Origin of the sequence: Paenibacillus sp. IHBB 3054, from assembly GCF_051594305.1 — a bacterium.
Lineage (GTDB): Bacteria > Bacillota > Bacilli > Paenibacillales > Paenibacillaceae > Paenibacillus_AQ.
In genome coordinates, this window is record NZ_JBOFBG010000005.1 from 1 (window position 1) to 57671 (window position 57671).

At 52.1% G+C, this 57671-nt stretch carries 43 protein-coding genes and 1 pseudogene (1 of these 44 running past the window's edge); 34 read left to right on the forward strand and 10 right to left on the reverse strand.

The window, feature by feature from the left end; genetic code table 11:
• Positions 1-22: 22 nt before the first annotated feature.
• Entirely contained in the window at positions 23-1387 is a 1365-nt protein-coding gene (locus ACQ76X_RS08080; protein ID WP_438492869.1) for a dicarboxylate/amino acid:cation symporter, read from the reverse strand.
• 506 nt (positions 1388-1893) lie between these two features.
• Between ACQ76X_RS08080 and ACQ76X_RS08085 the strand changes: the two genes are divergently transcribed.
• The 5 genes from ACQ76X_RS08085 (at position 1894) to ACQ76X_RS08105 (ending at position 11367) form a co-directional block, all read left to right on the forward strand.
• Positions 1894-2682 carry a hypothetical protein gene (locus tag ACQ76X_RS08085; RefSeq protein ID WP_438492871.1) on the forward strand — a complete coding sequence of 263 codons (789 nt, stop codon included), beginning with the start codon at positions 1894-1896 and terminating at the stop codon, positions 2680-2682.
• A 72-nt stretch (positions 2683-2754) separates the two neighbouring features.
• A complete protein-coding gene (locus ACQ76X_RS08090) occupies positions 2755-6471 on the forward strand; it encodes an S-layer homology domain-containing protein (RefSeq protein ID WP_438492873.1) in 3717 nt (1238 codons plus the stop codon).
• 295 nt (positions 6472-6766) lie between these two features.
• Positions 6767-7567, forward strand: a complete 801-nt coding sequence (locus ACQ76X_RS08095; protein ID WP_038597612.1) for an ABC transporter ATP-binding protein — start codon at positions 6767-6769, stop codon at positions 7565-7567.
• Positions 7560-9218 carry a hypothetical protein gene (locus tag ACQ76X_RS08100; protein WP_438492875.1) on the forward strand — a complete coding sequence of 553 codons (1659 nt, stop codon included), beginning with the start codon at positions 7560-7562 and terminating at the stop codon, positions 9216-9218. The genes ACQ76X_RS08095 and ACQ76X_RS08100 overlap by 8 nt, the downstream gene beginning before the upstream one ends.
• A gap of 139 nt (positions 9219-9357) precedes the next feature.
• Positions 9358-11367 carry a putative bifunctional diguanylate cyclase/phosphodiesterase gene (locus tag ACQ76X_RS08105; protein WP_438492877.1) on the forward strand — a complete coding sequence of 670 codons (2010 nt, stop codon included), beginning with the start codon at positions 9358-9360 and terminating at the stop codon, positions 11365-11367.
• A gap of 211 nt (positions 11368-11578) precedes the next feature.
• On the opposite strand, the gene ACQ76X_RS08110 is transcribed toward ACQ76X_RS08105, so the two are convergent.
• Positions 11579-13273 carry a methyl-accepting chemotaxis protein gene (locus ACQ76X_RS08110; RefSeq protein ID WP_438492879.1) on the reverse strand — a complete coding sequence of 565 codons (1695 nt, stop codon included), beginning with the start codon at positions 13271-13273 and terminating at the stop codon, positions 11579-11581.
• A gap of 247 nt (positions 13274-13520) precedes the next feature.
• Between ACQ76X_RS08110 and ACQ76X_RS08115 the strand changes: the two genes are divergently transcribed.
• Positions 13521-13952, forward strand: coding sequence for a MarR family winged helix-turn-helix transcriptional regulator (locus tag ACQ76X_RS08115; RefSeq protein WP_438492880.1), 432 nt, complete (start codon positions 13521-13523; stop codon positions 13950-13952).
• 84 nt (positions 13953-14036) lie between these two features.
• Here ACQ76X_RS08115 and ACQ76X_RS08120 read toward each other — a convergent pair whose 3' ends face one another.
• Positions 14037-15974 carry an LTA synthase family protein gene (locus ACQ76X_RS08120; RefSeq protein ID WP_438492882.1) on the reverse strand — a complete coding sequence of 646 codons (1938 nt, stop codon included), beginning with the start codon at positions 15972-15974 and terminating at the stop codon, positions 14037-14039.
• A gap of 219 nt (positions 15975-16193) precedes the next feature.
• Here ACQ76X_RS08120 and ACQ76X_RS08125 point away from each other — a divergent pair, with 219 nt between their 5' ends.
• Positions 16194-18512 carry an ATP-dependent DNA helicase gene (locus ACQ76X_RS08125; RefSeq protein ID WP_438492884.1) on the forward strand — a complete coding sequence of 773 codons (2319 nt, stop codon included), beginning with the start codon at positions 16194-16196 and terminating at the stop codon, positions 18510-18512.
• A 68-nt stretch (positions 18513-18580) separates the two neighbouring features.
• A complete protein-coding gene (locus ACQ76X_RS08130) occupies positions 18581-19549 on the forward strand; it encodes a Gfo/Idh/MocA family protein (protein WP_438492885.1) in 969 nt (322 codons plus the stop codon).
• Between the two features lie 85 nt (positions 19550-19634).
• Here the strand turns inward: ACQ76X_RS08130 and ACQ76X_RS08135 are convergent, their stop codons facing one another.
• Both ACQ76X_RS08135 and ACQ76X_RS08140 read right to left on the reverse strand, forming a co-directional pair.
• Positions 19635-20318, reverse strand: a complete 684-nt coding sequence (locus ACQ76X_RS08135; RefSeq protein ID WP_379145741.1) for a CidB/LrgB family autolysis modulator — start codon at positions 20316-20318, stop codon at positions 19635-19637.
• Complete coding sequence (locus tag ACQ76X_RS08140; protein WP_038597597.1) at positions 20318-20686, reverse strand: CidA/LrgA family protein; 369 nt, start codon at positions 20684-20686, stop codon at positions 20318-20320. The genes ACQ76X_RS08135 and ACQ76X_RS08140 overlap by 1 nt, the downstream gene beginning before the upstream one ends.
• A gap of 113 nt (positions 20687-20799) precedes the next feature.
• Between ACQ76X_RS08140 and cidR the strand changes: the two genes are divergently transcribed.
• The 7 genes from cidR (at position 20800) to ACQ76X_RS08175 (ending at position 30560) form a co-directional block, all read left to right on the forward strand.
• Complete coding sequence (gene cidR / locus ACQ76X_RS08145) at positions 20800-21723, forward strand: cidABC operon transcriptional activator CidR (RefSeq protein ID WP_038597594.1); 924 nt, start codon at positions 20800-20802, stop codon at positions 21721-21723.
• Positions 21724-21833: 110 nt separating this feature from the next.
• Entirely contained in the window at positions 21834-22118 is a 285-nt protein-coding gene (locus ACQ76X_RS08150; protein ID WP_076109704.1) for an aspartyl-phosphate phosphatase Spo0E family protein, read from the forward strand.
• A 214-nt stretch (positions 22119-22332) separates the two neighbouring features.
• Positions 22333-23763 (forward strand): DNA-binding protein, encoded by a 1431-nt coding sequence (locus ACQ76X_RS08155; protein ID WP_438492887.1) that lies wholly within the window; start codon positions 22333-22335, stop codon positions 23761-23763.
• A gap of 303 nt (positions 23764-24066) precedes the next feature.
• Positions 24067-24453, forward strand: coding sequence for a MarR family winged helix-turn-helix transcriptional regulator (locus ACQ76X_RS08160; RefSeq protein ID WP_052092362.1), 387 nt, complete (start codon positions 24067-24069; stop codon positions 24451-24453).
• Positions 24446-26206, forward strand: coding sequence for an ABC transporter ATP-binding protein (locus ACQ76X_RS08165; RefSeq protein WP_438492889.1), 1761 nt, complete (start codon positions 24446-24448; stop codon positions 26204-26206). The genes ACQ76X_RS08160 and ACQ76X_RS08165 overlap by 8 nt, the downstream gene beginning before the upstream one ends.
• A complete protein-coding gene (locus ACQ76X_RS08170) occupies positions 26203-28101 on the forward strand; it encodes an ABC transporter ATP-binding protein (RefSeq protein ID WP_438492891.1) in 1899 nt (632 codons plus the stop codon). The genes ACQ76X_RS08165 and ACQ76X_RS08170 overlap by 4 nt, the downstream gene beginning before the upstream one ends.
• Positions 28102-28331: 230 nt before the next feature.
• Positions 28332-30560, forward strand: coding sequence for an MMPL family transporter (locus ACQ76X_RS08175; protein WP_438492893.1), 2229 nt, complete (start codon positions 28332-28334; stop codon positions 30558-30560).
• Positions 30561-30723: 163 nt separating this feature from the next.
• Here ACQ76X_RS08175 and ACQ76X_RS08180 read toward each other — a convergent pair whose 3' ends face one another.
• The 3 genes from ACQ76X_RS08180 to ACQ76X_RS08190 all read right to left on the reverse strand — a co-directional run bounded on the left by ACQ76X_RS08180 (position 30724) and on the right by ACQ76X_RS08190 (position 33511).
• Entirely contained in the window at positions 30724-31035 is a 312-nt protein-coding gene (locus tag ACQ76X_RS08180; protein ID WP_438492895.1) for an antibiotic biosynthesis monooxygenase, read from the reverse strand.
• Between the two features lie 30 nt (positions 31036-31065).
• Entirely contained in the window at positions 31066-31785 is a 720-nt protein-coding gene (locus tag ACQ76X_RS08185; RefSeq protein ID WP_076109699.1) for a 3-ketoacyl-ACP reductase, read from the reverse strand.
• 169 nt (positions 31786-31954) lie between these two features.
• Positions 31955-33511, reverse strand: a complete 1557-nt coding sequence (locus ACQ76X_RS08190; RefSeq protein ID WP_438492897.1) for an FAD-dependent oxidoreductase — start codon at positions 33509-33511, stop codon at positions 31955-31957.
• Between the two features lie 198 nt (positions 33512-33709).
• Here ACQ76X_RS08190 and ACQ76X_RS08195 point away from each other — a divergent pair, with 198 nt between their 5' ends.
• From ACQ76X_RS08195 to ACQ76X_RS08260, 14 genes are all read left to right on the forward strand, one after another.
• Complete coding sequence (locus ACQ76X_RS08195; protein ID WP_438492898.1) at positions 33710-34105, forward strand: Fur family transcriptional regulator; 396 nt, start codon at positions 33710-33712, stop codon at positions 34103-34105.
• Positions 34106-34558: 453 nt separating this feature from the next.
• Complete coding sequence (locus tag ACQ76X_RS08200; RefSeq protein ID WP_438492900.1) at positions 34559-36610, forward strand: methyl-accepting chemotaxis protein; 2052 nt, start codon at positions 34559-34561, stop codon at positions 36608-36610.
• An 89-nt stretch (positions 36611-36699) separates the two neighbouring features.
• Positions 36700-37512, forward strand: coding sequence for a uroporphyrinogen-III synthase (locus ACQ76X_RS08205; protein ID WP_438492902.1), 813 nt, complete (start codon positions 36700-36702; stop codon positions 37510-37512).
• A gap of 342 nt (positions 37513-37854) precedes the next feature.
• Positions 37855-38487 carry a ThuA domain-containing protein gene (locus tag ACQ76X_RS08210; RefSeq protein ID WP_438492904.1) on the forward strand — a complete coding sequence of 211 codons (633 nt, stop codon included), beginning with the start codon at positions 37855-37857 and terminating at the stop codon, positions 38485-38487.
• Positions 38488-38593: 106 nt separating this feature from the next.
• Positions 38594-38941: a phasin family protein gene (locus tag ACQ76X_RS08215; RefSeq protein ID WP_076109694.1), complete on the forward strand. Its 348-nt coding sequence runs from the start codon at positions 38594-38596 to the stop codon at positions 38939-38941.
• Entirely contained in the window at positions 38942-40612 is a 1671-nt protein-coding gene (locus ACQ76X_RS08220) for an ABC1 kinase family protein (RefSeq protein ID WP_438492905.1), read from the forward strand. It abuts the gene before it with no gap.
• Positions 40613-40770: 158 nt separating this feature from the next.
• The gene (locus tag ACQ76X_RS08225) at positions 40771-40974 is read left to right on the forward strand and encodes a hypothetical protein (protein WP_038597555.1); all 204 of its coding nucleotides are present in this window, start codon (positions 40771-40773) and stop codon (positions 40972-40974) included.
• 54 nt (positions 40975-41028) lie between these two features.
• Positions 41029-42909: a DEAD/DEAH box helicase gene (locus ACQ76X_RS08230; RefSeq protein WP_438493159.1), complete on the forward strand. Its 1881-nt coding sequence runs from the start codon at positions 41029-41031 to the stop codon at positions 42907-42909.
• A 230-nt stretch (positions 42910-43139) separates the two neighbouring features.
• Positions 43140-44075: a D-alanyl-D-alanine carboxypeptidase family protein gene (locus ACQ76X_RS08235; RefSeq protein WP_438492908.1), complete on the forward strand. Its 936-nt coding sequence runs from the start codon at positions 43140-43142 to the stop codon at positions 44073-44075.
• Between the two features lie 196 nt (positions 44076-44271).
• The gene (locus ACQ76X_RS08240) at positions 44272-44610 is read left to right on the forward strand and encodes a DUF3243 domain-containing protein (protein WP_438492909.1); all 339 of its coding nucleotides are present in this window, start codon (positions 44272-44274) and stop codon (positions 44608-44610) included.
• Between the two features lie 199 nt (positions 44611-44809).
• Positions 44810-45832, forward strand: a complete 1023-nt coding sequence (locus tag ACQ76X_RS08245; protein ID WP_438492911.1) for an LLM class flavin-dependent oxidoreductase — start codon at positions 44810-44812, stop codon at positions 45830-45832.
• Between the two features lie 129 nt (positions 45833-45961).
• A complete protein-coding gene (locus tag ACQ76X_RS08250; protein WP_438492913.1) occupies positions 45962-46438 on the forward strand; it encodes a glutathione peroxidase in 477 nt (158 codons plus the stop codon).
• A 310-nt stretch (positions 46439-46748) separates the two neighbouring features.
• Entirely contained in the window at positions 46749-48383 is a 1635-nt protein-coding gene (locus ACQ76X_RS08255) for a formate--tetrahydrofolate ligase (protein WP_438492914.1), read from the forward strand.
• Between the two features lie 581 nt (positions 48384-48964).
• On the forward strand, positions 48965-50329 hold the full coding sequence (locus tag ACQ76X_RS08260) for an FAD-dependent oxidoreductase (protein ID WP_438492916.1): 1365 nt from the start codon (positions 48965-48967) through the stop codon (positions 50327-50329).
• A 75-nt stretch (positions 50330-50404) separates the two neighbouring features.
• Here ACQ76X_RS08260 and ACQ76X_RS08265 read toward each other — a convergent pair whose 3' ends face one another.
• Positions 50405-51991 carry a hypothetical protein gene (locus tag ACQ76X_RS08265; RefSeq protein ID WP_438493186.1) on the reverse strand — a complete coding sequence of 529 codons (1587 nt, stop codon included), beginning with the start codon at positions 51989-51991 and terminating at the stop codon, positions 50405-50407.
• Here ACQ76X_RS08265 and ACQ76X_RS08270 point away from each other — a divergent pair.
• Positions 51969-53015 carry a hypothetical protein gene (locus ACQ76X_RS08270; RefSeq protein ID WP_438493188.1) on the forward strand — a complete coding sequence of 349 codons (1047 nt, stop codon included), beginning with the start codon at positions 51969-51971 and terminating at the stop codon, positions 53013-53015. The two genes, ACQ76X_RS08265 and ACQ76X_RS08270, sit on opposite strands and share 23 nt — an antisense overlap.
• A 143-nt stretch (positions 53016-53158) precedes the next feature.
• Here the strand turns inward: ACQ76X_RS08270 and ACQ76X_RS08275 are convergent.
• Positions 53159-53635: pseudogene (locus ACQ76X_RS08275) on the reverse strand (S-layer homology domain-containing protein); the annotation flags it as partial.
• A 385-nt stretch (positions 53636-54020) separates the two neighbouring features.
• On the opposite strand from ACQ76X_RS08275, the gene ACQ76X_RS08280 reads away from it, so the two are divergent.
• The 4 genes from ACQ76X_RS08280 to ACQ76X_RS08295 form a co-directional block, all read left to right on the forward strand.
• Positions 54021-54848 (forward strand): formate/nitrite transporter family protein, encoded by an 828-nt coding sequence (locus ACQ76X_RS08280; RefSeq protein WP_438492918.1) that lies wholly within the window; start codon positions 54021-54023, stop codon positions 54846-54848.
• 474 nt (positions 54849-55322) lie between these two features.
• Positions 55323-56540 (forward strand): MFS transporter, encoded by a 1218-nt coding sequence (locus ACQ76X_RS08285; protein ID WP_438492920.1) that lies wholly within the window; start codon positions 55323-55325, stop codon positions 56538-56540.
• A gap of 49 nt (positions 56541-56589) precedes the next feature.
• On the forward strand, positions 56590-57120 hold the full coding sequence (locus ACQ76X_RS08290) for a GNAT family N-acetyltransferase (RefSeq protein WP_341096890.1): 531 nt from the start codon (positions 56590-56592) through the stop codon (positions 57118-57120).
• On the forward strand, positions 57101-57671 hold the 5' portion of the coding sequence (locus ACQ76X_RS08295) for an MOSC domain-containing protein (protein WP_438492922.1). The gene runs 74 nt beyond the window's last position; the window shows 571 of its 645 coding nt (coding positions 1-571); its start codon is at positions 57101-57103; its stop codon lies beyond the right edge, outside the window. The genes ACQ76X_RS08290 and ACQ76X_RS08295 overlap by 20 nt, the downstream gene beginning before the upstream one ends.

Consider the following 57671-nt stretch of genomic DNA (forward strand, 5'->3'; position numbering starts at 1 on the left):
TGAATATAGGTCAGGTAGAGAATTATACGGCGGATGCAATAAGCTCATCTTCGTCGTTGTCGTTATTGAAGGCATCCCGGTCGAACTCTCCTTCGGAGTTGGCCACCAACAGGGCGGTGACGGTTGTTCCGGTCGCATTTACAGCTGTGCGGCCCATGTCGATCAGTGCTTCCACACCGGCGACGATTGCGATACCCTCAAGCGGCAGGCCCAAAGCGGTAAGTACGACGGTTGTCGAGATCACTGCGGGTCCGGGCACACCGGCAACTCCGATGGAGGAAATGATGCTGACAAAGACTAGCAGAATATAGTCGGTCAAGCCAAGGTCTATTCCAAATACCTGTGCAGTGAAGACAGCAACAATGGCCGGCCAGATCCCGCCGCAGCCGTTGAAGTTGACTGACGCCCCAAGGGGAGCGACAAAGCTGGCGATCCGGGGAGAAACATGCAGCCGTTTTGTAATCACCTCAAGGTTAACCGGAAGTACAGCGTAGCTGCTTCTGGTCGTAAAGGCCACGGCAACGGTCGGATAAATTTTGCGGAAGAAGCGCAGCGGATTGACTTTGGCCACAAAAAATACGAGCCCGCCAAACACCAGCACAAAATGGATAATCAGTGCGACGTAGGAGGTTATAATTACACTTCCCAGCTCCTGCAGCGTTTCCCAGCCGTAGCGGGCAGTGATGCCGGCGATGAGTGCAAATACACCGTAAGGCGTCAGACGGATGATGAATTTAACGACCTGATGCAGTACCAGTGTCAGCGATTGAATGAGGTCACGCACGGGCTTCACGGACTCTGCATTTTTCGATCCGATCTTGATGATGGCCACTGCAAGGAAGATTGCAAAGATAAGCACCGGCACAACCTTGCCTTCAGCCGCTTCATTGATCGGGTTGGAAGGTACAAGGTCAAGAATGACCTGGGAGAAGGTCGGAATTTCACGGGCGGTGAAGTCGGCGGGCACATCCTGCTGAATGCCGTTTCCCGGGTTGAACAGCAGTGCAACCAGTAGACCTATTATTGAAGCAATACCCGTTGTTCCAAGGAACCAGGCAAAGGTCTTGAAGCCGATCTTACGCAAATACTCCAGATTGGTCAGCGATGCAATACTGTTAAGCACCAGAACGAAGACCAACGGGACAACCAGCATGCGGATCAGACTGACATAGATGCTGCCGAAGGTGGTGATAGCCTTGGTGTCAAACTCCAGATTCTGAAAAAGAATGCCGACGACCAGACCAATTGCCAGGGCTACAATGACCCGCGTACCAAACCCGACGCGCTTGCGGGCCAATAGGAAGAGTACCCCGAATACAAAAATCGATACAACAAAGCCATACCAGTTACTTTCGATGGCGGTGATCAAGTTGTTGTCGATAGACATTTTTAATAATCCCCCTAATCCAATTAGTTATGTAAGAATTAATGTGGGATAAATATACTGGAAGTTCCGCTGTACTGTCAATCCTTTTCTAAAAGATAAGAATTGTAATTTTACGCTGTTTCGTAGTCCTAATATCCCCCCAGTTTTCTTTAATTAAGCTATTGTATTCGAGGTAGCAATGTTTAATTCCTACAAAAACGATGAGGAAAATATAATTTGGGGATTGACAAGAAAGTGATCCCTTATTAACATGATATCAATCACATCACAGGATAACTTTTTGCTGTTGAAGATTTGCAGACGGGAATCGACTGGACGACCAGAGGTTCAATCAGTGCTTGCTATTGCACTGTATTGAAGCTCTATTTTTTTTGCCAAAAATCTAAAGAAAGGTAATAAGCGATAGGTGTATCCAATTTCATAGTCCAACATTAGAACAGGCCAAGGGGCGGGCGTATGAACTTAAGTACACTGCACCGGGCCAGAGAAAAGGATGGTTACCATTTATGAAAAAGCTCACTGTATCCGTAGTAGCAGCAACTTTGATTTTCTCAGCTCTGACTTATGCGGCTGTGACAGCGAAGCAAGACAACAGTGCTGAGGCGGCAGCAGCACCGGCTGTTGTGAAAACAGCGGCCGACAGTAGCGTGGCTCAGGCCGCTGCACCGGCAGCGACCGGGCCTGCTCAGTCTGTAGAGACGGCAGCTGCCACTGCAGCACCGGTTCAAGCGGCAGCTGCAGACAAGGCTGCAGGCGGGGCTGCCGATACAGCGCAGGCCGCAGCGACAGCAGCACCGGCGACTGAGCCGGCAGCAACTGAAGCGAGCAAGCCGTCCGCTCCGGCCAAGGCGCAAGAGGTAGTTCAGGCCAAGGCGGAGGTTGTTCAAGCTAAGGCAACTGCCGCTCCTGCGGCTAAAGAGCCGCAGCCCCAGGCAACTGCCAAGGCTGAAGCCAACACCGTAGCTGCTGCTCCTAAAGCGGCTGCGGCACCTAAAACGGCCGCAGCTCCAAAGGCAACTGCGGCTCCGCAAGCAACTGCAGCGCCCAAGGCCGAAACGGTGAAACCGGCTGCTGAAGTACAGGCCGCAGCTACAGCCGCTCCGGCTGCTGAACAGCCTGCCGCGAAGAAGGTGACGTTCTCGACAACTGAGGTAGTCAAGGCGAACACAACTGCTCCGGCGTCAGAAGCGGCTGCCGGCACATCCTCATCCCAAGCGGCCAGCGCACCGGCAGCAGCACCGGCTGCGAGCAATCCGGCGCCTGCTCCGGCCGTTGAAGAGGAAGTTTGCCCTTAAGCTGTTTTTTTCTTCTAGACTCCTGTTGCTTGGTATTGCAAGTACAGAAAAAGATAAAGTTGAGGTGCGCTAATGAAAAGACAGCAAACACTGAAAAAAATCCTTGCGCCGCTTTTGGCGGCTGCGCTGCTCGTCTTGCCGGTTAACCCCGGCAAGGCAGGGGCTGAGGCGGTTCTTCCGCTCAGCGGTTCCGGAACGGTCAGCACATATAATTATTTTTATGAGAATTATCCCCATCTGAATGACCGTAATCATGTGTACAAGACCGCTACATATGAAGATATCGTCAATCTGTTTGAGAGTGAGGGTACTTATGCTGTGCTGGTTGGCGGCACTTGGAGCGAGGAGACTCAGGCCAATATCGGGTTCATTAATGAGGTAGCCAAGGAAACCGGGATCAACGTTCCCACGATCTATAATTTTGACACCAAGCTGGACGGGGCCACTCTTGATATCGCAGACAGCAATAATCCGTATGCCTATAAATACGTTGATCTGGTCAACAAATATTTGAAGAATCTTTCGCTGTATGACAAAACCGACCGGGAACACAATGTGAGCTATGTGAATGCAGCTGGCGAGACTGTTTCTGCCAACAAGATTGATGCTCCGTTCTTGTTCCTGTACAACAAGGATCATAAGGATGGACAAGGCAACAGCGCACCTATTGTTTCCTATCTAAAAGACGGAGGGTCTTGGGAACAATTTCAGACAAGCGGCCAGCTTGATCCAGCCAAGGTCGATGCTTATAAAAACTCTGTCAGACAGGTGTTTAAGGCTGCTTCCACTTACAGTGTGATCAATGAATCCGAGTATATTAAATCGGCATTTAACCGGAATTACGCCGGAGAGAACAATGGGAATATTATTTTTACTCCGGAGGACAAAAATCTGGTGCTTGAGCATGTGACCTATCATCAGCTGAAGCAGATTCTGGCCAGTGACGGCAATTATGCCCTGCTGTTTGGGGGTTCCTGGTGCCCGAATACCCAGGCAATCATTAAATATGTCAATGAACAAGCGATCGCGCACCATATAGATAAGATCTATTTCTTTGACACGAAGCTCGATTCGGGGCTGACGGTAGCTGAGTCTGGTAATAATACGGGAACCAACGGACGGGCCAATCCGCATAATAACAATGAGCTGCAGATTAGAACGAGCAATCATCCGTATGCCAATCTCTACGTGGATCTGGTGGATACTTATCTCACCAATATCAAGACAGAGAATAATCAGGCGGCTAACCCCTCTGTGATCAGTTATGTTAATGATCTGAACGAGACAGTCACAGGTGACAGACTTCAAGTGCCGTATCTCTTCACGTACAATAAAGACAATAAAGATGCGACTGGAGCAAAGGCTCCTATTCTGGGGCACGTGGAGCTGATGTACTCCTGGACGAACATCCAGCCGGGTTATGTAAGCAGCGGTTATTCCGACGGCTCCAGATACAAAAATGCCATTCAAGCTTTGAATACTTTGTACTCCCGATTGGAGGCTGTGCCTGCCGGACTGTACGGCACCTCAGACGGCACCATCAGAGGAGCTAACAGCCAGCTGGAATACAAATACAAAAGTGTGCAGGATTCCGTCTATGAATATCAATCTGCCGCAGGCGATACGATTTCGGGACTGGAGCCGGGAACTTATCTGGTAAGATATAAAGCCACTGCGGGTTTCCAAGGTCCTATTATTAAGCCGGAAGGAACCACGGCCATTCCATACGCTGCGGGAGAAGCGGTAGAAGTGGTTGTGCCCTTGCCCGGAGAGCAGGCCGCCCCTGCAGGATTAAAGGGATTGCCGCCGACAACTGCGGCGAACGCCGATGGACAGATCAGCGGTGCCAAGGGTGCGCTGAGCGCGGAAAAGCTTCAATCGCTGGAATACAGACTGGCAACGGTTACGGAGTATACGTATGCCAAGGATGTATTGCCTGTACATCTTATACCGGGTGTCTATCAGGTGAGATATGCGGCTAAGGAAGGAATTGCGGCAAGCCCTGAGGCTAGCATTGCCGTTCCGGCCTTCACAGACAGACAGGCGGCACCTACCGGCCTGGCAGGAGTGAAGCCGACTACCTGGGAGAATAAAGACGGGAAGATCACAGGCACCACCAAGCAATTGCAGATCAAGCTGTCCACCGTTACGGAATATGTCTATGCGGGAGACGGAGAAACCACCGGGTTGATACCGGGCGTGTACAACGTAAGATATCCGGCCAAAGAGGGTTATGCAGCAAGCCCGGCGGCCGATGTAGTTGTCCCCGGCAACCTTCAGGAACAGGCTGCGCCAACCGGTCTGGCCGGCATAGCGCCTACCTCCTCCGAGAACAAGAACGGAGTGATTACAGGCACAACGACAGCCCTGGAATACAAGCAGTCGACGGCATCCGTCTACATTCCGGCTACTGATAAAGAAATCACGGGTCTGGCCGCTGGAACCTATAACGTCAGAACTGCTGGCAAGCTGGGCTATAAGCCAAGCCCTGATACCAATGTTGTTGTACCAGCCTATGTGCCGGCAACAGGTTCGGGCGGCGGGAGCGGCGGTGGAACACCGGTTGTTCCGGTACCAAGCGCGAGTCCAGCCCCGTCTGCGACAACATCCGGAGATACAGTGACTACAGTTGCAACCGCATCGGTTAAAACTGACGATGCTACTGGCGTGACCACAGCTGCTGTTACCGCCGATGCGGTGGCAGGCCTTGTCAGCAGCGCCAAGGCTGCGGAAGCGCAAGGAAAGAAGGCTGTTCTGGAAATCAAGATTGCAGCAGGTACGGGTACCAAGACCACTGAACTCAGCATTCCAAGAAGCGCATTTAATGAAGTAGCTTCCGGCACGAATGCCAGACTTACGATTAATGTCGAGAACGTTGGGCAGATCACCTTTGATTCCACTGCGGTGGCAAGCATCAGCGCAGCCGCCGATGCCGGGACCATTGTCATTAGAATTGCCAAAGTATCCTTAACCGAAGAAGGTAAGGCTGTGCTCGGCGACAGACCGGTGTATGATCTGACAGTTCAAGCAGGAGACAGCAAGGTGACTGTCTTCGGCGGAGGCAAAGTGCAGCTCAGCCTTCCTTACACACTGCAGGCAGGCGAAGATGCAAACTCCATTATTGTTTATAACATCAACAGTACCGGTGGTCTGGATATTGTCCGGGGCAAATACAATGCGGCTGCGGAAGCGGTGGAATTTGTAACCACTCATTTCTCGCAATATATCATTGCCTATAACAAGGTCAGTTTCGCCGATATAGCTGCCACCGCCTGGTATAACAATGCTGTAAGCTTCCTGGCAGCAAGAGAGATCACTTCAGGTACTGCCGGCAACAGCTACAGCCCGAATGACAACATCACCAGAGGCCAGTTTATCGTTCTGCTGCTTAAGGCTTACGGCATTGCGCCGGAAGCGGGAGCTGAGGAGAATTTCAGCGATGCAGGCAAGAGGTATTACAGCGACTATCTGGCCGCTGCCAAACGGCTGGGCATTGCCTCCGGTTCCGGCAACAATGAGTTCAAGCCGGATAGCTATATCACGCGTCAGGAGCTGTTCACGCTGCTGTACCGCGCCCTTGAAGCTCTGGGAGAACTTCCCGGGAAGAACTCAGGCAAGGAGCTGACCGGCTTCAGCGATGCAGCTGAAGTTGCAGGCTACGCTCAGGAAGCACTGAAGGCACTAGTGGAACGCGGCATTGTCGAGGGGGATAACGGAAGAATTCATCCGCTCGACCCTTCGACCCGGGCGCAAGCGGCACAGGTTATTTATAATCTGCTGTCCAAGTAGAAAGCTTGCGCTGCAATAGAAAACCGGAATCGGTTAATGTCCTATTCTGCTAGCATAAATACGAGTCATTATAAGGGGCGGCCCTGTAGCCGCTCCTTTTTTTGTTGTGAATGTATAAGTTTTCGGGGCCTCCGCAAAGGTGTTGTGTTGCTTTCCAAGCCAAAACCCTACTTTGTAGGGTTAGTTTGTTGCGATTCCTCACATGAGGAACGTTGTAAAATTTGATAGAATAGGAATAGTATTGAAAGTTTGTCTTAGTGAATTAAATGACAGCCGATTCGAAAGGAGATTAACAATGGGGCTATTGGAAGAGCCGGTCATCTCAATATCCGGCTTATGGATGAATTACAGTGACAGAATGGTGCTGCGGGGAATCGATCTGGAGGTTCACCGGGGGCAAATCATTGGCTATATCGGACCCAACGGGGCGGGCAAGAGCACCACGGTCAAGATCATGCTCGGACTGGTAGAGGGTTACAACGGTACGGTGAAAATTTTTGGCAGAGACATCGCTGACGGAGATACTGCCTACAAAAGGCGGATCGGCTATGTGCCGGAGGTCGCAGAGCTGTATGACAGCCTGACCGCCAGGGAGTACCTGACATTCATCGGCGAACTGTACGGCATGAAGCAAAAGGATGCCGATGAGAAAGCGGAAAGGCTGATGGGCCTTTTAAACCTGGAGAGGGCTTACGACATGCGTATCGCCTCCTACTCCAAAGGGATGAAGCAAAAGGTGCTGCTGATTTCCAGCATGCTGCATGATCCCGACATCTTATTTCTTGATGAACCGCTCAGCGGGCTGGATGCCAACAGTGTAATGATCGTTAAGGAAATCTTCGCCTCACTTGCGGCACGGGGCAAGACCATCTTCTATTCCTCGCACATTATGGATGTGGTAGAGAAGATCAGCAGCCGGATCATCCTGATCGACGGGGGAGATATCGTAGCAGACGGCAGCTTCTCGCAGTTGAAGGAGCAGAACAGGGAAGGCTCGCTGGAGGAGATCTTCAATCAGCTGACCGGATTTGACCAGTACCGGGATATTGCCGGTGAATTTGTAGCGGTCATTGCTGAGGGTGCTCCGCATGAATGATTTCTTTGTATTGAAGCTGCTTGACCGGCTGCAGGGAGGCTTCAAGAGAATCGGTGTCGATTATGGTATGCTGCGCAACATTCTTCAAGTAAAGCTGACCATGGACGGAAGGCGGACGCCGACGGTATTTGCGGGATCACAGAACAATAAGCAGGAGACCGAGGGTTCGCCGTTCCGGGTGCAGTGGTTTTATTTACTGATCGGTTTGATGATGATTTTCATCGTTATTCCCAAGGGGAATTATATCCTGATGATGAGTATGCTGTTTAGTGTGGTTATGTTCATGATTATGACAACACTGATCTCTGACTTCTCATCGGTCATGCTGGATTTGCGCGACAAGAATATTTTGTTCTCCAAGCCGGTGAACCGCCGGACCTTGAGCATGGCGAAGAGCCTGCATATTCTCATTTATTTGCTGACAGTCACGCTGACGTTTACGGGACCGTCGCTGATCGTTTCGATATTTATCCAGGGAGTTCCCTTCTTCCTGCTATACGCTGCTGCGGTCATTCTGATGGACTGCTTTATCCTTGTGTTTACCGCGCTGCTCTATTTATTGATTCTAAGGGTCTTTGACGGGGAAAAGCTCAAGGACATCATCAACTATGTCCAGATCATTTTATCCATTGGAGTTACCGTGGGCGCCCAGCTGATTTCCCGCTTGTTCAACATCACTGAGCTGGGCGTTACTTTTAAAGCGGCCTGGTGGAATTTTCTGTTCGCCCCGATCTGGTTTTCTGCTCCGTTTGAGCTGCTGATTGCCGGGAAAAAGAGTGCCCATCTTGCGGAGTTGGCACTGCTTGGTCTTGTGGTGCCGCTGGTGCTGCTTGCGGCATACATCAAGCTGATGCCGACATTCGAACGGAGTCTGCAGAAGCTGGCGGAGCAGGGCGCTGCGGGCAAAGATAATGGACGCTTGTCCCGACGGTTGTCTGCGATCGTATGCCGGAACAAGGAAGAGGGGATGTTCTTCCGGTTCACCTGGTCCATGATGAAAAATGAACGGGATTTCAAGCTGAAGGTATACCCGTCCATAGGATTGTCGCTGGTCTTGCCTTTTATCTTTATATTCAACCAGGTGTGGAGCGGGGACATGGAGGCGGTTAGAAGCTCCAAAGCCTACCTGTTTGTTTATCTCAGCGCAATGCTGGTGCTGACTGCCGTGCAAATGCTGCGTTATTCGGCCAGCTATAAGGGCGCATGGATTTATAAAGCTATTCCACTGCCCGGGACGGCCGCGGTGTACCGCGGGATGCTTAAGGCGGTGCTGCTGCGGCTCCTGCTGCCATTGTTTGTCTTGGAAGGAGCGGTATTCGTCTGGCTGTTCGGAGGCCAGATCATTGTAGATTTGTTCGCTGTGCTGCTGGCCTCGCTGCTGTATACCGTCATCTGCTATCGCATGATGCCGCAGGCGCTGCCCTTTTCCGAGAAATATGAAGCCGCCAAGCAGAGTGATTACAAAGGGATTTCCATTGCTCTGCTATTTATATTAATGGGGTTTGCCGGGGTTCATTATGTGTTCACCTTGTTCTTTCCGGGGATTTACATCTATTTGGTAATTTTGACAGCTCTCAATTGGTGGGTTTGGCATGTTTCCTTCCCCCAAGCCGCTCCGCGGAACGGGAAGCTCCCAACACTCGGGGCTTGAGGCAGCAGGCAAATATGGACATTTTTTGCCATCCTTAAAAAAGGGGTTTAAGTTCCAGTATTTACTTAGACAGGCTTCCAAATAGAAGGTAGAATACATGGCAGCGATAATGATAATATAACCGGTGAAGAGGTCAACTATGGATCAAATGGGAATCCACTATAACATTTGGATTGTTTTTCTATCTTTCGCGCTGGCGGCAACCGCGGCCTATTCAGCGCTTAATCTGATTTCACAGGTTTCCCATTCTACGGGCAAGATCCGGCGTTTGTGGCTGCTGTCGGGGGCATGTGTGCTAGGCAGCGGAATCTGGGCGATGTATTTTGTCGGCATTATGGCCAGCCGCCTGCCGTTTGAAGTCGGTTATCATCCGGGCAGAGCGGTGTTGTCCTTGCTGATCAGCATCCTTTCCAGTTTTCTGGCCCTGGGGATTGCGGTAGCATCCCGCCAGCGGCTGCTCAGACTGCTGGTTGCCGGCTTCATTCTGGGCGGCGGAATTTCCGCCATGCATTATGTCGGAATGTCCTCTATGGAGATGGACGGCAGACTTCACTATGAGCCAATGGCTCAGGGCATATCTATGATGATTGCTCTTCTGGCATCTTACATCGCTGTATTTCTGTTTCGCAAGTTTAAGGATTACACCGGCTTCAGTGCCTGGAAGCTCTGCTCCTCGCTGTTCATCGGGTTTGCGGTAACCGGAATGCATTATATCAGCCTGAGTACAAGCCGCTTCGAGCTCAACAGTTGGCTTGGGGCTAAGCCCTTTCTGATGGAGACGGATTTCATTCTGTTGACAGGGGTATCGCTGGTAACTCTGTTTATGCTCGCTATTTCTGGAGGCGCCGTGTTTCTGGACCGGCATGTTCTGGAAAAGATGGCCTATCATGACCCTTTGACCGAGCTGCCGAACCGGCATGGACTGGAGCGTTACTTTCTGGATGAGTTCTTCGGGGTGAACATGGGTGCGGTGTTTTTTGTCGATCTGGACCGGTTCAAGTCGATTAACGACACGCTGGGGCATGACATCGGCGATGAGCTGCTGCAGGAGGTCGCAGACAGGTTGATACGTTGTGTAGGCTGCCAAGGCAAGGTTTTTCGGATGGGTGGCGATGAATTTCTGATTGCTCTGCCGGATTGTACATTAGAGAATGCTCAGGACATGGCAGAACATGTATTGCGGGAGGTTAAGAAGTCCTACAGCATTAAGGGCAATGAGCTGTATGTTACAGCGAGTGTCGGAATCAGCCTGGCTCCCGTGCATGGCACGGACCGTTCTGCGCTGATGAAAGCCGCGGATACCGCGCTGTACACGGCCAAGGACTCCGGCAAGAATAAATTCAGTGTATTTGACCAGGAGATGAACCGCCACCAGCTGCGGCGGATGTCACTGGAGAAGGATTTGCGCAAGGCGCTGGCCCGCTCTGAATTTATGGTAGTTTATCAGCCGAAGTGGGATTCATTTATGAACGTCACTGTTGGACTGGAAGCGCTGCTGCGCTGGAGGCATCCGGAGCACGGGATCATCTCTCCGGCAGAGTTTATTCCGATTGCCGAAGAGACGGGACTTATCGTACCAATTACTTACTGGATGCTGCATGATGTGTGCGGCCAGAATATGCTGTGGCACAGGGCAGAGGTAGCGAATGTTCCTGTGTCCATCAATATGTCGGCCCGGATGTTTGAAGGCGGAAGCCTGTATGATGTGGTGGAGGAGGCACTTACGCGCTCTGGGCTGGAGCCGCATTTCCTCGAACTGGAGATCACGGAATCCATCGCAATGAACAATATGGAGGAGACGGTAGCACAGCTCTCCAAGCTGCGGAGTCTCGGGGTGCGTGTATCGCTCGATGATTTCGGTACAGGCTTCTCTTCACTCGGTAATCTGGATGAGATTCCGGTCAATACGCTAAAGATTGATCAGGTCTTTATCCGCAAAAGTAAAATGCATTCGAAAAAAGCGATTATCAGCAATATTATTGCGATTGCCGGCAACCTCAATATGGAGGTTGTCGCCGAAGGCGTAGAAACAACCGAACAGATTGAATTGTTGCAATCCCTCGGCTGCCGGGTCATGCAGGGTTTCTATTACGGTCGTCCGATGCCGGTTCATGAACTGGGTCAATGGTTTATAGAAAATACAGCTTAGACGCTACATAACATTTATATCGCTCAATGTATTATACAAGAGGCTGGTCATCACTGAGAAACAGGATGGCCAGCCTCTTGTTCAAAGATAAGAATTTATATGCTTCACGTTACAAATTATCCTTCTATTTCTCGCTGAAACGGATACCGTCCTTTGAGGACGGTATCCGTTTCCACTTGTTTAGTCTGTAGCATTAAAAAAGTTATTAGAATTAGATTTTAAAGTTCTCCACCAGCACCTGAAGCTTCTCTGCAAGTGAAGACAGGAACGCAGCGGAGGATTCAACCTCTTGCATTGCTGCAAGCTGCTCCTGGGAGGAGGCGGATAAAGTCTCGGCGCCTTCAGCCGTCTGATTCGATACTGCAACAATATTCTGGATCGCGGTCACGAGCCCGTCGGAGATCAGCGCCAGTTCACGGACAGTCTCCGAAATCTGCTGGCTTTGGGAAGACATATCAGAGACGGAAACCTCTATCTCGGAGAAGGATTGCCCGGCAGACATAATCATTTCTCTGCCCTGCTGCATTTCATCCGTGGAACGTCTCATGGTTTCTCCGGCCTTGTCCATCTGATTTACAATGAGACTGACCAAATCACCAATTTGACCGGCTGATTTAGCTGAGCGTTCAGCAAGCTTGCGGACGGATCCGGCAACAACGGCAAAGCCGCGGCCCTCTTCACCGGCACGGGCGGCTTCTATCGCTGCATTCAATGACAGCAGGTTGGTTTCTTCAGCGATGCTGGCGATCGTACTGACGATACTCTCAATTTCCTTGGAATGACTGCCCAGCGTATCAATAATAGCAGACAAATTGGTAATGCTGCCGCTGACTACCTGCATCTGCGAGGTGGTGGAATCCATCGCTTCCCGGCCTGTCCGGGCCTTCAGTGCATTGCTGGCAGCATTATTCATGGCACTGTCCGCATTGTCGGCAATCTCGGTAATAAAACGGGACATGTCCTGCACAGCTTTGTAGCTTCCTTCCAAATTGTCCAGCTGCGTATGGGCCCCATCGGCAAGCTCAAGGGTGACATTGACACTGTGCTCTCCGGCCCGGTTCGTTTCCTGCGCGCTTGATGAGAGTTCCTGGGAGGAAGAGGCCACCAACATGGAGGTATCATTGACCTGGGTGATGAGGTAGCGCAGGCTCGACGTCATTTCGTTAAAGTCGCGGGCCAAGGTGCCGATTTCATCCTTGCTCTTGAACAGGAGCGGTTCACGGGTCAAATCGCCCTTAGCCACGTTGTTAACTGAACTGGATAGTTTGGTGAGCGGTCTAACCATGCGCCGGATGGCCAAATACGCGGCAATAATTGCTACTACCAGTATGGATGCGCCGATAATGAAAGGTTGAACGATGATGTCCCTCGTACGCGTCTGAATCAGCGGGCCGTCAAAATTGATGGCCATAAGTGCGATAATGGGCTTCGTGGGGTCATGATCCTGATAAATGGGGCCGTACCCGGTTTTGAGGGAGGTGCCTTGATATGTATAAACTTTGGAGTATGCGGAATGCTTCATGGTAGTAATCATTTCTTTATCTTTATCCGAAAAATAGAAAGTGTCGCCAGCTTTATAGCCTCTTTCTTTGAAGCTTTTGTCTGCGGCAAGCACAGTACCGTCCAAGGATAGGATGAATGCTTCCTTGAAAATCGGTTTATGGTTAATAATCCAGCTGATCCGGTCTTCTACAGCGGCCACCTTGCTGCTGTCACCTGCCACCAGTGCCGATATGTCAGCGGGATCTACTAGGCCGGTAGTAATGTTCGCACAGCCTACCAGTTCGATACCTGCAGCTTCATCCACTTGTCTGTAAGCCGCGCGGTATCCGAAGAACCCGATGGATGATCCGACAAGAAGTAACACAATGAGCATCATCCAAGTTAATTTTGTTGCCAATTTCATGTTTCGTACCACCAGCCCTGACTACATATATTCAGTGAATCACTGTTCACTGCTAAGATTATAGCGTATCGCGGCTCTTAGAGCAGTATCTAGAATGTAGTATTTTTGTGTCGAAAAATGCAAACTTTTCCTAAAAAAATCGCTTTTGCAATGACTCTGATCATGTCCAAAAAGACAAAAGCATTGAATCATCACCTGCCGAAATGGTACGCTTAAGGCAGGACTAACGGACTGGGAGCTGAAAGGGATGCCGCAACAAATCGATCCGTTGATTGAAGCCTTAGGATTGTCTATGTGGAGGGTGCAGCGTAAAATCACTTCACAGATGTCATTGCATAAAGAAATCGGTCTAACCGTGCCGCAATTCGGACTTTTGCGCATGATCGCACAGGAGAAAAAAGCACGGGTGATCCAACTGGCCGATAAGCTTGAGGTGAAGTCCAGTGCGGTTACAGTCATGCTGGACCGGTTAGAAGCACTGGGACTTATCGCACGCGAGCCGGATGAGAATGACCGTAGAGCAGTTATTGTGACTCTTACAGCCAAAGGCCAGGAGCTGCTGGAGGAAGCGCAGTACCGTTCGCTGCTGCTGCTTGCCGAGCATTTATCAATCCTGAAGCCGGAGGAACTGCGGAACTTCGCGGACTATTACCGGTTCCTTGAGCAGCAGGAACGATAACGTGATTGGCCTGAGGGATACAAAAAGAGCCGCGCTCCAAATGGGAGCGCGGCTCTTTCTGTACTGCTGCTTAATCCGCCTGTGTTATTCTACGGCGGTCTTTTTATCCGGCAATTGGGTCACATAGCTGTCCGACAGCTGGCGCAACCGCAAAGCATTGGTATATTCATCTTCGGTACCGGCAGGAGTTTTCCCTCCGGCGGCCAGTTTATATTGCGTATTGTCTTCAAAGCTGTTCCCGGGAATCAACAGCCCGGAGCTGGCGATGAAGGAGCCGGTTGGCAAATAATAACGCTGCGGCAGCAGATTGTATGTCTGGCTGAGCAAGTCCTGGCCAAAGTGGATATTGTTCGCCATGGAGACACCCAGCAGGCTGGCAGCCGTTGGCATAATATCAATTTCTCCGCCAACTTGTTCCAGAGTTTGTGGCTTGAGGCTGTCTCCCGCATGAATGATTAGCGGAATATTGAGCATATCGGAATATTCATATTCATGTCCGTATATTTCAGTCATCAGTTCTTTGTCATCATGGTCCAGTGAATAAATCGGCAGTCCCATATGGTCTCCGTAGACCATGATCAGACTGTTGTCCCAGACGCCACTTGCTTTGAGCTCTTCAACAAATTGTCCGAAAGCATAGTCGGCATAATTCTGCGAACGGATATAGTCTCCGACAAAGGTGCCCTCATAACGCTCAGGCAGTTTCATTTGATATTTCTCTGCCGGAATGGTGAACGGATGGTGCGCTGACATGGAAATGACCTGAGCATAAAACGGCTTGCTGCTGTCATCCATTTCTTTCAGCTTCTCGGCAGACCGGCGGTAGAGCACTTCGTCGGAAGAACCGAAGAAGAAGGTATCTTCATCGCCGAAGAACTTATGGTCGTAATATTGCTCCCAGCCCAGTGAACTATAGAGCTCACCGCGGTTCCAGAATTCCACATCATTCGTATGGAAGGTGGCTGTCTGATACCCGTTGGCCTGCAGCAATTTCGGCAGACTTGGCAGATCCTTGTCGACATACGCCATCGTAGCCGCACCTTGCGGCGGAATATAGTAAGAAGAGTTAACAACGAACTCCGCATCCGAGGTATTCCCCTGCCCCACCATCTGGTAGAAGTTAGGGAAATAAAGACTATCATCCATCAAACGGTTCAGGTTCGGTGTAATTTCAAGGCCGTCCACTTTTAGCCCCATCAGAAAGCTCTGGAAGGACTCGAGCTGAATGATGATCAGGTTCTTGCCTTTAGCAGCACCCTGAAGCGGGGAGACAGCTGCGGGATCAATTCCCTTTAGCTTGTTGATAGTATCCTGCGTAATCTCACTGGCGTTCACAAGCTCGGTTTTATCTTGAGCAAAAATGGTATAAGCCTCATAATTGAGGATACCCATCTCCTGCGCTTTCTTGATCTCATTCATACTGGCCTTATTGGGCAGTATATTGAACAAGCAGAGTGCGAAGGAAACGGCGAACAGCACACTGAAGGAAAGCTTGCCGTTGCGGCGGTGGTCACAGCGGTTAATATTATCCTTTTTATACGTCCGGCCCTTCTTATTGAAGAAGAAATAGATGCCCAGGATGATAATGTCAGCAAATATCAGCAGATAGTACGGGTCCATCAGTGAAAATACGCTGTTGCGGACAGCAGTGACTTGGTTCACCTGCTCTGCCGCATGGTAAGTGACAATAACTCCGTAATATTTAAAGTACATAATAGCGGCGAAAAAGATCGCGGTAACGAGCAGATTGACGGTCATATAATAACCAAGCTTCCGTTTGGAGGCAAAACGCTCAATAAGGCAAAAAAGCGCCCAGACAAAAGGAATTTCGGTTAATATTGTTTTCCAAGGCAATAAATCTCCAAAGATTACACCCCAAGCCAGACAGCTTTTGAGAATGAAGATGATAGTGAAGAATACAAATGGTTTAACCAACCATCGTTTAATAGTAAGGGATGACACAGCTTCGCCTTCTTTCTGCAAGATGAAACGCCGTTTCCCGGCTAGGAGGACGCAGCGCATAGACAAAAGAATTCCATATTAATAGAACTTATTATGCAGTGCTGGTGGAGGAATGTCAAAAATCAGAATCGTCGTATAACCACCATGGACCGCGTAAAGCGATATGCGCAGGAATGAAGCCGAGATTATAGCACTCAGATCAGTTTATATCATGGAAAAAGGACGAAAACGGCCAACGATGCTAAAAAGGGGCTCGGGAAATAATGGGGGTGGGCATACATGGAATATGCGGAAATAGTTCTTTCAGTGAGATCCCTCGTGGAATATGTCTTTAGCAGCGGCAGTCTGGAGCCGGGATTCCGCAGTGGAGCAGCGATGGTGGAGGGTACGCGTATTCATCAGCACATTCAGAAGCAGTATAAGGAAGGAGACCGTAAAGAAGTCTACCTGAAGACAGAAATTGCCCATGAAGGCCTTATATTTATGATCGACGGACGCTGCGACGGCCTGCTCACCGGGGAGGACGGAAGTGTAACGGTCGAAGAGATCAAATCTACTGCCGGTCCGCTCGAACCTGCTTTCGAAGGCCGGGAGGTGCACTGGGCGCAGGCATACATGTACGCCTATATGATATGTTTGGCACAGGAGCTTACTTCTATTGAGGTCAAGCTCACCTATGTCCGGCGGGGCGGTGAAGAGCAGCGGAGCCTCTACAGGCAGTTGTCCAAAGAAGAGCTGATTGCCTTTGCCGTTGATACGGTAGCGAAATATGCCCCTTATGCTGAGCTGATGGTTAGGCATGAGGCGCAGAAGGAAGCCAGCATCCGCGGGCTGTCGTTTCCCTTTGCCGAATACCGGCAGGGACAGCGGCATTTTGCGGCTGCGGTCTATAAATCAGTCACAGAGGGCGTCAATCTGTTCGCCCAGGCCCCGACCGGTATCGGCAAAACGATGTCCACCCTCTTTCCTGCGCTCAAGGCATTGGGAGAAGGCCAGGCTGCCGGGCTGTTCTATTTGACCGCTAAGACGGTTAACCGGTTCGCCGCCCAGGAGGCAATAGCCATGCTGCTGAAAGGCGGGCTTCATCTGCATGCTATTACGCTTACGGCAAAGGAGAAAGCCTGTTTTCGTGATGAGGGGCTGTGCACCAAAGACTTCTGTCCCTTTGCCGACGGATATTATGACCGGATCAATAACGCGCTGCTGGACATGCTGGAGCACGAGACGCTAATGACACAGGACGTGATTGCCAGGTATGCCAAGAGACATCAGGTATGCCCGTTTGAATTTTCGCTGGATGCTGCCTATGCCTGTGATGCCGTTATATGTGATTACAATTATATTTATGATCCCCGTATCAGCTTAAAGCGGCTGCAGGAGGAACGGAAGAAGAAGACGGTGCTGCTGGTGGATGAGGCACATAATCTGGTGGACCGGGGGAGGGAGATGTACTCGGCCAGTCTGGCGAAGGCTCCGTTCCTCTCGCTGCAGCGGCAGTACAAGACCGTTAACCGCTCACTCGGCGTTGCCGCCAAAGCGGTGAATGCTTTTTTCATTGCCCTGCGCAAACGCTGCAGTGAAGAAGGGGCAGGTGAATGGACGATGTACCCGGAGGAGCTGCCTGCCCTGCTGGAGAGTTTTGCCGCAGAAGCGGAGCTTGAGCTGCTCAGCCCTTCGCCTGTCTCGCTGGTTGCACAGGAGGGGGAAGAAGACGGTGAAGGCGGGCTTTTGGATACGTATTATGCGGTGCAGGGGATGCTGCGCACTTTCAAGACCTATGATGAACGGTATGTCACCTATGCGGAAGTCCAACGCGGGGATGTGGTGCTGAAGCTGTTCAATCTGGACCCCTCCTTTTTGCTGCAGCAAATGGGAAAGAGCTACCGCAGCCAGATCTTCTTCTCGGCTACGCTGTCTCCGCTTTCCTTTTACAGAGACATGATCGGCGCGGGCGAGGAAGACTACAGCCTAAGCGTGCCCTCTCCCTTTCATAAGGAGCAGTGGCAGGTGTCTGTGCTGCCAGTCTCCACCCGTTACCGCGACCGGGCCGATTCTCTGCTTCCGCTGAGTGATGCGCTGAAAGGATTGGTCTCCCGGAAAGGCAACTATCTGGTGTTTTTCCCTTCGTATGTTTATTTGCAGAATGTTTATGAGATATTCACGGACAAATATCCGGAGGTCCCCACGCTGGTGCAGAGCAGCGGCATGAGTGAACCCGAGCGGGAGCAATTCCTCTCCTCCTTTCGCCCGGATAACCCGGAAACGCTGCTTGGCTTCGCCGTGCTGGGGGGGATATTCTCGGAAGGTGTGGATTTGCCCGGTGACCGCCTGAACGGTGTGATGGTTGTAGGGGTAGGCTTGCCGCAGGTAGGGCTGGAGCGTAATCTGCTGCGTGAATATTTCCAGTCCCGGGGCAAGAACGGTTTTGATTACGCCTATGTCTATCCCGGAATGTGCAAGGTGCTGCAGGCCGGGGGCAGGCTGATCCGCAGCGAGAATGACAGCGGAAGCATTGTGCTCGCAGATGACCGGTTCCTGCAATATCCATACCAGCAGCTGCTCCCCGGGGAATGGAGAAACTACCTTGTACTGGCTTAAACGCTTATAATCTAATTGTACTTCTATGAAAAGATGCTCTTCACTAGAGCGCTACAGGAGGGAATTAAATGACACTTAATATCGGAATCGTAGGAACAGGCTGGTTCTCCAAGGTGCATGCCGATTTGCTCACAGGCATGGAGGATGTGTCTCTGAAAGCCATCTGCGGCAGCAGCAAGCAGAAGGGTGAAGATATGGCCCGTCCGTATGGAGCGGAGGGTTATGGTGAAATGACAGAGATGCTGGAAGCCCATAAGCTGGATGCCGTGTACATTTGTGTGCCTCCACAATCGCATGGAGCAATAGAGCGGGCGCTGATTAAGAGAGAGATTCCTTTCTTTATCGAGAAACCGCTGGGGTCAAGCACGGAAATCCCGGCAAGTCTGCTGCAGGATATTAAAGAACATAATTTGCTGACCTCGGTTGGCTATCATTTCCGTTATCAGGAGAACATAACGCGGCTGAAACAATCCCTGAGTGGAGATAAGGTAGGAATGATTGTCGGACAATGGATGGGAGGGATGCCCGGCGTAGCCTGGTGGCGCAACCAGGAACAATCCGGCGGACAATTCACGGAACAGACGACCCATATCGTCGATCTGCTGCGTTATCTGGCCGGCGAGGTGACAGAAGTATACGGCATGTTCGGCAACCGGATCATGCATGAGCAGCACGAGAATGTAACGGTAGCCGATGTGGGCACAGTGTCGCTGAAGCTGGCAAACGGCGTGGTTGCGAACATTTCCAATACCTGTGTGCTGCCGGGCGAGGTTGGCCGTGTCGGACTCAGCTTCTACAATGACAACGGGCTGCTGGACTGGAATCCGGAACGTCTGCTGGAGGTGCGCAGCGGCGACAGCAAGGAATTCGTCAATGCAGGCAATCCTTACGCAGTGGAGACCGAAGCTTTCCTGCATGCAGTGCGGACCGGAGACCGCTCACGGATTCTCAGCGATTATGAGGACGGCTACAAAACGCTGAAAGTAACCTGTGCGGCATATGAGTCGGCTCAGCGCGGCCTGCCGGTGAAACTTTAGGAATAGCCGCTTCTGGCCTTAAGTAAAAAGAAACCTGCCGGATCGGTTGAATGATCGGCAGGTCTTTGGCCCAAGCCGGGTCGGCCTAGTGGAGGAATACCGCGAGAAGTGCCGGTGCAAGTCCGATCGAGAACAGCGCCGTCAGAATCATCGAGATACTGGAGATGGTACCGGTCAGGGAGCTCAGCTCAAAGGCCTTGGATGTCCCTGTGCCGTGTGCGGCGGTTCCCAGCGATACACCGCGCGCAATTTCGTTGTCAATGCGGAAGAGGCGGAGTACGGTTGGCCCCATCAATGTTCCCAGCACGCCGGTGAGGATTACGAAAACAGCCGTAATGCTCGGGACGCCGCCAATGCTTTGCGAGATGCTCATGGCAATCGGTGTCGTCACCGAACGGGGTACCAGGCTGGTCGCCAGTTCCCCGCTTAAATGCAGCCACTTTGCCAGCAGCATCGAGGAGAGCACTGCAATTACTGTACCCGAGAACACGCCCGCCGCAATTTCGGCGGCGTGTTTTTTGAGTACTTTGAAGTTTTTATGGAGTGGGATCGCAAAGGCGATGGTCGCCGGCTGTAGCAGATCTGTAAGCCATTTGCCTCCCGCATTGTAAGATTCATAAGGGATGCCCATCAATAGCAGAAAGAGGATCATCGCCAAAGGTGTTATGATGAGCGGAGAAGCATACATCTTGGTGCTGGAGGCATAAATACGTTTGGAGATGAGATACACAGCAATGGTGAGACCTAGCAGCAGCAGTCCTGTAATCATCAGCTTTTACGCTCCTTCACTTTATAGATGGCTCCCGTAAGCAGGCCCGAACCGGCCATTACCGCAAATGTGCCGACAAGCACAACCGCCAGCACTTGAAGGCCGTCTGCTTCAAGCAGACTCGAATATTTCATCACTCCGATAGCGGAAGGGATAAAGAACAGCAGCAGCTCGGCAAGCAGCCAAGAGGCACCGACTTCCACCCAGTTCAGGCGGATGACGCCGGATTCCAACAGCAGGAACAAGAGGATCATCCCGATAATGCTTCCGGGAATAGGTATATGAAGTAGTGGAGTCAATGTATTGATAAGCATTGAGAATATTGTAAGTCCGGCTACCTGCAGCAAGCCTAGGGATAACTTTTTCATAAGGCTTCGCTCCTTTCATGATAATGAAAGTTTACATCAATTATTTTCATAGGTAAAATAAATAGATCGAATAAATGACATTCCTTTTGTCTATGCATGGGAGGCGATAAGCGATGGATATCCGCCAATTACAGTACTTTGTCCAGGCGGCCAGGTTGAACAGCTTTTCCAGAGCGGCGGAGTCGCTCTATATCTCACAGCCCACGATCAGCAAAATGATCCGCAACCTCGAGAATGAGCTGGGTGCGGACCTCTTTTACCGTGAAGGCAAGAGCATAAGGCTGACAGATGCAGGGGAGATTCTGCTCTCCAAGGCGCAAAATATAGTGGAGTCGTTCGCCAGCCTCTCCTCCGAGCTGGACAGCCTGCGCAACCTGAAGCGCGGACATATCCGCATCGGCCTGCCGCCCATGGTGGGCGCCAGCTTCTTCCCGGCCGTCATCGGGGAATTTCACCGGCGGTATCCCGAGGTTACCATCCGGCTGCATGAGGACGGAGCCAAAAAGGTGGAGGATGATGTGGAAACGGGGCTGCTTGATATCGGGGCGATTGTGCTGCCCGTGGATACGGCAAAGTTTCATTGCTTTACTTTTGTAGAGGAGAAACTGGAGCTTCTGGTGCCGATAGGACACCGGCTGACCGGTACAGACAGTGTTCCTCTGAAAGAACTGGCGGAAGAGGAGTTTGTGCTGTTTCGCGAGGATTTTGCCTTGCATGACCGGATCATAACAGAATGTGTAAAAGCCGGATTTCAGCCCAGAGTTGTATATGAGAGTTCACAGTGGGACCTGATTAGCCGGATGGTGGCTGCCGGGATGGGCATCGCACTGCTGCCGGAGACCATCTGCCGTGACATGGACCGTTCCAGAATTTCTGTGATTCCTTTAACAGAACCTGTTATTCCCTGGCAGCTGGGGATGATCTGGCGCAGAGACCGGTATTTGTCCTTTGCCGCGCGGGAATGGATAACTTTTGCCATGGGAGTCCTTGGCCAGCGTTACAGTCCTCCGGGAATGTCGATTCAGAGGAATGAATGAAAATTTACAAATGTAATATGATCGACATATTTTTCTTTTTTTTCAAAATATGTTTTTTGGCATCATGAATTATGATAAGGTAGAAGTTGATAGAGAGCAGGTGACTGATCGTGAACTTATACCAGGCTTCCCACGAGGATCATAGAAGAGATTACAGAGAAGACGAGTTGTTTTTAACTATAGAGAGCCTTAGAAGTCAATTGCTGGAGGTGGCGCAGGAGCGCAGTCTGAGCGACCATACGGTCGTTGAGCTCAGCCAGCGTCTGGACGGCTACATTGTAATGGCTCAGAAGCAAATGATGGAAGGCCTGCGCAGCCGCAATAATGCAGCTTCCGCTTTCGGAAAAGTTACCAAGAGCCAAAGGGTGAGAAGCAAGGCAGCACTGCAGCAGTAGTTCCACCCGGCTTCTAACAACCGGATAGGTGCTAACAGAAGAGCCTGCTGCTTTTCTTCTGAAGTTGTTGGAACAATAATTTCATAAATAATCAGCTGCCCGCTGAAAGGAAAGGTCCCGCGTTGCGGGGCCATTTTGTTGTGCTTTCCATAGGCTTCACCTATAATGTCAATTAATAGCAGCACTATTTCAACATGACCGGGGGAGGTGCCGAGTGGAGGCGAAACTGACAACATTACGCTCTGAAATTGAGGACAATCTGTCCCGCTCGGGTCATAATCTAGCCTCGTTCGCGAAAGTTTCCGGCCTGAACCGCGGCAGTCTCAGTGCCATTCTTCATGGCAATCCGCCTAAGCCGATTTCTTTGAGGCAGATGGATGCGTTCAACCGAGCCTTCGGACTTCCGGAAGGATGTTTATATTCGCTTTATGTGGATGAATGCTTTAGTGAAGAGAAGGTCTCGCGCCGTAGGGTGGAGCCTTTTTTAATTCGCTGCGCCGAAACCGGCAAGCAGCATTGTATTGATGAAGTGTTAAGCAGAATGATGGAATACCCCAAACCGCTCGATATTGTCTATTCGGTAGCCGAGAAGCTGTTCACCGCCGGCAAGATGCAGGAGGCGACGGTTTTTTATAAAATTGTAGTGGACAATGAACAAGATAGTTACTCCGAACGGCTGGCGATCAGTCAGTACCGTATTTTCAAATCGCTGATGTCCGTTGTGAATTGGGAGGAGAAGCTGCGGGCAGTGATCGCCTTTGAACCGTTCCGCGGACGCCTTCCCGAGAATCTGCAGTTAGATGGTCTGCTGAAGCTGGCCCAGGTCACCTATACCCTGCATAAGTACAAAGAAATGGAGAAGTATACCGATGAACTGAGGGCACTGGCCAGTGCGATGTACCGGGAACAGCTGCAGAAGAAGGCGGGCAGGCGAGGTGAAGAATTGAAACTGGAGCGCCCGCTTGTTTTTTATTATGCCCATGGCTATTTGCTGAAGGCGACCTCGCTTACGAAACAGGGCAGATATGAGGAAGCCAAGAAATATACCGCCGGCTATGCCGATTTAAGCTGGTTTCAATTTCTTGATGATGAGGGCCGGTCTGAGGTTGAAGCCTTTCGTTTATTTGCCATAGCGAACAGCTTTACCCTGGAAATGCTGGTGGGCAATTACGCAGTACTGCCGGCATATACAGCTTTTCTGGTGGAACATCCCGGGGAGATTCTGCCTGGCCTGGTCATTATTATAGAGGCGGCCAACCGGTTCGGATTCGCTGTAGACGATGTGCTGGAACAGTTTTCAGTGGAGATGGCTCATTGTGTGCTGTATCAGGACCCGATGAATATTGACCGTGTATACAGGCTCAGCTATCAGCTGGCCATCTACCATATAGACCGGGAACGGTATATGTCTGGAGTGGACTGCATTCTGCAGTGTCTCACGCTCGCTGTTGAGCTGAACAGTGCGAAGGACTTGATTGATTGTGTAACTTTATTCGAGACAAGCAGGGATTACGCTACCGATGACCAGCAGAAGAAGTATAGAGAACTCATACAAGAGTTAAGGAAAAATGATGAAAACGCAGTAAATGTTGATCAGCAATCCGGTATTGTACAGTTGCCTCAGCATACAAATCCTATACTATGAATATTCCTCCTCCGCCTTCGGGCGGGGGAGTTTTGGTTTCGCAGCAGTTGCAGCGCTGATGTTCTTCATTCCGTAATAATTGATAACGCCTTCAATGTTTGACAAACAGTTATGGTGAAAATATAATTAGGTAGCCTAATTAATATAGTATTTAATTATTAGTAAACCTAACTAAAGACAGAGGTGAGCAGCATTGGGATAAACCATGAAGAAAATCCAGTCGCGCACAGGCTGTTTGCCGCATTACGGCAGCTGCGAAAAGTTCATTGGCAGCACACAGTGGAAGGCCACAAGCCAAGTGAGATGACTTTATTGATATGTCTTGCCAAGCGGTCTCATTCCCTGGATGAAGGACTTAAGGTTTCGGAACTGAGCCGATTCCTGGGGCTGATGCCGCCAACCGTTACCCAGCTGATCAACAGTCTTGAAGCCAAAGACATGGTTCTCAGGGTGGCTGATCCCTCCGACCGGAGAGTTGTCCGTATTAAGCTGACGGAGCAGGGGAAAGTAATCACACGCAAAGCCAAACATCATATGGATGCATCGCTGAACAAACTGGCGGAACATTTGGGCGAAGAAGAGTGCAACCATCTGGCAGACCTTCTGCTGAAGGTCCACGCATTCGTAGAAGATAATCCGCCGCCTAATCTAGACCTGCTACAAATGAACGGAGATGAGAAACTTGATTAAACTATTAAAAAACCTGAGCCCTTTTAAGCTGGCTGTCGCCGCTGTGTTAATCCTTATCTTTCTGCAGTCTCTGGGCGACTTGTACCTCCCTACACTGATGTCTGATATCGTGGATAAAGGGATCGTGCAGGGCGACCGCAATTATATCTGGAAAATCGGCGGATTTATGCTGCTGGTGGCGGGCGGAGGAGCCATATGCTCTATCGTTGCCAGTTATTTATCGGCAAAGGTTGCTGCCGGCTTCGGTAAAAATATCCGCTCGCGGATGTTCAATCATGTGGAGAACTTTACGCTGCATGAATTCGACAAGCTGGGTACTGCCTCGCTGATTACGCGTACTACTAATGATATTACACAAGTACAAACCGTACTTACTATGATGCTGCGCATGATGGTCGGCGCTCCGATGATGATGATCGGCGGGATTATCATGGCGGTATCAGAAGATGCCAAGCTTTCCCTTATTTTTGTAGTCGTAATTCCTGTACTTGTAGGAGCAATATTCTTCATCGGAATGAAGGGCCTGCCGCTGTTCAAGGCGATTCAGGTCAAGCTGGACAAATTGAACCGTGTACTGCGTGAGCATTTGACCGGTATCCGTGTCATTCGTTCCTTTAACCGGATTGATCATGAGAACAGAAGGTTTACTGAAGCGAACAAGGATCTTACGGAAACGGCGATCAAAGTCAACAAGGTGATGGCCGGCCTGATGCCGATTATGATGCTCGTGATGAACTTTTCGATGATTGCCATTCTGTATTACGGCGGAATCCGGATTGGTGATGGCGATCTGCAGGTAGGTTCATTGATGGCATTTATTCAATATGCAATGCAGATAATGTTCTCCTTAATCATGGTGTCGATGATGTTCGTGCTTATTCCGCGGGCATCTGCCTCCGCACTGCGTATCAATGAAGTGCTGGATATGCAGCCTGAGATTACAGATCCTACGGCGTCCGAGCTTCAGAACACGGCTGCAGTAACGAAGAAGGATGGCCGGGATGTTATGCATGGGTTTGTTGAATTTGACAATGTTTCCTTCTCCTATCCCGGTGCGGAGCAGCCTGCGCTGTCCGGAATCAGCTTCAGCGCGCGGCCCGGTGAGATTACAGCGATCATCGGCGGTACAGGCTCGGGTAAATCGACCCTGCTGAGCTTGATCCCGAGATTCTATGACGCGATTGAAGGCGCCGTGCTTGTGGATGGTGTTGATGTGCGCGAGATGACGCAGGAAGAGCTGCGGAGCAAGATCGGATATATTCCGCAGAAGGCGGTGCTGTTCTCCGGTACGATCAACGAGAATATCCGCTACGGTAAAGAAGATGCTACGGATGAGGAGATCATTCATGCGGCCAAGGTAGCACAAGCCTATGATTTCGTCTCTGCAATGAAGGAAGGCTTCAACTCCGAGATTGCCCAGGGCGGGAACAACGTGTCCGGCGGCCAGAAGCAGCGGCTGTCGATTGCCCGTGCACTGGTAAGAAGACCGGAAGTGTACCTGTTCGACGACAGCTTCTCGGCGCTTGATTTCAAGACCGATGCCAAGCTGCGCGCCGCGCTCAAAGACGAAACAACGGAATCAACGGTTCTGATCGTTGCCCAGCGGGTCAGCACGGTTATGGATGCTGACCGGATTATTGTGCTGGATGACGGCGTGATTGCCGGCATCGGCAATCATCGTGAACTGATGGAGAACAGCGAAGTGTACCGCGAGATCGTATCCTCGCAGTTGTCAGAGGAGGAAATAGCATGAGTGAAGCGAATAAAGGAACCCAAATGCCCAAACCTCCGCGGGGACATGGCGGTGGACCCGGCGGACCGCCCGGAATGAGCATGCCGGTGGAGAAGGCCAAGGATTTTAAAGGTACGCTCAAGCGGCTGATCCGCTACCTGCGTCCGCGGCAGGTGCAGTTGCTGATTGTGTTCATAATGGCTATCGCCAGCACTGTATTCAGTATTTTCAGCCCGAAGGTGATGGGGAAGGCGACAACCAAGCTGTTCGAGGGCGCATACGGCATACTGAAGGGCGTTCCGGGAGCCGCGATTGATTTTGATTATGTGAACAAAATTCTGCTTATTCTGGCGGGTCTGTACCTGTTCAGCTCCTTGTTCAGCTATGTGCAGCAGTATGTAATGGCCGGTGTGGCCCAGAAAGTTGTTTTCGATATGCGCGAGCAGATCAACAACAAGCTGGAGCGTCTGCCGCTGAAATATTTTGACTCCCGGACGCATGGGGAAATTCTTAGCCGTGCGACCAATGACGTAGACAATATCAGTACGACGCTGCAGCAGAGCTTAACTCAGCTGATCACGTCTATCGTAACTATCATTGGTGTCATTGTCATGATGCTCACCATCAGCCCATGGCTGACCTTAATTACAGTTATCACCCTGCCGCTAAGCTTTGTCGTGATTATTGCGATCTCCAAGCGTTCGCAAAGATATTTCATTGGCCAGCAGAAATCACTGGGTGAGCTGAACGGCCATGTAGAGGAAATGTACACGGGTCACCGCATTATCAAGGCCTTTGGCCGCGAGAAGCAATCGCTTAACGAGTTCAACAGCATTAATGATGATCTGTACAATTCCGGCTGGCGGTCCCAATTCATCTCGGGGATCATTATGCCGCTGATGATGTTCATCGGCAACCTGGGATATGTGCTGGTCTGTGTGGTCGGCGGGATCTTCGTGACCAAGAAAACGATTGAGGTCGGTGATATTCAGGCGTTTATCCAGTATTCCCGCCAGTTCACCATGCCAATTACACAAACGGCCAATATCGCCAACATCATTCAATCCACCATAGCTTCCGCAGAGCGCGTGTTCGAGCTGCTGGATGAAGAAGAGGAAATTCCGGAAGTTACTGCTGCTCAGGCTAAGCATGCTGCAGTTGCCGAAGAAGGCTCAGTCGAATTCCGTCATGTGAAATTTGGCTACAAAGAGGATGCTATCCTGATTGAAGATATGAACATTGAAGTCAGCCCGGGTCAGACCATAGCGATTGTAGGACCAACCGGTGCCGGCAAAACAACGCTGATCAACCTGCTGATGCGCTTCTATGAGATCAGCGGCGGCGAGATTGTCATTGACGGCGTCAACATCACCGACATGAAGCGCAGCGAGCTGCGCAGTAAATTCGGTATGGTGCTGCAGGATACATGGCTCTTTAACGGAACGATCCGCGACAACATTGCTTACGGCCGCGAAGGTGCAACAGATGCGGATGTGGTGCGTGCGTCCAAGGCGGCGCACGCTGATCACTTTATCCGCACGCTTCCACTTGGCTACGACACAATCCTGAACGAAGAAGCCTCGAATATCTCGCAGGGGCAGAAGCAACTGCTGACTATTGCCCGGGCAATTCTGGCCGATCCTTCGATCCTGATTCTTGATGAAGCGACCAGCAGTGTCGATACACGGACGGAAGTGCAGATTCAGAAGGCGATGAATACGCTGATGAACGGCAGAACAAGCTTTGTAATTGCGCATCGCCTGTCAACGATTCGTGACGCAGATCTGATTCTGGTGATGAACCAAGGCAGCGTTATTGAAAAAGGCACCCATGTGGAGCTGCTGGAGCAAGGCGGCTTCTATGCCGACCTGTACAACAGCCAATTTTCCGGTGACGATCTGCCGGATGTGGGCTAAACCGCAAGCAGAAGCAGCAAATATCATCTGAATATATCTATCAAATATCACCCCTCTGTCTACAGCAGACTACTATTGCTGTGAGCAGAGGGGTGTTTTGCATGAAGGGAATAGCTTATGGCAAAGAATAAAATATAAAAAAGATTTGATTAAAAATTTTAGGGTATATATGATAAGGTTAATAAAATGACCCGCGGCTCATTTTTGGGGAAGCCGGGGTTGAAGAGAGGATGAAGGGAATGTCAGGCTACGGAAAATGGGTGGCTGGCCGTAAAACAAAGTGGATAACTCTTGCGGTCTGGATCGTAATTGTGGGTGCTCTTACACTTCTTTGGCCTTCTGTAAACTCACAGGTAGTGAATAATGCGCAGAATCTGCCTGATGATTCGCAGTCGGTCCGGGCGGCGGCGGTTGCGGAACAGGAGTTTCCAGCAGGGAGCGGCGTGCCGGCACTGCTTGTATGGCATAAGGAGGGCGGGCTGTCCGATGAGGATTTGATACATATCATTGCTGTATACGGCAAGCTTGAGCAGCAGCCGTTGCCGCACCAGAACTATGTTCCGCCGCTGGGAAAGCTGCCGCCGCAGGCGCTGCAAGCTTCTCTGTCCGAGGACCGCAGCACACTGGTCACACCGGTGCTCTTCGACAAGTCCGCGGACAGTGATCAGCTCGGTGAGGCCGTAACGCAAATGAAGAAATTGATCTCTGCGGAAACCGGCGGTGATCCTGCCGCGGCCAAGGTGGACGGCAGTGAGTTGAGCCTGCGGGTTTCCGGTCCTGTGGGCATCTCCATTGATGCGACAGGGCTGTTCAAGGATGCGGACGTTTCCTTGCTCATCGCGACGGTAATTCTTGTACTGGTGTTCCTGCTGCTGATTTACCGTTCGCCGATTCTGGCTTTGATTCCGCTCGTGGCGGTAGGATTTGCTTACGGGGTTACCAGTCCGGTGATTGGGAAGATGGCCCAGGAGGGCTGGATTACAGTGGATTCACAGGCTATCTCAATCATGACCGTGCTGCTGTTCGGCGCAGGCACGGACTACTGCCTGTTCCTGATCTCCCGGTTCCGCCAGATGCTGAAGGTGGAGGAGAGCAAGGGCCGTGCACTGCTGAGCGCAATCACCCATTCCTCGGGTGCTATTGCAATGAGCGGATTTACAGTAGTGCTGGCACTGTTCGCGCTGCTGCTGGCGAAATATGGAGCGTACCACCGCTTTGCGGTTCCTTTCAGCGTCTCCATTCTTATTATGGGCTTCGCCAGTCTGACCCTGGTGCCGGCGCTGCTGGCCATCTTCGGGCGGACTTCATTCTTCCCGTTTGTTCCACGCACTCCGCTGATGGAAGCGGAGCGGGCCAGAGCCAAAGGCAAGCCGGCTCCGCAGCCAAAACCTGCCCGCAATAAAGGAATCGGCAACTTTGTCGTTTCCCGTCCTTGGGCGATTGTAGGAGTAACTGTGGTGCTTCTGGGTGTGCTGGCTTCCTTCTCCGGGGGTATCAAGTTCACTTATGATATCCTATCATCCTTTCCGGAGGATATGGAGTCGCGCGAAGGTTTTGACCTGATAGGCAATCAGTTCTCCCCAGGGGAGCTGGCTCCCGCCAAGCTGATGATAGATACCGAGGGCAAAGCGGACGGTGAGGATCTTAAGGTGATCCTGGGCGGCCTTTCATACGTGGATGTTGTATCGGATCCCCAGCAAGGCGCGGTCAATAAGAATATTCTCGGTTATGATATTGAATTTAAGAACAACCCGTATTCCCTGGAGGCGATGAGCCACATACCGGCACTTCAGGATACTGCGGAGCAGGCGCTGATTGATGTAGGAGTGGCTGAGCCCGGCGACAAGGTATGGGTCAGCGGACAGACGGCAACCCAGCATGATACGAAAGAGCTGGGTGAACGGGATACCGATTTGATTATACCGGTAGTCATTGGGCTTATTACTTTGCTGCTGCTGATCTACTTGCGTTCTGTAGTGGCAACCGTTTATTTGGTGGCTACAGTCATTCTGTCCTTTTTCTCGGCCCTTGGTTTAGGGTGGATTATTATTCATTACGTGCTGGGCGCAGATGCTATTCAGGGCGCGATTCCGCTGTATTCCTTCGTCTTCCTGGTGGCGCTGGGCGAGGACTACAACATCTTTATGATTTCGAACATTTGGAAAAAGCGCAAGCGGATGCCGCTGAAGCAGGCCGTCGCCGAGGGTGTGAACGAGACTGGATCGGTGATTACGTCCGCCGGACTCATTCTGGCCGGAACCTTTGCCGTACTCGCGAGCCTGCCGATACAGGTGCTGGTGCAGTTCGGGATCATTACCGCGATCGGCGTGCTGCTGGATACCTTCATCGTCCGGCCGTTTCTGGTGCCGGCAATCACAGTGCTGCTGGGCCGCTGGTCGTTTTGGCCCGGCAAACATCAGGAGCTGGAAAAGGCATTGCCGGCAGTTGATGAGCATTAAGCCAGAGCTTGCTACAGGCAGATAGTAAACAGGACGCCCCGTTAAGCCATGAGGCTTAGTGGGGCGTCCCTGTTTTATTTGCAGTGATTTGTGCCGCCGGACGGAATTGACACGCCCTAGCGCAGACGTATGAGCAGTATGGGACCTGGGCCCCTCTACCGGATTATTCCCCCGGTGTACGGCTGATCAGCAGCTCATACTTGTCGAGCGACGCGCCCAGGATGGCTTCATTTCCGCCTGACCCACGGTGCGATTCGCGGAAGGAAGGACTGGCAGTCCACCCTTTAAAGGCTTCTTCGTTCTCCCACACGGTACAGATTTTCAGCTCTTCCACGCCCTCTTTAGCTGCGCTGTGCCATACCTCCATACGTACAAAGCCGGGCATATCCTGCACGCCGCCCGCTCCGCCAAAACGCTGGGCAAGGGTTTCTCCATGCCCTTCCTTAACCTTAATGGTGTTTGTTACTACCAGCATGCTGATTCCTCCCTCGAAAGACTCTGCAATTTATTGTGGATTGGTAGTCCAGATTCCCGCAGTCTTCAAGAAGACGCGGTCCGGCAGCTTCAGGGCCGCCAGGGTCAGCTCAGCCACATCCTCCGGCTGCATCATCCGGTCTTCATCGCCGATCTTCAGGCCGGCATTCTCGGCAAGCCCGGTATTGACGGTGCTTGGTGTCAGGGCCACTACGCGGATATTATGCTTGCGCACTTCTTGGGCCAGCGCTTCCGTCATGCCCATCAGGGCAAATTTGGAGGCGCAGTAGGCCGAGCCGGTGGCGAAGCCGCGCTCACCAGCTGTAGAGGAAATATTGATGATATTTCCGCCGCTGCGTTCAATCATTGCCGGGAGTGCTGCCCGGGTTACATAATAGGTGCCGAACAGATTGATCTGCATGTGGCGCTCCCAATCTGCCGGGTCCATTTCCAGGAAAGTGCCGAATTTGGCAATTCCGGCGTTGTTGATCAGCGCATCGAAGGTGCCGAGATCATTCTGAAGCGCGACAACCGCCCGCTCCGCTTCTTCGCGGACAGCGATATCGGCTACAGCAATGCTGACCTTCACGTCATAGACCTCCGTCAAAGCCGATTTCAGCGCCTCCAGATCACCTGAAGTTCTGGAGATCAGGCCCAGATTAGCGCCTTCTTTCGCCAGTGCCATGGCCAAGGCTTTGCCGATCCCTTTGCCTGCACCTGTAATCACAATGCTTTTTCCTCTCAAATCCATAATCTGCCGTCACGCTCCCTCTGAATTTATTGATAATAAAAATATTCAGCTCCTATTATACCTGAGCGTGGGCTGACAATCACGCCGGAGCCGCTTGGAGCTGTCCCAAGCCGCTGGGTTGCTTCAAGCGACAGACAAACGCGGCTGCTCAGGCAAACCATTCGCTGCTTTAATTCATCTCTGCTTCCAGCTTCGTCAGCGGCAACGTAGCGGGACCCTCCAGTACAGCTCCCTCATAGGAGAAACGCGAGCCGTGGCAAGGACAGTCCCAGGAGCGTTCTCCATCATTCCATTCACACTCGCAGCCCATATGGGTGCAGGTTCTGTCTACCAGATGCAGCTTGCCTCCCGTGTCACGGTAGGCCCCAACACGTTTGCCGTCATGAAAGACAACCGCGCCTTCATCAGGCCCCAGATCACGGGTTTTCTTATGGACAATCTCCACCTTGCCGGCAACCAGCTCCTTGGCGACATTGGTATTCTGCACAATGAAATTTTTGATGGATGGGCTGGCTTTAAAGCGCGAGGGATCGTAGAGTTCACTGTAGGGATTATGCTTGCGCAGAATCTGATCCGTGATCATACGTGCGGCCAGCGTTCCGCTGGTCATGCCCCATTTGCCATAGCCGGTGGCAATATAGATTTCCTCTTCCCCGGAAACCTTGCCGATATAAGGCACTCTGTCCAGGGTAATGAGGTCCTGCGCTGACCAGCGGTACGGAATGGCCTTGATGCCCAGCAGTTCACCTGCGAACAGCTCCAGGTTCTCATAATGGCCGAAGGTGCAGATGCCCTGGCCTGTCTTGTGATTCTCCCCGCCGATAATGACCAGCCTCTGGCCGCCCCATTCGACAGCGCGCAGAGAGCGTGTAGGTTCTCCGGCGCTCAAATACATGCCGCCCTCATAATGTGTTTCCGGCTGAATCGCCAGACAGTAGGAACGTTCTGCATGCAGGCGCGAGAAGTAGAGGGCTCCGCCGTCATAGAAAGGAAAGTGGGAGGCCGAGATAGCATGGCGGCACTTAATTTTCAGTTGCTCTCCTTCAGTGTAAAGCGTGAGGCCGCCGTCCTTGTCTACCTTTTCTCCGATCATCGTGTGCTCGTAGACAGTTCCACCCTTGTCCAGAATCACCTGAAGCAGGCCTTGCAGGTATTGAAGCGGGTGGAAGCGGGCCTGTCCCGGCAGCTGGATGGCACCTCCAGCCATCAGCGGCAAGGAGACGTTGTCCAGCCATTGCCCGGGGAGTCCCAGCTTTTCGTAAGCTTTAAACTCCGCCTCCAGTTGTTTGAGCGTCTTATCGTCGCTGTTATCGGCATAGAGTAAGGCGTCTTCACGTGTTATTCCGCAGGACAGGTTCAGTTCCTCCGCAGTGGCGATAATCCATTCCATCGCCTCACTGTTCGACTGGAAATAGAGCTTGGCCTGTTCTTCCCCGAAATGCTTCAGCAAATCATGGTAGATCAGCCCGTGCTGGGCGGAAATCTTGGCGCTTGTGAATCCAGTGGTGCCGCCAAAAATTTCTCCCGCCTCCAGCAGAGTGATTTTATACCCTGCGTTTGCCAGCAAATAAGCTGCAGTAATGCCGGTAATACCGGCCCCGACAATTGCGACATCGGTAACGTGATCTTCCGCCAGCTTCGGAAATGAAGGCAGGTCGGTGCTGTCTCTCCATAACGATTGCGGAAATTGCGGAAGACCCTGCGATACATCGTGCGTTGAACTCATCTTAACATCCCTCCATCGGACAATATTCATCTCATTTATTACCACAGTCCCGCCAAAAGAAACTCCTCAAAGGTCCAGGTGCATGAAATCGGGGACCTAGTGCCAAAATAAGTTGGATTCGATAGGCAGACGATTAGATTGACGCTGGAACAATCAAGACTTATACTTGATCTAAAAATAAGTTAGAGGATGATGAAGATGAGGAACCTGAATTTGACCTCCCAGCGTCAAGCCGTTTATGATATCGTCCGCCAGTCACATGATCATCCTACCGCCGCAGAAGTGATGAACCGGCTGGTAGAGCAGGGACATAACCTGGCCTATGGCACCGTGTACAATTCACTGCGTTATCTTGCCGATAAACAAATGATCCGCGAGCTGAAGCTTGGCGAAGCAGCCAGCAGATATGATGCGCGTATGGACGATCACCAGCATATTATTTGCGAGGTGTGCGGTGCGGTGGATGAGGTGATGAGCCATGTGCCCCAGGAGTGGATGGATACGGTGGCCAAGGATACCGGATACACCATTTCACATGCCCATGTCGTATTCGGCGGAGTATGCCCGGCTTGCAGGAACAAAGTTGTGAATTAGATTAAGAAGGGCCTACACCCCTGACCAAGGGTCTGACATATGAATAAATATATAATAAAAGACCGTTTTCAAATAAACGGTCTTTTTGCTGTTTTATCAGTGAATTTATCAAGGAAATCTTGAAATTCATGGGAAATTTCAGAGTAAAAGAGGGATTTCATACCCGGTATATAATTATATACCTGTATAGATTGAACTTGAAAATTACATATAGGGAAAAGTGACGGAGGGGAAGTTTGGAACTGGAGGAGCGACAGCGTCCGCCTTTGTCTGTGGATTTCAACCGCGAAGAGCGGAATAAAATCAAGAAATCTGCAGACAACAGCGGCCGGAAGTCCAAACATTCTCTGTAGTCACGGCCAATCCCAAAATAGAAGAATTATAAGTTCATTCTATATATGACATAAATGATCATACTTAAGACCTAATAAGAAGGAGAGATGGATTTCACCCATGAATAAAAGCACCCGCTTAACCATCCGCATGAAGCTTATTCTTACATATCTGCTTGTACTTCTCGCTCCCAGCCTTATCATCGGCTGGCAGACCTATCAATCGGCCAGTCATAAGGTGGAGGACCAGCTGATGAATAACGCCACAGAAAGTGTGATGGCGGCCAACGAGATCATTAATGCGAACATTCAGTCCAAAATCGACGCGGTTAGTTATTTTGCCGGGCAAATTTCCTCCGGGTCAGTGAATAGGGAGGCTGTAGGGGAAAGTGCGGCTGATGTAAAGGCCAGATTGCAGGAATATGCTGCGCTGCATCCCGATATTCTGGATATTTACGTCGGAACCAGCGGGGCAAAGTCTGTTCATGCTTCCGATGACCAGCAGCCGGACGGTTATGACCCGCGCAAGGAGAACTTTTATGTGAATGCGCTGAAGCAAGGGAAGGGGACGGTAATCTCCCCTGCTTTTAAAACGGCAAATAATGAAACGGCCATCGCCATTTCGGGAGTGCTTGCGGATGGCAGCGGAGTCATAGGGCTCGACCTGAACTTGTCCGCCCTGGCTGATCTTACGAACATTAAGCTGGGCAAGGAAGGATACATAATGATTCTGGACAGCAGCAAGAAGTTTCTGGTTCATCCCACTGAGACGATAGCCGAGGAATCCTCGCTGGATTTTGTGAAGCAGATGTTCGAGGGAGAAGCAGGCTCCTTTGATTATGTCTATAAGGATACTGCCAGAAAGCTGACCTTCATGGTCAATGAGCTCACCGGCTGGAGAATCGGGGGCACCATCAGCAAGCAAGAGGTTGCTGATGCTACAGCCGACATCCGTGATAAAGTGGTTCTAGTGATTGCTGTTTCTGTATTGCTTGCGCTCATATTGATCTATTTCAATGTGTCCTCCATCGTGCGGCCGCTGATCCGTCTGCGCAAAGCTACAGCGGCTATAGCGAAAGGCGACCTGTCTGAAGATATCGGGGTGTTCCGCAGGGACGAAATCGGCCTATTGGCCGACAATTTCCGCACGATGGTGGCTGATCTGCGCGGCATGATTCTCGGTGTTCAGCAGATGACGGGTAATCTGTCCGCTTCGGCCAAAGAGCTGACAAGCGGGGCTGAGCAGTCAACTACGGCGATCAGGCATGTGACGGAAGCAATTCAGGAAGTCGCGGCAGGCACAGAACGGCAGGTAGGCAGTGTGCAAAAAGGGCTGGAGAGCGCCGCGGCGACCACCCATGAAGTCCAGCATATTTCCGGGTTCATGGAGCAGGTGTCAGCCATGATGGACAAGACCTCGCTGTCTGCAGCCGAGGGGAATGATTCAGTCATCAGTGTGGTTGACAAAATTAACGGAATTCATGAGACGGTGGAAGAGCTTGGCAACATGATTGACAAGCTGAATGAGCGCACCGGACAAATTCAGGGCATTGTCGGTGTGATCACAGGTATTGCGAGGCAGACCAATCTGCTGGCCCTGAATGCTTCCATTGAAGCAGCCAGAGCGGGCGAGCAGGGGCGCGGCTTTGCCGTTGTCGCCTCGGAGGTCCGCAAGCTGGCTGAGGAATCAGAGAAATCGGCGCGGATGATCTCGGAGCAGATTTCCTCCATCAACGGGGAAATGCAGCAGGCAACAGTGACGATGGAGGATGCCAAAGAGAAGGTGTCGGCAGGCATCCTGGCAGTAGATACTACAGGCCGCTCCTTATCGCGGATCCGCAGGGCGGTCAAAGGCGCGGCAGAGAAAATTGAAGCGATGGACGGAGCCGTACACACGCTGTCGGCAGAAGCAGCCAGTATGGAAAAGGCAATCGGGGAGCTGCAGGGCATTTCCCAGGAGGCTGCAGGCAATACGGAGACGATTTCAGCTGCTGCACAGGAGCAGCTTGCTTCCGTTGAAGAAATAGCCTCTTCCACGGCTGGCTTAAGCCAGCTTGCCGGAGAGCTGCAGAAGCTGGCAGGCCGCTTCAAGCTTCACCCGGGGCAGCAGGTTTCCTTTGAAACTCCTGTTCCGCAGGAAGCGGATCTTCAGAAGGGAGCGGGAAATTCCTGATTACGGATTTGATTACGCTACTTTTCTTTTCCCGGGCTTTGCAAGTATACTGATAAGCAATAATGCAGGGCTAACTAGGGGGAATATTTATGGCAGAGCAGTTAAAGGGGATTACCGTAGCCCTTGCCGGTCCGCGAAAATCGGAGGAAATGGCCAAACTGGTACAGAATATGGGGGGGACGGCGCTGCAGCGGCCTGCCCAGGGCACGGTATTTCTCGACGGCGAGGCCTTACGTGAAGCGCTCGTAGCCTGGACCCAGCATCCGCCGGATCTGGCCATTCTGACTACAGGCATGGGGCTTGATGCACTGTTCGAAATGGCCGGGGAAATAGGGCTTGCCGAGCGGTTTCAGGAGGTCCTCTCGTCCTCTCCGATTGCTGCCCGGGGCTATAAAACGGTGAACGCCCTGAAGAAGCGGGGACTGGTGCCGGAGGTGCGCGATGACGATGGCAGCACTACAGGACTGATCCGCGGGCTTGCGGATTGGGACTTGCGGGGCAAGGAGGTCGTGCTCCAGCTGCATGGCGATCGCTCCCCCCGTCTCATTGCCTGGCTTACGGAAGCCGGAGCCGTTGTCCGCGAAGTGCAGCCATACCTTCACACCCCGCCCGAGCCGGGTTCGCTTGCCAGGCTGCTGGCGGAAATCACGGAAGGATTGGTGGATGCCGTAGCGTTTACGAGCGGACCGCAATTCCGCTTCCTGGCAGGGTACGCCCGGGAACAAGGCAAGCTTGGGGAACTGGTGCAAGCCTTTGAGACTAAAGTGCTGGCGGTTTCCGTGGGCAAGATTACCTCTGAGTCCCTGAAAGAGGAAGGCGTCAAGCGGATTGTGATGCCGGAGCATGAACGGATGGGCAGCATGTTCGTTGAACTTGGGCGTTATGTCGCGGCAAACCGCTGATTTTTCAGCCGAGTCCCGCTGCGATTTTCTGCGGGGGATCTGCAAGACGGTTATCCTGCTCCGTTTGTGGGCGGGATTTGTTTTTTTAAAAGATAAGAATTTATAGGCTTCACGCTATAAATTATCCTTCTATTTCTCGCTGAAACGGATACCGTCCTTTTGAGGACGGCGAAGCCGTTTCCACTTGTGAGAAATTGCGTAGCAAACGCGGTCCTGAACTAGCCTGAAGCAAGGCTCCGGTCACAGACATTTAACCTGCCGGTAATGGACATCCGCTGCACTTTTACTTAGAATAATAGCAACGTGCCACAATCCAAGATAGAGACAAGGAGGAGGATACCTATGGACAAGAGAAAATGTTTGCTGCTGGGCGATTACACGCATCCCCGGTTCCATCCGCTGCAGGGTGTAGACAAACAAATCAGCGAGATTCTGAATGATCTGCTGATCGTTCAGTGCTCGGAGAATAAAAAGCTGCTGCTCAGCGAGCATCTGGCCGGTTACGATTTATGTATCGCCTATAATGAACTATGGAACGAAACGGTTTCCCCCCAGCAGACAGCGGGTCTGCTCAGCTATGTGAGCGGAGGGGGAGGCCTGATCGTGCTGCATACGGGGGTTTCCCTGGCCAAGCGCTATGAACTGGCCCATCTGATCGGCGGCAGATTCACCGGACATCCGCCTTTTACTCCGCTGAACTTCAAAGTAATGGAGCATGATATTACGGAGGGAATGGAAGACTTCCAGCTCGATGAAGAGCCATACCGGTTTGAATTCGATCCTTTTACCGAGAAGACCATTCTGCTGGAGTATGAATATGAGGGCGAAAGCTTGCCGGCAGCCTGGTGCCACAGCTACGGACTGGGACGGGTTGTCTATATTATGCCTGGACATCATGAGCCTTCGTTCCGGCATCCGGCGGTCCGTGAATTGATTCTGCGGGCGGCAACCTGGGCGGCACGTATTCCCAGATAATTTGAAATTGTAATAAAATGATACCCCTTGCGGCTGCTTCCTTTGTGAAATGCTCCGACAAGGGGTATACTTTATCCATAACTGGAATCTTTGGGGGGAAAGTACTATGAGTGATTTGTTCAAAAAAGCAATCTCTTTAGGAGTGGGCCTCACCATTGTTAGCAAGGAAAAGGTGGAAAAGGTAGTTGAGGAGCTGGTAAAACGGGGAGAGCTTGCACCCTCGGAATCCAAAGCGCTTGTCGACCGGCTCGTGGAGCGGGGCGACGAGGAACGCGGAGTCTTCAAGAATGCCGTACAGGAGCAGGTTCAGCGTGTGCTGAAGGATCTTAAAGTTCCCGTGCAAAGCGATATCGCCACACTGGAAACACGAATTGCCGTTTTGGAGCGCCGCGTGGCTGAGCTGGAGGGTGCCTCTGCCCAGAAGGAAGCTCTGCCGGAAACGCGTACGGAATAAATGGCTGTACGCATCAGACATGCCGGACGGTACCGGACCATTGCCATGGCGCTTATGCGCCATGGCTTCGGTTATATGGTGGAGGAACTGGGTCTCTACCATATTCTTTCCCTTCCGCGCCGGATGTTGACACAGGAGACTCACGCAAGCCTTACACTCGGAGAACGGATTCGCCAGGTACTGGAGGATTTAGGGCCAACCTTTGTCAAATTGGGCCAGCTGGCCAGTACCCGTTCCGATCTGCTGCCTGATTCGATCATTCAGGAACTGGTAAAGCTGCAGGACAGTGTGCCGCCGTTCTCAGCGGAAACTGCACGCAATATTGTTGAGCAGGAGCTTGACCAGCATCTGGATGAAACCTTCGAATATTTCGAGAATACACCGCTTGCTGCGGCTTCGATCGGCCAAGTGCACCGTGCTGTACTGCATGGAGGCAAGCAGGTTGCGGTTAAGATACAGCGTCCCGGTGTCATGCGGACCATGACCCGTGATTTGGAAATTCTTCAGGATCTAAGCGCGCTTGCCGAAAGAAGATTGGACTGGGCGAAGCAATACGGGCTGATCCGGATGGTGGAGGAGTTCTCCCGGGCGCTGCTGGCTGAACTGGACTACGGCCAGGAAGGCCGCAACGCCGAGCGTATTGCCAGCCAGCAGACGGCACATGATAAAGTATACATTCCGGCAATCTATTGGGACTACAGCTCGGCGCGTGTGCTGACGATGGAATACGTGGAGGGCATTACACTCAACCACCGGGATGAGCTTCTGGAGCGGGGAATCAAGCTAAAAACTGTAGCCCAGCAGCTTGTGGAGATGATGCTGGATCAAATCTTTATCCACGGCTTCTTTCATGCCGATCCCCATCCGGGCAATGTGATGCTGCTGGACAACAACAAGCTGGCGCTGATTGATTTTGGCATGGTCGGGCGGCTCAGTGAGGAGATGAAGGACAGTCTGTCCGCGCTCGTCATCGCCCTGATGCGCAGAAATACCGATTCCATGGTGCGGGCGATTCTGCGGTTGGGAGTAATTCCCGAAGAAGCTGACCGTGCTGCACTTCATGATGATATGGACCGGCTTCGGGAGTCGTATTATGATATCCCGTTCCATCAGATCAGCATCGGCAAGGCGCTGAACGATCTGTTCGGCATCGCCCGCAAGCACCGGCTGGTCATTCCGCCGGATCTGGCGATGCTGGGCAAAACGATGCTGACGCTGGAGGGGGTTGTTGCCAACCTTGACCCTTCCTTTAGCATCGTGCAGATGGCCGAGCCTTTCGGCAGGCAGCTGGTGAAGCAGCGTTTCAGCGGCAGCCGCATGCGGCGCAAGCTTATCGGCGGAGTCGCCGATCTGGCGGAAAGTCTGGTCGAGCTTCCCTCTCAGGCCCGGCAGCTGTCGGCGCTAATCAGCAGAGGCAAGCTTAAGGTAGAGGTCGGGCTGCCCGAACTGAAAAATTTAGAGCATAAGTTCAGCCGTGTCGGCAATCGCCTCTCCTTCAGCATTGTACTGCTGGCCTTCAGCATTATTATGGCCGGACTGATTATCGGTTCATCGCTGCGTGGCGAGCCTTCGCTGCTGTGGGATTTTCCAACGGTGGAGATTGGCTCAGTGATTGCGCTGCTGATGATTCTGTGGCTGCTCTTCTCGATTTTTAAATCGGGCCGCTTCTAGCCTTGCAGGGAAGAATAATTATTCTTCGCCAGTTGCACACAAACGCCCCAGGATCAAGTACAATATAAAGATAACTTTCTAAGGTCACTGTTCTGCCCCTTAAGGCAGGACAGGCTATCGTATAGTATGTAATGGAACGCAAATGGAGTGCCGTCTGAATGTCCGGTGGATCGCTGCTGCCCCTGAAACCGACTTGGACCGCACGTCTGCAGGGCCAGAATCGGCAAGTGGGACGGAAGGACTCCGGTGACGGGGTTCTTCCGCTTTTGTTTGAAAATATGCCGTTTTCGCCTGAAATAAGCTTGTGCCGCCACTCCGGCGGAGGCCGTATGGATGCGTACATTACTCCCGAAAATGGATGACTATAAGTTATGCTGCACAGTAAAGCAAATTAGAGAATTAGTGAGGTGGAGAAATTGCCGGGTTTTAAGGAATTAGGAGTTTCTGAATTATTGAATGATCTGCTCAAAGGACAAGGCATTGTAAAACCAACGCCGGTGCAGGAGGAAGCCATTCCGCCGGTGGTGCAGGGCCTGGATGTTATCGCCAGAGCGAAGACGGGAACGGGGAAGACGCTCGCTTTCCTGCTGCCGATTATGGACAAAATCCGGGTGGAGGCGGCTTATCCGCAGGCGCTGGTCCTCGCGCCGACGCGTGAGCTGGCCCTGCAAATTACGGAAGAGGCACGCAAGCTGGCACGACATACGGGTGTGAAGATTCTGGCTGTCTACGGAGGTCAGGATGTAGAGAAGCAACTTCGCAAGCTGGAGGGCGGAAGACATCTCATTATCGGAACCCCGGGCAGACTGCTTGACCACCTGCGGCGGGAAACGCTGGATCTTGGGGGCGTGAAGATGCTCGTCCTGGATGAAGCGGACCAGATGCTGCATATGGGCTTCCTGGAGGATGTGGAGACGATTATTACGGCTGTTCCTTACCGCCGTCAAACGATGCTCTTCTCCGCCACAATGCCTGACCCCATTAAACGTCTCGCTGCCAACTACATGAAGGAACCGCTGGACATCGTGATCAAGAGCGGCTCGCCGATTCCGCTGGACAATATCCGCCAGCAGGTCGTAGAGTGCTCCGACCGCAACAAAGAAGAAGCGCTGCAGGCGCTGATCGAACGCGACCGCCCGTATTTGGCGATTATCTTCTGCCGGACCAAACGGCGGGTATCGAAGCTGAACGAAGCGCTGCAGGCAGCAGGTTATGACTGCGACGAGCTGCACGGCGATTTGTCCCAGGGCAAGCGCGAAGCAGTGATGAAGCGGTTCCGCGATGCGAAGCTGCAGCTGCTGGTAGCTACGGATGTTGCCGCGCGCGGTCTGGACGTTGAAGGGATTACCCATGTCTTCAACTACGACCTGCCGCTGGATGCGGACAGCTACATTCACCGGATCGGCCGGACCGGACGCGCCGGAGGCAAAGGCCTCGCGATCACTTTCTCCTCGCCGCGCGAACGCGCCGGGCTCGAGCTGATCGAGCACGGCATTTCCCAGCGGCTGGACCGCCGCCGCTACGAGAAGGATGAATTCGGCGTAGGCGAATTCACCTCCGTGCAAGGCGGCGGCTCCCCGCGCGGCGGACGCCAGAACGCAGCGCCTGAAGCGGCGCGTGCCGGCCGCGGCGGGCGCGAACAAGGGCGCAGCGGCGGAGCACCACGCGCCGAAGCCGGAGCACGGCCGGGCGGCCGCGGCCGTGGCGGCAACAAGGAAGCAGGCAGCTGGGGCGCGCCTGCCGAGAAGACCAGCCGCAGTGCAGCGGCTGGAGGCAAGCGCAGCGCCTATGAGGCGGCAGCGCCCAGAGGCGGCGATTCCGCCGGCAAGAGCGCGGCGAAGCCAAGACCGGGCGGCGGCTACGGCGCCTTTGACCCTAGAAGCGCCAGCCCGGCTGCAGCTTACGGGGCAGGCGGCAATGCCGCCGGCGGACGTGGCGGCAGCAGAACGGCCGCCCCATCCAAAGGCGGCCCGAGCAGCGGCTATAGCTCCAACGTCACCAGAGGAATGGAAGCTGGTGGCTTCAGCTATGGCGCTTCCAAAGGCGCAGGCTCCGGAAGCGGCTATAATCCGGGCGGTGCGCAAGCCAGCCCTAAACACAGAGCAAATGTAGCCCGCAGCGATGAAGCAGGCGGCTACAATGCGGCAGCTCCCAAAGGTGCGCGCGGCGGCTCCAAGGGCGGCAAAGGCGGGTACAGCTCCGGCGGACGGAACAGCGGCGGCGGCGGTGCATCACGCGGCGGTCGTGGCAAGAGCTCCGGCGGCGGTTCGCGCGGCGGACGCGGCTCATCCAGGTAAAGGCGCTCGACATTTATAGTTGAAACTTGTTACCATAGGGCAGTTGGCGTATCCGCCAACGACCTGTGGTAACATTTGTTTTATACGACTGAAACCTTTTTACCGTTTAGCCTGTCTAATAGATAAATAGAGCACCAGCTGCAGGAGTGCAGAGAATGAGGCAACTGTTGGTTTCGTACAGACGGATCCGAAGCAGGATGCCAACAAGTATAGGAGGAAACATACATCATATGTCCAAGACCGTCAAAATAGTTATTTTGTTCGTTGTCGTGATTGCGATCGGTTGGGGAATCGGAAAATATACGTCGGCTCCATCCGCTTCAGAGGAAGAAGGAACGGTAGTAAGCGACGGCAGTACCCTTCAGGGTCAGCCGGATGCAAGTGCAGAACCTGCACCAGTTGCCAGTGTAAGCCCGGACGAGCAGGACCAGGAGGCTTCTGGAAACAACACGGGAGCCGAAGGGTCTACGGCTGATCCGGAAGAGAACGATAGTGAGAATGCGGCTACCAATCCAACTTCTGTTGTTACAAATAAGCCGGGCACGCCGGACTCAGGCAATAATGCAGCCGAACTGACTGCCGCAGAGCCCGAAAGCATGTCAGTCATGGTCAACAAGCAGTACAAGCTGCCGGATAAGTATAAGCCTTCGGATCTGGTATATCCGAATGTGCGGTTCCTCTTCTCGGAGAAGATTGAGAAGCGGATGATGCGCCGCACTGCAGCTGGTGCGCTTGAGGAAATGTTCGCAGGGGCGAAGAAGGACGGCATACAGCTGGCCGGTGTTTCGGCCTACCGTTCCGAGAAAACCCAGACAAGGCTATTCAACAACTATGTAGACAGAGACGGGGAAGAGAAAGCCCGCACCTACAGCGCAGTTCCCGGCCATAGTGAGCATCAGACGGGCCTGGCGATTGACATTTCCGGCAGTGACGGCAAATGCGCCGCCGAGAGCTGCTTTGCGGGTACGCCTGAAGCTGATTGGCTCGCTAGTCATGCTGCGGAGTACGGCTTCATTATCCGTTATCCGGAAGGTAAGCAGTCGATTACCGGTTATAAGTATGAGCCTTGGCATGTCCGCTATGTAGGCAAGGAGATCGCCGTCTCCATCGCAGAGAAAGGCATTACGCTGGAAGAGTACTTTGATGTTGTTCCCGTATCGAATTAACCGGCTGCAAGCCATTGTATTAAAAAGCAGGCTCACCATACGTTTAGCAACAGCTCCATCAGCGGTCCCGGAATAACGGGGCCGCTTTTTTGATTGGCCAATGCGTAACGTCTGCATCCCGCTATGCATGGTTCAGCTATGCGGCCGATGGTTAAGTAGTGGGAAACTAACTAGTTTTCATAAGGAGGCGCATCACGTGTCCGAACATAACCATGTGGTAAGCAAGGATGGAAGTGTAACCATGAACCGTGTCAATGACGCCCTGGACCGGATTGAACCTGAGCAGAAAGAGGTTATTCTGAACAATTTTCAGGAGTTTAAGAGCTATTTAAGTAAGCGGATTCATCTTGCCCAAAAAATCGGGCTCAGCGATGAGCAGCTGGCGATAGCAGCTGAGAAAATCGCTGATTATCTGGCGGCTTATGAAGAGCCCCGCAACAGCGAGGAGAAACTGCTGCTGGAGCTGTGGAAGGTTGGCAGCAAGGAAGAGCGGCATCGTCTGGCGCACATGCTAGTCAAGCTGGTTCAGGAGTAATTCAAAGCTTGCCACAGGCTGGTTAAGCGGGTATGTAGCTCTACCGGTGCATGCGCTGGTATATAGCGAGGTACAGTCCTTCTCCGGTTCGCAGGAGCAGGGCTTTTGCTGCTGGGGAATAGGTACATAGGGAACGTTCAGGATATAATGGAGGAAGTATCCGGATATCTCAAATCTTATCATTGGAGTGGCTTGGAATATGAAATTAAGCATATTGGATCAGTCTCCGGTCTCCGAGGGCAGCTCCCCCGCCGAGGCCTTGGCCCAAACGTCCATGCTCGCCCGGGAGGCGGAGAAGCTGGGGTATCACCGTTTCTGGGTATCGGAGCATCATGCGGCTCCCGGACTGGCCGGATCCAGCCCGGAAGTACTCATGGCCCATCTGGCTGCTGTGACCTCTTCCATTAGGATCGGCTCCGGTGCCGTTCTGCTCCCGCATTACAGCGCCTTTAAGGTGGCTGAGAATTTCCGCGTGCTGGAAGGGCTGTATCCCGGACGGATTGACCTTGGGCTGGGCAAGGCAGCGGGAGGTGCGGCTTTGGCTGTGCGCGCCCTGCAAGAGAACCGGATGGACGACATAAGCCGTTATGAGGAGCAGGTTAAGGATCTCATTGCCTATTTGCACGGCACAGTGGATTCCGGGCACCGTTTTGCCGGACTGCAGGCCACTCCGGCAGTCCGTACAGCGCCGGAGATCTGGCTGCTCGGCTCAAGCAGAGACAGTGCTGAACTCTCCTCGAAGCTTGGGACCGGCTTCGCCTTCGCCCAATTTATTAACGGCAACGGAGGCTCTGAAGCGGTAAGTGCCTACCGGCAGAGCTTCAGGCCGTCTCCCGCTGCCGCGAAGCCGAGGGCGCTGGTTTCCGTATTTGCTGTGTGTGCCGAAACCGCTGACGAGGCAGACCGGCTGGCAACCAGCATGGATCTTTCGCTTGTACTGCTGGAGAAAGGACATGTCTCCACAGGCACGCCTTCCGTCGAAACCGCGCTGCGCTATAATTATGCTCCGTATGACCGGTTTCGTATTGAGGAGAACCGCAGGCGGATGGTTGTGGGGGCGCCGGAGGATATCCGGCGCCAGTTCCAGGCTCTTGCCGAACAATATCGATGTGAAGAGATTATGTTTGCAAGTTTTATGCATAGCTTTGAGGACCGGCTGAAATCCCTCCGGCTTATCGCTGAGGCTTGCGGGCTGTCCCCGCGGGGCTCAGACGCTGGATAATAATCTGCTGAGTTTTGTTTTCCGTTTCCGATAAGGTAAGATGGGAAATGAAATGCAAAGTCCCAGTCTGGGCATTTCGCTGCAATACCGGTCATTTATTAACATACACCCGAAAGGAAGGGATGCAGGATGTCTATTTACAGTTTTGCCGGAGTAACGCCTTCCGGTAAAGAAGTGCCGCTTAAGGATTATGAAGGCAAAGTGCTGCTGATCGCGAACACGGCCAGCAAATGCGGACTTACCCCGCAATACGGAGATCTACAGAATCTTTATGAGCAATATGGCGGCCAAGGTTTTGTCGTGCTGGGTTTTCCCTGCAACCAATTTGCCGGCCAGGAGCCGGGAACGAGTGAAGAAGCGGAGGAGTTCTGCCAGATTAATTATGGCGTCAAATTTCCGGTCTTCGCCAAAGTGGATGTCAATGGACCGGATGCAAGCCTGCTCTTTCAATATCTGAAGGGCCAGCAGCCGGGTACAGCTGATAGCAGTGACATCCAGTGGAACTTCACCAAGTTCCTGGTTGACCGCAGCGGCAAGGTTGTGGCCCGCGTGGAGCCGAAAGAATCCCCTGAAACGATGAAGGGACTCATAGAATCTTTGCTGTAAACAGCATTTGCAAACCCGGGCCAAGTCCGGCTTAGTGCAAATTCAGTGTCCTCCCGAAACCCGGTGCAAACCGCATTTTGGGAGGGCTTTTATTTGATTAGCCCTAGCTGATCTCCGGTGAAAGCAGGCACTGAATCCTTTGCCACGGCTTGCGCTGTGAAATATACTATGAAAATAATCCTTGACGCTTTTCAGAGACGCTGTATCCTTTGAAGAGAGCAACATCATCGTTGACCATACATAAAACACATTAAGCGCATAATGCGCAGTACGAAGCAGGATAATAACGGCAGGAGGGTTTTATAAGGGCATGAGGTTAATAACAGAGGTAGCATCGGCAGCAGGGATTAGTCAAGAGCATCTGGAGCTGTACGGCAAATATAAAAGCAAGCTGGCGCCAACGCTATGGGATGAGCTGAAGCACAAGCCCGATGGCAAGCTGGTTCTGGTTACTGCGGTTAATCCTACACCGGCAGGTGAAGGCAAGACTTTAACAACCATTGGACTGTCCCAGGCGCTGAATGCAGCGGGGGTGAAGACAGTAGCGGCACTGCGTGAGCCTTCGCTGGGGCCATGCCTTGGCATGAAAGGCGGGGCAACCGGCGGAGGCAAGGCACAGATCGTTCCGGCTGATGAGATTAATCTGCACTTTACAGGAGATATTCATGCAGTCACTTCAGCGCATAATCTGCTGTCTGCGATGATCGACAATCATATCTTCCAAGGGAATGTGCTGGGCCTCGATCCGCAGCGCATCGTCTGGAAGCGGGTCATGGATATGAATGACCGCAGTCTGCGCAGCATTGTGACGGGGCTGGGCGACGGCAATGGAACGGTTAGGGAGAGCGGCTTCCAGATCACAACAGCATCGGAGATTATGGCTGTGCTGTGCCTCTGCGATAACCTTGCTGACCTTAAGCTGCGTTTAGGCCGTATGCTGGTCGGCTATGACCAGTTGGGGCAGCCGGTAACGGCCAAAGATCTCGGGGCGGTGGAAGCGATGACCGCGCTGCTTAAGGAAGCTGTGAAGCCCAACCTTGTGCAGACATTGGAGGGGACGCCGGTCATTGTGCACGGTGGACCTTTTGCGAATATTGCCCATGGCTGCAGCAGTGTCATCGGGACCCGTTATGCGCTGAAGCTGGGTGACGTGGTTGTAACCGAAGCGGGGTTTGGCGCTGATCTCGGCGCGGAGAAGTTTATGGATATCAAATGCCGTCAGGCCGGGCTTGCTCCTTCTGCGGCTGTGCTGGTCGTGACGGTGAAATCACTGAAATATAACGGCGGTGTCCGCAAAGAAGAGCTGTATGTAGGCAACCGGGCGGCACTGCTCTCGGGGCTGTCCAATATGGAACGCCATATTGAGAATTTGGGCAAATTCGGCGTACCTGTGCTTGTTGCGCTCAACCACTTTGAAGGTGATGCGCCATCGGAGATTGAAGAGGTGCTGAACGCCTGCAGCCGCCTTGGCGTGCCTGCGGCCGTTTCCAAGGTATGGGCAGAAGGCAGTGCCGGTGGACTCGAGCTGGCAGCGGAGCTGAAGAAACTGCTGGATCGTGAAGATGCAGGGAGATATGCCCCACTGTATGAAGAGAATTTGGATATTCCGTCCAAAATCAATAAAATCGTCACCGAAATTTACCGTGGTGCGGAAGTCGCGTTCTCCCCTGCGGCCAAACGCAGTTTGGCCATCATCGAACGGCTAGGCTTGCAGCAGCTTCAGGTGTGCATGGCCAAAACACCGTATTCCTTCTCAGATCAGCCAAGACTGCTGGGTGCGCCGGAAGGCTTCACGATGGGTGTGCGTGATATTACATTGTCGCTGGGCGCAGGCTTCGCTGTTGTGATTACCGGCAATATTGTGACCATGCCGGGGCTCCCGGCCAAGCCGGCCGCCGAAGGGCTTTCCGTTGACGAAGACGGTGTAATTCACGGCTTGGAGTAGTCTCTATATCTTTTAGTATGGCCGAAACCCCGGACCCGCTGCGTAATTTGCGCGGGCTCCGGGGTTTTTGCGTGACCGGTTTCCTGCATTGATATTATCCTGCTGCGCTGCTGCTGTGATCCTAGACTGGCTGCTGCTTCCTGCGTTTCTAAGACATAATGTCTTGCCGCGGGGGAAAAGCTAAAGGAAGCCGCAGAGCGCCAAAAAAAGGCGTATATAAATTGAACTTAAAAACTTGAGATAAGGAAAAGGAGGAACGGAGGGGGATTTTGGAACTGGAGGAGCGGTAGCGTCCGCCTTTGTCTTTCGATTTCTACCGCTAAGGGCGGTTAAAATCAAGAAATCTGAAGACAACAGTGGCCGGAAGTCCAAATATTCTCCGTAGTTGCGACTGATCCTGTACTCTAAAAACCTTAAGTTCAATCTATATAGGTCATACATTCCAAATGTGAACAATATGAGAAGATGTACCAAAGGGCTTGCAATGTGATATTAATCACAATATAATCAGTATATAAAGTGAAATATATCACAAACAAACAGACAAAAATATGCTTGCCAATTTGGAGGAGGAAGAAATCATGAAAGTAGCAGTCATTGGATGTACCCATGCCGGAACCGCCGCAATTGTTAATACCGCCCAGCTTTACCCGGATGCCGAGATTACGGTGTACGAACGCAATGATAATATTTCCTTCCTGTCGTGCGGCATTGCTCTATATGTCGGCGGAGTGGTTAAAGATCCGCAAGGCCTGTTTTATTCTTCGCCTGAGAAGCTCGCTGAACTGGGTGTCAATACAAAGATGCGCCATGAAGTGATCAATGTGGATACAGCCCGCAAAACCTTAAAAGCCCGTAATCTGGCAAACGGCCAGGAATTTGAAGATACGTACGACAAACTCATTATGACTACCGGCTCGTGGCCGATTGTGCCAAAGCTGGAAGGCATGGAGCTGGATGGCATCCTGCTCTCGAAGAACTACAATCACTCCAACACCATTATCGAAAAAGCGCAGCAGGTGGACAGAATCACCGTTGTCGGAGCCGGTTATATCGGTGTCGAGCTGGTGGAGGCTTTTCAAATGAACGGCAAACAGGTTACGCTGATCGATGGCGAGGACCGGATCCTGAGCAAATATCTGGATGAAGAATTCACTACACCGATCCAGCAGACACTGGAGGATCACGGCATCAAGCTGGCGCTCGGTGAGAAGGTCAGCTCGTTTGCGGGAGAGAACGGTAAAGTGACCAAGGTGACCACAAGCAAAGGGGAGCATGAGACCGATCTGGTTATCCTCTGCATCGGTTTCCGTCCGAATACAGAGCTGCTGAAAGGGCAAGTGGATATGCTGCCTAACGGGGCGATTATCGTCAATGATTATATGCAGACCAGCCTCCCGGATGTCTATGCCGCCGGCGACAGCTGTGCGATTCATTATAACCCAACCGGCAAACATGCCTATATTCCGCTGGCTACGAATGCCGTACGTATGGGAACACTGGTAGCGCGCAACCTGGTGGCGAATACGATCCCATACATGGGTACGCAAGGAACATCAGGGATTAAGATTTATGAGGATAACATCGCCGGAACCGGACTGACGGAAGACGCAGCCAAAGCCGAAGGCATGGATATCGAGAGCGTGCTGCTGATCGACAACTACCGTCCGGAGTTTATGCCGACCTTTGAGCAGGTTCAGTTAAAAGTAGTATTTGACCGCGCCACCCGCCGGGTTCTCGGAGCGCAGATTATGTCCAAGATGGATCTGACACAGTCGATCAATACCGTATCTGTCTGCATCCAGAACAAAATGACGGTGGATCAGCTGGCCTTCATTGATTTCTTCTTCCAGCCGCATTACAACAAGCCGTGGAACTTCCTGAACACTGCTGGCCTTCAGGCATTGCCAAAGAGTGTGACACATAAAGAAACAGTGACGGTATAACAGATAAGAAAATACGCCCTGTCCAATCCTTCGAAAAGGTTGGCAGGGCGTATTTTTTTTAGCATGGTTTATTGGTCATTGGTAGTCGATATCCTCATGGAAATCAATGACATCCAGCCGGGCACGGATACGTTCGATTTCTGTTGAGGTTAACGGAGCTGCGGGAGTCAGCTTGTAGTTTCTCCCTGTGATGTAGCTTATATCGTCCGCCGCTCCATTGGACGTATATGGAAGCTTGGTAACAGGCGATCTGGAGTAATCGGTGAAGTCAATGATGCTCCAGAGGGGGTCTCCATCTCTTTTGGCAAGGACAATACGCTCTGTTGCAGTTTCTGTCCACAGATACCTTAAATCCCCCGGAGAATTCTCTCCACTGACCGTGGTGTATCCAGCCCCCCGGAACATCAGGGTGAATTCTGAATGTTCATTGCTGTGGGCTGTTTTTGTTTTGTAGATCTCTGCCAATCCATGAACACCCAATATTTCAACTCTGGCATCTTTCGGGAACCTGCTGATGAAGTCCTGCCAGGTTGCGAATAGGTTGGGTGACCTCATCACCCAATTGGTACCAATCACCAGTGAGAGGTAATTGACCGTATTTCTGTTCTGAAAAGGATTGTTGAGATACTGAGAGGCCAGATGTAGCTGAGGTTCTGCCTTCGTATCGCTTACAAACGGATCCGCCGGATGCAGTGTCCATCTGGATGCCCCTGTAATATAGCGGGAGCCGATGGGATCAATGCTTAGGGCATTCATAAATACATTGTTACTGTTAGTAGCAGCATCCTGTGCGGGCAGCATCGGATTAGCGATATGTGCCCAGTATGGCATCAGCGGTGATCCTTCAGCAGACAATTGGCCTACATTATACTGTGTTGCAGCCCAGCCCATAAACGCATCGATCCGGAAGTTGTCTTTTAACCAGGCAGCCTGTTGGGGATTGATGGCATAGGTGGACAGTGACTTGGGACGATACTTGTCAGGAATACTCTCCCATACGGAGATATCTCCGTTGGTGCCCCCCTGGTGCAGGGAATTGAGCGCATTATATCTGTACATGTACAGCCACGAGTTCATCTCTACAATCCATTGGGCCAGGTTGAAATTATCATTCGGATAGCCGGATGCGATCCCTACCTCATCTCCGTATAGATCCACGTAGTTAAGCACCTGTTGCAATTGAGGGCGCTGTGCATCATCGAACACAAATCGGCTGTCCATGGCCCAGGTTACCCGCAAATCGGGATCAATAGTTGCCAGTGTATTCCGCATGGTTTGCATTTCGGCAACTGTTGTAGCATTTGCTCCTGTATCTTCCAGCAACAAGGATACAGTGAAATAAGCTGTTGAATTGTATTGAGGCGATAGTACCTCAAGCTCGAAGTTGCTGATGATGCTAAAGTCGGCGACCTCGGAACTGAGCAGGATTCGACCATGGATCATAGTTCCAGGCTTCGGGATGTTATAAAAGTTTGCTACCGTCCCATCCTCTGCCAGTACAGAGTAATCATCAGTAACCAGCACTTTGAGGTCTGGCGGCAAATGCTCCGGCATGATTTCGCTTCCGTATACATCCAAGGTCACATAAGCCAGCTTCCAATCTTCCATAGATACACTAAACGAAGCGTCAATTGTATCGGTGGTTACCTGTACAGAATCCACTGCCTCATATACTGGCGGAACCGGCGTTGGATCCGGTGAAGCGGATGGCACCGGTGTTGGATCCGGCGAAGCGGATGGCACCGGTGTTGGAGCCGGTGAAGCCGATGGCACCAGTGTTGGAATCGGTGAAGCGGATGGCACCGGTGTTGGATTCGGTGAAGCCGATGGCACCGGTGTTGGATTCGGTGAAGCCGATGGCACCGTTGTTGGAGCCGGTGAAGCCGATGGCACCGTTGTTGGAGCCGGTGAAGCCGATGGCACCGTTGTTGGAGCCGGTGAAGCCGATGGCACCGTTGTTGGAACCGGTGAAGCCGATGGCACCGGTGTTGGATTCGGTGAAACCGATGGAACCTTTGGTGGAACCGGTAAAACCGATGGAACCTTTGGTGGAACTGGTGTTGGATCCGGTGAAGCGGATGGAACTGGTGTTGGATCCGGTGAAGCGGATGGCACCGGTGTTGGATTCGGTGAAGCGGATGGCACCGGTGTTGGATTCGGTGAAGCCGATGGCACCGTTGTTGGAACCGGTGAAGCCGATGGCACCGGTGTTGGAACCGGTGAAGCCGATGGCACCGGTGTTGGATTCGGTGAAACCGATGGAACCTTTGGTGGAACCGGTAAAACCGATGGAACCTTTGGTGGAACTGGTGTTGGATCCGGTGAAGCGGATGGAACTGGTGTTGGATCCGGTGAAGCGGATGGCACCGGTGTTGGATTCGGTGAAGCGGATGGCACCGGTGTTGGATTCGGTGAAGCCGATGGCACCGGTGTTGGAACCTGTGAAGCTGATGGCACCGGTGTTGGAGCCGGTGAAGCTGATGGCACCGGTGTTGGATTCGGTGAAGCCGATGGACCCGGTGTTGGAACCGGTGAAGCCGATGGCACCAGTGTTGGAACCGGTGAAGCCGATGGTACCGGTGTTGGATCCGGTGAAGCAGGTGGAAACGGTGTTGGGCCCGGTGAAGCGGATGGCCCCGTTGTTGGATCCGGTGTTACGAGATCTGTAGAAGAAGCGTTTGGATAAGCGAGCTCGCTATCTTCTGAAGGTGCGCCTTTGGGGACTTCAGGATAATCAGGCAAGTCACTTCCAGGCTCAAGCAGATCTTGTATACGCTTGGCATCCTCAAGCAGAAGGCATGCACGAGCAGTTACCATAGCTGCGCTTTGACGGTCAACGGATTGCTTTGGGTTAAACCGCTGATATTCATCTCCTTGGAACAGACCGAGCTGCTGGGCTGCCCAGACGCTTGTCCGGGCTTTTTCGGAGATATTATGACTATCCTTAAACGCAGCCGTATCCCCTTGTTTTTGGACCTGGTCATACACTCCAAAGGCCCGGATATACCATACTGCCAAGCTCTCTCGTGTTAATTCACCTCTCCATGCTATTGTCTGGTCTTGTATAATGCCTGCAGACAAAAGCGAGCGTAGGGAGGGGATGGCCCAATTCGGTGCCGCTTCCGTTGTTAGCGGATAGTCCAAACTAGGAATGGGAATGGATAATGCCCTTGACATCATGGTACCCATCTCTGCAATAGTAATCGGTTGATAGGGTCTGAACGTTGCGTTGCCATAGCCTTGAACGATCCCTCTGGAGAACAGCTGTGCAATTTCTTGATGGGCATAGCTGCGCTCAGTATCCACAAATGGAGCGCTATTGGCCCTTGCAGCTGGAGTGACAGCAGCAGTTCCGATTAGGATCAGACATAGCAGTGCCAGGCTGACACGCCTCAGGTTGTCTATCAATATGTATGTACTTTTTCCTGTGTTTACGGGAACACGATCACCACCTCTTTTACTCCACTATCGGTACAATCGGCCCGAATATTTAGCGTGATATGGGATGTATGGTGAGAAATGTTTTTGTGATTAAGTTAATCTGAATTGTGTAGATAAGGTAAATTTGACATGTCAGTGAAAACTTTCACTTAGTTTTCCTAGACGTGACTTTTATCACGTAAATGTGATTGCGATCACGCTACAATGGCATAAAGGAACAAATTTTAAGTATTAAAAGGGGATAGGAATCATGGCTTATAACAAACCGCAGCAGATTGCCGAGGTAACGGTAGAGAACGGAATCAAGAAGGCTCACAACCCGCTTGCCACCGTACTTATTCTCGGTTTTCTGGGGGGAGCGTTTATTGCGCTCGGATTTTTACTGGATATTCGTGTCATTGCCGGTGCTCCGGCGGAATGGGGCTCCATCGCAAACTTTATCGGGGCATCGGTGTTCCCGGTAGGACTGATCCTGGTGCTGCTGGCCGGCGGGGAACTGCTGACAGGCAATATGATGGCCGTGCCGCTAGCATTTATGGCGAAGAAGATTTCCTTCTGGGAAGTCATCAAGAACCTTGTGCTGATCACGCTCAGCAACCTGGCAGGCGCGTTGTTCGTTGCTTATTTCTTCGGCCACGTTGTCGGCCTCACCGCAGACGGAGTGTATCTCGATAAACTGGTCGATATGGCTGAACATAAGATTGACGCAACCTTCCTGCAGGCCTTTGTCTCCGGGATCGGCTGTAACTGGCTGGTGGCTCTGGCCGTGTGGCTTTCTTACGGGGCGGATAATTTCAGCGGCAAAATCCTCGGTATCTGGTTCCCGACCATGGCATTTGTGGCCATCGGATTCCAGCACGTTGTAGCCAACATGTTTCTTATCCCTGCTGCTATATTTGAGGGGCACTTTACCTGGGCACAATATTTCGGGAACTTTGCCCCGGTATGGCTGGGCAACCTTACGGGCGGAGCCATCTTCGTAGCCGCAGCCTATTATATGGCTTACCTTCGCAAAGGGCCGTCGGCTGTTCAATCCGTAGAGGGTGTATCCTCTGTCGGAGTGAAGAAACACGCTTAATCCTTACTAATTAAATGCCGTGTTAAACGGCAATAGACACTCCTTGTAACCTTCTCTCTTCAAGCTAACAGCTCAAGAGGGAATGTTCTCGGGGTGTTTTTTTGTGAGGTGAAATAGGGGCCGCACAACACAAAATTCGCCTTGCATATCCGACTCGGGGGAACGAAATCGGGCTCACGGCGAATTAATAGGGAGTGTTTCATATGCTCTATTACCCGGGCAAACCAAGAACGAATCAGTCTCTGTTCAGCAATTTTCTTTACGCAGGGTGGCAGCAGTTATAAAATATAAAGATCTCAATGAACAGGCTTTTCACTGCGGGGCCTGGATAGGCTTTGGTCAAGAATAATGAAGGGATATTATGTTTGAGTGACGCGATAATGCGTCAATGTGAATGCTTGCTCTTCGCCCTGTTTTGGGATGATACTGGATGGAATTAATGACACATATATTACAGGGGTTGAAAGACAAGTCATGAGGTTTTTACAAGCTTATCCAAAGGAAGTCAAAGTATTTCTGATTGCCAGTCTTATTAACGCAACAGGCAGCGCGCTGATGTGGCCGCTTGTCACGATGTATGTATTTGATGAACTGGGCCGCAGTATGACAGATGCCGCACTCGTTATTGTTATTCAATCCCTCGGAGGCATATTCGGACAACTGCTGGGTGGATCACTCTATCATAAAGTTGGTGTCAAACGCCTGATCGTCGGTGCGTTGGCCATGAATGCCCTGGCCTTGTTCACCTTGCCGGCGGCAAGCGTGAACTGGAACATGTTCATGCTGGTGATGGGGCTGGTGGGCCTGTTCAATTCGTTGTCATTGCCGGCCATTCAGGCCTTTATAGGTTTCCGCTTCGCAGAACAGCGCGGAGAGCTTTTTAATGTAATTTATGTCGCCAATAATATTGGGGTAGCGCTGGGCACGATGCTGGCCGGTTTTCTGGCAGATATTTCCTATCTGCTGAGCTTTGTGCTTAATGGGCTGACCTCAGCCGTGTTTGCCGCATTTTTCTTTGTGTATTTACGGAAGGTTGGCACAGAGCCGTCCCATGCCGAGCCGCATAGGAGAAACGGCCCCGGAGAGCTGTCGAACTGGAAGCTTATAGGCCACACCCGAATCTATCTGTATATGGCCTTAGGTTCGATGTTTTTATTGATCGGCAACTCGATCTGGAATACGGGAGTTTCTCCGTTTATTATTTCGGAAGGCTGGGCTAAGAGCACCTACAGCCTTCTTTGGACGCTCAACGGGATTCTGATCTTTGCCGCGCAGCCGCTGGTAAGCTTGATCAAACGCTGGTTCGCGGAGACCTCGACGGCGCAGATGACGGCAAGCGCTGTTTTTTACCTGAGTGGATATGCAGTGATCTTGTTGATGCCAAGCTATCCCGGCCTGGTGCTGGCGATGTTGCTGACCACGCTGGGGGAGATGCTTATTTCTCCGGCGATGCCTTCATTTATTTCCGATCATGCGGACCGCAGTGCGCCCTTCTATCTCGGGCTTAGCGGTGGGATCGGCGCGGTCGGCAGAGTTCTCGGCCCCTATATGATGGGCAGCCTGTATGACCGGGGAGGCCTTGCGCCGACAGGCTGGCTGGCTTGCGGGATGGCGTTGCTGGCGGTGGGATTCTTCGCGGTCCATGCCTTCATCAACCGTTCTGGCCGTGCACTGGAACAAAATGGGGTATAATGGTCTGTAGAAGAATCACTTAAAGGTAAGTCAAGGAGTGCAAAGAGCTATGCAACAAATTATTAGAGGCTCGCTCACGATTCGTCCCTCGGAGTTCAAGGATACCCGTGAGCTGATTATTCTCGATAACATGATTTGGACGGAGGAGACCACACCGGGTCCATTAATGTGGTGTTCCCGTGAGGATTATCTGCTCCATACCCCTCCCGGTTCCCAGCTTGTAGCTTTGCAGGAAGGAGAACTATGCGGGTATGTCGGTTTCGGCTGTCCCAGCGGGATGGAGAGCAACCGCCATGTGTGCGAGGTGAACATCGCTGTCCATCCGAAGTTCCAGCGGCTTGGCATCGGCGGACAGCTGATCGAGGCGATCAAGCAGCATGCCGGAGAGAACGGGATACGCAAACTCCGCTTGCGGGTGCTGTCCAGCAACACTCCTGCGCTCTCGTTCTACCGGAAATGCGGATTTGAGGAAGAGGGCCGGCTCAGGGAAGAGTTTTATCTTGGCGGACATTATGTAGATGAGGTATTTATGAGCTGCATGCTGACTGGAGGGAAGGGAAATGGAAGTCATTTCGCTTAATGTAGGCAAACCTGTAACGGTAGATTACCGAGGTAAGCCGCTGGAAACGGGGATTTATAAAATGCCGGCGGCTGGACCGGTACAGCTTCATCTTGAGGGATTCGCCGGTGACGGGCAAGCGGACCTGGTGAACCATGGGGGGCCGGACAAAGCAGTCTGTGTGTATCCGATTGAGCATTATGCCTTTTGGGAGGAGCAGCTCGGCAAGAAACTGGAGTTCTCCGCCTTCGGCGAGAATATCACAGTCAGCGGGCTACTGGAGACCGAGGTCTGCATCGGTGATGTGTATGAGATCGGTTCGACTCTGCTGCAGGTCAGCCAGCCGCGGTTTCCTTGCTTTAAGCTCTCGCAGAAGCATGGCCCGGCTGATATGCCGGCCAAAGTGCTGGCTACCGGATACAGCGGATTTTATTTCCGTGTACTGCGTGAAGGTCAGATTACAGCTGGTGATCGAATCGTCAAGAAGGAATCCGGTGCGGGAGGCTACCCTGTAAAGCGGGTGCTCTACCTGATGGAACATGGCCGAAAGGACAAGAACGGTCTGGCTGAGC

What these genes read in the sequence shown, in the direction of transcription:
- ACQ76X_RS08180 (WP_438492895.1), bottom strand. Translation starts at nt 31,035, where the DNA reads ATGCTGGTAGTAACAAACACCATTAAGGTTAAGGAAGGGCATGGAGAA.
- ACQ76X_RS08100 (WP_438492875.1), top strand. Translation starts at nt 7,560, where the DNA reads ATGAATGATTTCTTTGTATTGAAGCTGCTTGACCGGCTGCAGGGAGGC.
- ACQ76X_RS08200 (WP_438492900.1), top strand. Translation starts at nt 34,559, where the DNA reads ATGAATAAAAGCACCCGCTTAACCATCCGCATGAAGCTTATTCTTACA.
- ACQ76X_RS08090 (WP_438492873.1), top strand. Translation starts at nt 2,755, where the DNA reads ATGAAAAGACAGCAAACACTGAAAAAAATCCTTGCGCCGCTTTTGGCG.
- ACQ76X_RS08115 (WP_438492880.1), top strand. Translation starts at nt 13,521, where the DNA reads ATGCCGCAACAAATCGATCCGTTGATTGAAGCCTTAGGATTGTCTATG.
- ACQ76X_RS08175 (WP_438492893.1), top strand. Translation starts at nt 28,332, where the DNA reads ATGAAGGGAATGTCAGGCTACGGAAAATGGGTGGCTGGCCGTAAAACA.
- ACQ76X_RS08095 (WP_038597612.1), top strand. Translation starts at nt 6,767, where the DNA reads ATGGGGCTATTGGAAGAGCCGGTCATCTCAATATCCGGCTTATGGATG.
- ACQ76X_RS08225 (WP_038597555.1), top strand. Translation starts at nt 40,771, where the DNA reads ATGTCCGGTGGATCGCTGCTGCCCCTGAAACCGACTTGGACCGCACGT.
- ACQ76X_RS08255 (WP_438492914.1), top strand. Translation starts at nt 46,749, where the DNA reads ATGAGGTTAATAACAGAGGTAGCATCGGCAGCAGGGATTAGTCAAGAG.
- ACQ76X_RS08105 (WP_438492877.1), top strand. Translation starts at nt 9,358, where the DNA reads ATGGATCAAATGGGAATCCACTATAACATTTGGATTGTTTTTCTATCT.
- ACQ76X_RS08110 (WP_438492879.1), bottom strand. Translation starts at nt 13,273, where the DNA reads ATGAAATTGGCAACAAAATTAACTTGGATGATGCTCATTGTGTTACTT.
- ACQ76X_RS08215 (WP_076109694.1), top strand. Translation starts at nt 38,594, where the DNA reads ATGAGTGATTTGTTCAAAAAAGCAATCTCTTTAGGAGTGGGCCTCACC.
- cidR (WP_038597594.1), top strand. Translation starts at nt 20,800, where the DNA reads ATGGATATCCGCCAATTACAGTACTTTGTCCAGGCGGCCAGGTTGAAC.
- ACQ76X_RS08195 (WP_438492898.1), top strand. Translation starts at nt 33,710, where the DNA reads ATGAGGAACCTGAATTTGACCTCCCAGCGTCAAGCCGTTTATGATATC.
- ACQ76X_RS08210 (WP_438492904.1), top strand. Translation starts at nt 37,855, where the DNA reads ATGGACAAGAGAAAATGTTTGCTGCTGGGCGATTACACGCATCCCCGG.
- ACQ76X_RS08185 (WP_076109699.1), bottom strand. Translation starts at nt 31,785, where the DNA reads ATGGATTTGAGAGGAAAAAGCATTGTGATTACAGGTGCAGGCAAAGGG.
- ACQ76X_RS08280 (WP_438492918.1), top strand. Translation starts at nt 54,021, where the DNA reads ATGGCTTATAACAAACCGCAGCAGATTGCCGAGGTAACGGTAGAGAAC.
- ACQ76X_RS08085 (WP_438492871.1), top strand. Translation starts at nt 1,894, where the DNA reads ATGAAAAAGCTCACTGTATCCGTAGTAGCAGCAACTTTGATTTTCTCA.
- ACQ76X_RS08125 (WP_438492884.1), top strand. Translation starts at nt 16,194, where the DNA reads ATGGAATATGCGGAAATAGTTCTTTCAGTGAGATCCCTCGTGGAATAT.
- ACQ76X_RS08260 (WP_438492916.1), top strand. Translation starts at nt 48,965, where the DNA reads ATGAAAGTAGCAGTCATTGGATGTACCCATGCCGGAACCGCCGCAATT.
- ACQ76X_RS08140 (WP_038597597.1), bottom strand. Translation starts at nt 20,686, where the DNA reads ATGAAAAAGTTATCCCTAGGCTTGCTGCAGGTAGCCGGACTTACAATA.
- ACQ76X_RS08130 (WP_438492885.1), top strand. Translation starts at nt 18,581, where the DNA reads ATGACACTTAATATCGGAATCGTAGGAACAGGCTGGTTCTCCAAGGTG.
- ACQ76X_RS08290 (WP_341096890.1), top strand. Translation starts at nt 56,590, where the DNA reads ATGCAACAAATTATTAGAGGCTCGCTCACGATTCGTCCCTCGGAGTTC.
- ACQ76X_RS08120 (WP_438492882.1), bottom strand. Translation starts at nt 15,974, where the DNA reads ATGCGCTGCGTCCTCCTAGCCGGGAAACGGCGTTTCATCTTGCAGAAA.
- ACQ76X_RS08250 (WP_438492913.1), top strand. Translation starts at nt 45,962, where the DNA reads ATGTCTATTTACAGTTTTGCCGGAGTAACGCCTTCCGGTAAAGAAGTG.
- ACQ76X_RS08190 (WP_438492897.1), bottom strand. Translation starts at nt 33,511, where the DNA reads ATGAGTTCAACGCACGATGTATCGCAGGGTCTTCCGCAATTTCCGCAA.
- ACQ76X_RS08220 (WP_438492905.1), top strand. Translation starts at nt 38,942, where the DNA reads ATGGCTGTACGCATCAGACATGCCGGACGGTACCGGACCATTGCCATG.
- ACQ76X_RS08235 (WP_438492908.1), top strand. Translation starts at nt 43,140, where the DNA reads ATGTCCAAGACCGTCAAAATAGTTATTTTGTTCGTTGTCGTGATTGCG.
- ACQ76X_RS08245 (WP_438492911.1), top strand. Translation starts at nt 44,810, where the DNA reads ATGAAATTAAGCATATTGGATCAGTCTCCGGTCTCCGAGGGCAGCTCC.
- ACQ76X_RS08160 (WP_052092362.1), top strand. Translation starts at nt 24,067, where the DNA reads ATGACTTTATTGATATGTCTTGCCAAGCGGTCTCATTCCCTGGATGAA.
- ACQ76X_RS08285 (WP_438492920.1), top strand. Translation starts at nt 55,323, where the DNA reads ATGAGGTTTTTACAAGCTTATCCAAAGGAAGTCAAAGTATTTCTGATT.
- ACQ76X_RS08080 (WP_438492869.1), bottom strand. Translation starts at nt 1,387, where the DNA reads ATGTCTATCGACAACAACTTGATCACCGCCATCGAAAGTAACTGGTAT.
- ACQ76X_RS08205 (WP_438492902.1), top strand. Translation starts at nt 36,700, where the DNA reads ATGGCAGAGCAGTTAAAGGGGATTACCGTAGCCCTTGCCGGTCCGCGA.
- ACQ76X_RS08135 (WP_379145741.1), bottom strand. Translation starts at nt 20,318, where the DNA reads ATGATTACAGGACTGCTGCTGCTAGGTCTCACCATTGCTGTGTATCTC.
- ACQ76X_RS08170 (WP_438492891.1), top strand. Translation starts at nt 26,203, where the DNA reads ATGAGTGAAGCGAATAAAGGAACCCAAATGCCCAAACCTCCGCGGGGA.